General features: G+C 72.1%; 49 protein-coding genes, 1 tRNA gene and 1 pseudogene (1 of these 51 running past the window's edge). 21 read left to right on the forward strand and 30 right to left on the reverse strand.

The window, feature by feature from the left end; genetic code table 11:
- Together DEJ35_RS09865 and DEJ35_RS09870 are read left to right on the forward strand one after the other, a co-directional pair.
- Positions 1-1,244 (forward strand): annotated as a pseudogene (locus DEJ35_RS09865) (nuclear transport factor 2 family protein); the annotation flags it as partial.
- An 84-nt stretch (positions 1,245-1,328) separates the two neighbouring features.
- The gene (locus DEJ35_RS09870) at positions 1,329-2,300 is read left to right on the forward strand and encodes a magnesium transporter CorA family protein (protein ID WP_110861137.1); all 972 of its coding nucleotides are present in this window, start codon (positions 1,329-1,331) and stop codon (positions 2,298-2,300) included.
- A 47-nt stretch (positions 2,301-2,347) separates the two neighbouring features.
- On the opposite strand, the gene DEJ35_RS09875 is transcribed toward DEJ35_RS09870, so the two are convergent.
- Complete coding sequence (locus DEJ35_RS09875; protein WP_111090409.1) at positions 2,348-3,499, reverse strand: SLC13 family permease; 1,152 nt, start codon at positions 3,497-3,499, stop codon at positions 2,348-2,350.
- Between the two features lie 93 nt (positions 3,500-3,592).
- Here DEJ35_RS09875 and DEJ35_RS09880 point away from each other — a divergent pair, with 93 nt between their 5' ends.
- Entirely contained in the window at positions 3,593-3,781 is a 189-nt protein-coding gene (locus DEJ35_RS09880) for a hypothetical protein (RefSeq protein ID WP_027466522.1), read from the forward strand.
- Positions 3,782-3,902: 121 nt separating this feature from the next.
- Here DEJ35_RS09880 and DEJ35_RS09885 read toward each other — a convergent pair whose 3' ends face one another.
- Positions 3,903-5,066, reverse strand: a complete 1,164-nt coding sequence (locus DEJ35_RS09885) for a mechanosensitive ion channel family protein (RefSeq protein WP_111192659.1) — start codon at positions 5,064-5,066, stop codon at positions 3,903-3,905.
- A gap of 138 nt (positions 5,067-5,204) precedes the next feature.
- Here DEJ35_RS09885 and DEJ35_RS09890 point away from each other — a divergent pair, with 138 nt between their 5' ends.
- Together DEJ35_RS09890 and DEJ35_RS09895 are read left to right on the forward strand one after the other, a co-directional pair.
- On the forward strand, positions 5,205-6,737 hold the full coding sequence (locus tag DEJ35_RS09890) for an amino acid permease (RefSeq protein ID WP_110861142.1): 1,533 nt from the start codon (positions 5,205-5,207) through the stop codon (positions 6,735-6,737).
- Positions 6,738-6,813: 76 nt separating this feature from the next.
- A complete protein-coding gene (locus tag DEJ35_RS09895; RefSeq protein WP_146238557.1) occupies positions 6,814-7,113 on the forward strand; it encodes a hypothetical protein in 300 nt (99 codons plus the stop codon).
- Positions 7,114-7,145: 32 nt separating this feature from the next.
- Here the strand turns inward: DEJ35_RS09895 and DEJ35_RS09900 are convergent, their stop codons facing one another.
- The 7 genes from DEJ35_RS09900 to DEJ35_RS09930 form a co-directional block, all read right to left on the reverse strand.
- Complete coding sequence (locus tag DEJ35_RS09900) at positions 7,146-7,787, reverse strand: PepSY domain-containing protein (protein ID WP_146248999.1); 642 nt, start codon at positions 7,785-7,787, stop codon at positions 7,146-7,148.
- A gap of 49 nt (positions 7,788-7,836) precedes the next feature.
- Positions 7,837-9,228, reverse strand: a complete 1,392-nt coding sequence (locus DEJ35_RS09905; RefSeq protein WP_110861148.1) for a cell wall metabolism sensor histidine kinase WalK — start codon at positions 9,226-9,228, stop codon at positions 7,837-7,839.
- A complete protein-coding gene (locus DEJ35_RS09910) occupies positions 9,221-9,898 on the reverse strand; it encodes a response regulator transcription factor (RefSeq protein ID WP_110861150.1) in 678 nt (225 codons plus the stop codon). Before DEJ35_RS09910 ends, DEJ35_RS09905 begins: the two co-directional genes overlap by 8 nt.
- 158 nt (positions 9,899-10,056) lie before the next feature.
- On the reverse strand, positions 10,057-10,269 hold the full coding sequence (locus tag DEJ35_RS09915) for an SCO4848 family membrane protein (protein ID WP_110861152.1): 213 nt from the start codon (positions 10,267-10,269) through the stop codon (positions 10,057-10,059).
- Between the two features lie 162 nt (positions 10,270-10,431).
- Positions 10,432-11,358, reverse strand: coding sequence for a hypothetical protein (locus DEJ35_RS09920; RefSeq protein ID WP_110861154.1), 927 nt, complete (start codon positions 11,356-11,358; stop codon positions 10,432-10,434).
- A complete protein-coding gene (locus DEJ35_RS09925; protein ID WP_027466515.1) occupies positions 11,355-11,816 on the reverse strand; it encodes an ImmA/IrrE family metallo-endopeptidase in 462 nt (153 codons plus the stop codon). The genes DEJ35_RS09920 and DEJ35_RS09925 overlap by 4 nt, the downstream gene beginning before the upstream one ends.
- Positions 11,813-12,253 (reverse strand): hypothetical protein, encoded by a 441-nt coding sequence (locus tag DEJ35_RS09930; protein WP_051596928.1) that lies wholly within the window; start codon positions 12,251-12,253, stop codon positions 11,813-11,815. The genes DEJ35_RS09925 and DEJ35_RS09930 overlap by 4 nt, the downstream gene beginning before the upstream one ends.
- Positions 12,254-12,354: 101 nt before the next feature.
- Between DEJ35_RS09930 and DEJ35_RS09935 the strand changes: the two genes are divergently transcribed.
- Complete coding sequence (locus DEJ35_RS09935; protein WP_375231875.1) at positions 12,355-13,005, forward strand: YigZ family protein; 651 nt, start codon at positions 12,355-12,357, stop codon at positions 13,003-13,005.
- Between the two features lie 153 nt (positions 13,006-13,158).
- Here the strand turns inward: DEJ35_RS09935 and DEJ35_RS09940 are convergent.
- Positions 13,159-13,231 (reverse strand) — tRNA-Lys (locus tag DEJ35_RS09940).
- 95 nt (positions 13,232-13,326) lie between these two features.
- On the opposite strand from DEJ35_RS09940, the gene bcp reads away from it, so the two are divergent.
- Complete coding sequence (gene bcp, locus DEJ35_RS09945; RefSeq protein WP_110861158.1) at positions 13,327-13,797, forward strand: thioredoxin-dependent thiol peroxidase; 471 nt, start codon at positions 13,327-13,329, stop codon at positions 13,795-13,797.
- 79 nt (positions 13,798-13,876) lie between these two features.
- On the opposite strand, the gene DEJ35_RS09950 is transcribed toward bcp, so the two are convergent.
- On the reverse strand, positions 13,877-14,308 hold the full coding sequence (locus tag DEJ35_RS09950) for a hypothetical protein (RefSeq protein WP_110861160.1): 432 nt from the start codon (positions 14,306-14,308) through the stop codon (positions 13,877-13,879).
- Between the two features lie 261 nt (positions 14,309-14,569).
- Between DEJ35_RS09950 and DEJ35_RS09955 the strand changes: the two genes are divergently transcribed.
- Entirely contained in the window at positions 14,570-14,818 is a 249-nt protein-coding gene (locus DEJ35_RS09955) for a WhiB family transcriptional regulator (protein ID WP_017888820.1), read from the forward strand.
- A 163-nt stretch (positions 14,819-14,981) separates the two neighbouring features.
- Here the strand turns inward: DEJ35_RS09955 and DEJ35_RS09960 are convergent, their stop codons facing one another.
- Positions 14,982-16,481 carry a sensor histidine kinase gene (locus DEJ35_RS09960; RefSeq protein ID WP_110861162.1) on the reverse strand — a complete coding sequence of 500 codons (1,500 nt, stop codon included), beginning with the start codon at positions 16,479-16,481 and terminating at the stop codon, positions 14,982-14,984.
- 118 nt (positions 16,482-16,599) lie between these two features.
- Here DEJ35_RS09960 and DEJ35_RS09965 point away from each other — a divergent pair, with 118 nt between their 5' ends.
- Positions 16,600-17,040, forward strand: a complete 441-nt coding sequence (locus tag DEJ35_RS09965; protein ID WP_110861164.1) for an Rv3235 family protein — start codon at positions 16,600-16,602, stop codon at positions 17,038-17,040.
- 65 nt (positions 17,041-17,105) lie between these two features.
- On the opposite strand, the gene secA is transcribed toward DEJ35_RS09965, so the two are convergent.
- From secA to mtrA, 6 genes are all read right to left on the reverse strand, one after another.
- On the reverse strand, positions 17,106-19,886 hold the full coding sequence (secA, locus tag DEJ35_RS09970) for a preprotein translocase subunit SecA (RefSeq protein WP_110861166.1): 2,781 nt from the start codon (positions 19,884-19,886) through the stop codon (positions 17,106-17,108).
- A gap of 170 nt (positions 19,887-20,056) precedes the next feature.
- On the reverse strand, positions 20,057-20,773 hold the full coding sequence (hpf, locus tag DEJ35_RS09975) for a ribosome hibernation-promoting factor, HPF/YfiA family (protein ID WP_110861168.1): 717 nt from the start codon (positions 20,771-20,773) through the stop codon (positions 20,057-20,059).
- Between the two features lie 158 nt (positions 20,774-20,931).
- Positions 20,932-21,594, reverse strand: a complete 663-nt coding sequence (locus DEJ35_RS09980; protein ID WP_146244771.1) for a ComF family protein — start codon at positions 21,592-21,594, stop codon at positions 20,932-20,934.
- A 140-nt stretch (positions 21,595-21,734) separates the two neighbouring features.
- A complete protein-coding gene (locus DEJ35_RS09985; RefSeq protein ID WP_111192661.1) occupies positions 21,735-23,417 on the reverse strand; it encodes a GerMN domain-containing protein in 1,683 nt (560 codons plus the stop codon).
- Positions 23,417-25,177 carry an MtrAB system histidine kinase MtrB gene (gene mtrB, locus DEJ35_RS09990; RefSeq protein ID WP_258378462.1) on the reverse strand — a complete coding sequence of 587 codons (1,761 nt, stop codon included), beginning with the start codon at positions 25,175-25,177 and terminating at the stop codon, positions 23,417-23,419. The genes DEJ35_RS09985 and mtrB overlap by 1 nt, the downstream gene beginning before the upstream one ends.
- A gap of 5 nt (positions 25,178-25,182) precedes the next feature.
- Positions 25,183-25,857 carry an MtrAB system response regulator MtrA gene (gene mtrA, locus DEJ35_RS09995; protein ID WP_111192662.1) on the reverse strand — a complete coding sequence of 225 codons (675 nt, stop codon included), beginning with the start codon at positions 25,855-25,857 and terminating at the stop codon, positions 25,183-25,185.
- Between the two features lie 331 nt (positions 25,858-26,188).
- On the opposite strand from mtrA, the gene DEJ35_RS10000 reads away from it, so the two are divergent.
- From DEJ35_RS10000 to DEJ35_RS10020, 5 genes are read left to right on the forward strand one after another with little or no spacing between them, the layout of a single operon-like run.
- Positions 26,189-27,373 carry a glycerophosphoryl diester phosphodiesterase membrane domain-containing protein gene (locus DEJ35_RS10000; RefSeq protein WP_111090389.1) on the forward strand — a complete coding sequence of 395 codons (1,185 nt, stop codon included), beginning with the start codon at positions 26,189-26,191 and terminating at the stop codon, positions 27,371-27,373.
- Complete coding sequence (locus DEJ35_RS10005; protein WP_146238559.1) at positions 27,328-28,011, forward strand: DUF4129 domain-containing protein; 684 nt, start codon at positions 27,328-27,330, stop codon at positions 28,009-28,011. Before DEJ35_RS10000 ends, DEJ35_RS10005 begins: the two co-directional genes overlap by 46 nt.
- Entirely contained in the window at positions 28,008-29,246 is a 1,239-nt protein-coding gene (locus DEJ35_RS10010; protein WP_110861178.1) for a DUF4350 domain-containing protein, read from the forward strand. The genes DEJ35_RS10005 and DEJ35_RS10010 overlap by 4 nt, the downstream gene beginning before the upstream one ends.
- Positions 29,247-29,251: 5 nt before the next feature.
- On the forward strand, positions 29,252-30,259 hold the full coding sequence (locus DEJ35_RS10015; protein WP_375231890.1) for an AAA family ATPase: 1,008 nt from the start codon (positions 29,252-29,254) through the stop codon (positions 30,257-30,259).
- Entirely contained in the window at positions 30,259-31,611 is a 1,353-nt protein-coding gene (locus DEJ35_RS10020) for a DUF58 domain-containing protein (RefSeq protein WP_110861180.1), read from the forward strand. Before DEJ35_RS10015 ends, DEJ35_RS10020 begins: the two co-directional genes overlap by 1 nt.
- A gap of 13 nt (positions 31,612-31,624) precedes the next feature.
- Here DEJ35_RS10020 and DEJ35_RS10025 read toward each other — a convergent pair whose 3' ends face one another.
- Positions 31,625-32,623, reverse strand: a complete 999-nt coding sequence (locus tag DEJ35_RS10025; protein ID WP_111123621.1) for a stage II sporulation protein M — start codon at positions 32,621-32,623, stop codon at positions 31,625-31,627.
- 42 nt (positions 32,624-32,665) lie between these two features.
- Here DEJ35_RS10025 and DEJ35_RS10030 point away from each other — a divergent pair, with 42 nt between their 5' ends.
- The gene (locus DEJ35_RS10030; protein WP_111123620.1) at positions 32,666-33,535 is read left to right on the forward strand and encodes an RDD family protein; all 870 of its coding nucleotides are present in this window, start codon (positions 32,666-32,668) and stop codon (positions 33,533-33,535) included.
- A gap of 178 nt (positions 33,536-33,713) precedes the next feature.
- On the opposite strand, the gene ahcY is transcribed toward DEJ35_RS10030, so the two are convergent.
- Both ahcY and DEJ35_RS10040 read right to left on the reverse strand, forming a co-directional pair.
- Positions 33,714-35,192 (reverse strand): adenosylhomocysteinase, encoded by a 1,479-nt coding sequence (ahcY, locus tag DEJ35_RS10035; protein ID WP_111123632.1) that lies wholly within the window; start codon positions 35,190-35,192, stop codon positions 33,714-33,716.
- Positions 35,193-35,296: 104 nt separating this feature from the next.
- A complete protein-coding gene (locus DEJ35_RS10040; RefSeq protein WP_111039893.1) occupies positions 35,297-35,512 on the reverse strand; it encodes a DUF3499 family protein in 216 nt (71 codons plus the stop codon).
- 59 nt (positions 35,513-35,571) lie between these two features.
- Between DEJ35_RS10040 and DEJ35_RS10045 the strand changes: the two genes are divergently transcribed.
- Positions 35,572-36,012 (forward strand): metallopeptidase family protein, encoded by a 441-nt coding sequence (locus DEJ35_RS10045; RefSeq protein WP_110861188.1) that lies wholly within the window; start codon positions 35,572-35,574, stop codon positions 36,010-36,012.
- A 48-nt stretch (positions 36,013-36,060) separates the two neighbouring features.
- Here the strand turns inward: DEJ35_RS10045 and DEJ35_RS10050 are convergent, their stop codons facing one another.
- The 5 genes from DEJ35_RS10050 to manA form a co-directional block, all read right to left on the reverse strand.
- Positions 36,061-37,464, reverse strand: a complete 1,404-nt coding sequence (locus DEJ35_RS10050) for a DUF5719 family protein (RefSeq protein ID WP_111123618.1) — start codon at positions 37,462-37,464, stop codon at positions 36,061-36,063.
- The gene (locus tag DEJ35_RS10055; RefSeq protein ID WP_146244772.1) at positions 37,461-40,298 is read right to left on the reverse strand and encodes a glycosyltransferase family 2 protein; all 2,838 of its coding nucleotides are present in this window, start codon (positions 40,296-40,298) and stop codon (positions 37,461-37,463) included. The genes DEJ35_RS10050 and DEJ35_RS10055 overlap by 4 nt, the downstream gene beginning before the upstream one ends.
- A gap of 185 nt (positions 40,299-40,483) precedes the next feature.
- Complete coding sequence (locus tag DEJ35_RS10060; RefSeq protein ID WP_375231876.1) at positions 40,484-40,816, reverse strand: WhiB family transcriptional regulator; 333 nt, start codon at positions 40,814-40,816, stop codon at positions 40,484-40,486.
- Positions 40,817-41,004: 188 nt separating this feature from the next.
- The gene (gene galE / locus DEJ35_RS10065) at positions 41,005-41,967 is read right to left on the reverse strand and encodes a UDP-glucose 4-epimerase GalE (RefSeq protein ID WP_110861386.1); all 963 of its coding nucleotides are present in this window, start codon (positions 41,965-41,967) and stop codon (positions 41,005-41,007) included.
- Between the two features lie 55 nt (positions 41,968-42,022).
- Positions 42,023-43,231 carry a mannose-6-phosphate isomerase, class I gene (gene manA, locus DEJ35_RS10070; protein ID WP_111192664.1) on the reverse strand — a complete coding sequence of 403 codons (1,209 nt, stop codon included), beginning with the start codon at positions 43,229-43,231 and terminating at the stop codon, positions 42,023-42,025.
- Between the two features lie 45 nt (positions 43,232-43,276).
- Between manA and DEJ35_RS10075 the strand changes: the two genes are divergently transcribed.
- Both DEJ35_RS10075 and DEJ35_RS10080 read left to right on the forward strand, forming a co-directional pair.
- Positions 43,277-45,421 (forward strand): acyltransferase family protein, encoded by a 2,145-nt coding sequence (locus DEJ35_RS10075; protein ID WP_111123615.1) that lies wholly within the window; start codon positions 43,277-43,279, stop codon positions 45,419-45,421.
- A 17-nt stretch (positions 45,422-45,438) separates the two neighbouring features.
- Positions 45,439-46,818 (forward strand): O-antigen ligase, encoded by a 1,380-nt coding sequence (locus tag DEJ35_RS10080; protein WP_146238561.1) that lies wholly within the window; start codon positions 45,439-45,441, stop codon positions 46,816-46,818.
- Between the two features lie 37 nt (positions 46,819-46,855).
- On the opposite strand, the gene DEJ35_RS10085 is transcribed toward DEJ35_RS10080, so the two are convergent.
- On the reverse strand, positions 46,856-48,223 hold the full coding sequence (locus DEJ35_RS10085) for a hypothetical protein (RefSeq protein WP_111123614.1): 1,368 nt from the start codon (positions 48,221-48,223) through the stop codon (positions 46,856-46,858).
- 90 nt (positions 48,224-48,313) lie between these two features.
- Between DEJ35_RS10085 and DEJ35_RS10090 the strand changes: the two genes are divergently transcribed.
- The gene (locus DEJ35_RS10090; protein ID WP_111090383.1) at positions 48,314-49,615 is read left to right on the forward strand and encodes an O-antigen ligase; all 1,302 of its coding nucleotides are present in this window, start codon (positions 48,314-48,316) and stop codon (positions 49,613-49,615) included.
- Between the two features lie 120 nt (positions 49,616-49,735).
- A complete protein-coding gene (locus tag DEJ35_RS10095; protein WP_111123613.1) occupies positions 49,736-51,601 on the forward strand; it encodes a hypothetical protein in 1,866 nt (621 codons plus the stop codon).
- Between the two features lie 71 nt (positions 51,602-51,672).
- Here the strand turns inward: DEJ35_RS10095 and DEJ35_RS10100 are convergent, their stop codons facing one another.
- Together DEJ35_RS10100 and DEJ35_RS10105 are read right to left on the reverse strand one after the other, a co-directional pair.
- Positions 51,673-51,906, reverse strand: a complete 234-nt coding sequence (locus DEJ35_RS10100; protein ID WP_111192665.1) for a glycosyltransferase — start codon at positions 51,904-51,906, stop codon at positions 51,673-51,675.
- Positions 51,903-54,557 (reverse strand): glycosyltransferase, encoded by a 2,655-nt coding sequence (locus DEJ35_RS10105; protein ID WP_375231877.1) that lies wholly within the window; start codon positions 54,555-54,557, stop codon positions 51,903-51,905. Before DEJ35_RS10105 ends, DEJ35_RS10100 begins: the two co-directional genes overlap by 4 nt.
- Between DEJ35_RS10105 and DEJ35_RS10110 the strand changes: the two genes are divergently transcribed.
- The gene (locus DEJ35_RS10110) at positions 54,535-55,854 is read left to right on the forward strand and encodes a glycosyltransferase (protein ID WP_146244773.1); all 1,320 of its coding nucleotides are present in this window, start codon (positions 54,535-54,537) and stop codon (positions 55,852-55,854) included. The genes DEJ35_RS10105 and DEJ35_RS10110 overlap by 23 nt on opposite strands.
- Positions 55,855-55,955: 101 nt before the next feature.
- Here DEJ35_RS10110 and DEJ35_RS10115 read toward each other — a convergent pair whose 3' ends face one another.
- Positions 55,956-57,671 carry the 3' portion of a hypothetical protein gene (locus DEJ35_RS10115; protein WP_111192666.1) on the reverse strand. The gene runs 798 nt beyond the window's last position, so 1,716 of the gene's 2,514 nt are visible here — the last part of the coding sequence; the start codon falls outside the window, past its right edge; it ends in the stop codon at positions 55,956-55,958.

Below are 57,671 nucleotides of genomic sequence, written 5' to 3' on the forward strand. Positions count from 1 at the left end.
CCGTGGCGCCCACCGCCCCCGTCGGCCCGGCCGCTCCCGGTGCTCCCGCTGCGCCCGGCGCGCCTGTCGCCGCCGACGCTCCGGCCGCCGCTGCGTGGAACACTCCCCCGGCCGCCGGCCAGCAGGCGCCGTACCCGCCGACCGGCTCTGGCCGGGAGCCCGCGGACGGCGTGCAGTCGATCTCCGGCGTGCAGCCGCCCTCCGGCACACAGCCCCCGTACGGCGCACAACCCGCCTCCGGGTCGCAGCCGTTCATCGGCGGTGGCGCCCCCGCTCCGGCCCCGATGTCCCCGCGGTCCAGGAAGATCCTGGTCCGTTCGCTCATCGCCGGCGGCGCCGTGATCGTCGTCGTCATCGCCGGCGCGGTCACGACGAGCGTCCTCCGCGCCGGCGTGTGGGGTCCGGCCCCGACCGTCGAGTCCTACGTGCAGGCCATCGCCAGCGGTGACGCCGACACCGCCGCCGACCTGAGCGAGGTCCCCGACGACGCCGCGATGCTCGACTCGACGGTGCTCGGGAGCGCGAAGGACCGCCCGTCGGACATCCGCGTCGGCCGGGTCGCCCGGACCGGTGACACCGCGATCGCCACCCTGAGCTACACGCAGGACGGCAAGAACCGCTCCGGCCAGGTGTCGTTGCGGCGCACGGGCACCTCGTTCCTGGTGAAGGACGAGTGGCGCGTCACGCAGCCGCTCGCCCAGCAGGTCACCCTGACGGCCTCCGACGTGCTCGAGGGTGCACCCGTGACCGTCGGCGGCAAGGAGATCGGGAAGATCAGCGAGGGCACGTTCACGTCCCTCGCCTACCCCGGCACCTACCAGGTCTCGGTCGGCGGGACGAAGTACTTCACCGGCGGCACCGAGAAGGTCTCCGTGGGCGCGGCCACGTCCGGCTACGTCGACTTCACACCGAAGGCGACCAAGGCACTCGAGCAGGACGCCGAGCAGTACGTGACCGACCTGATCGACGACTGCGCCGAGAAGACCGAGCTCCGGGCCCTGAGCGGTTGCCCCTGGTACGGCCCCTACGACGCCGACGGCGGCGTGCAGTACGACGTCACGTCGATGCCCGAGCTGGAGGTCGAGGCGTCCCGCGCCGGCACCGTGATGGTGACGAGCACGAAGGACGGGAGCGTCTCGTACGCGTACACGTCGTACCTCGGTGACGAGAAGCGCGGCGAGGACTCGTTCGATGTGAACCAGTACCTGAAGGTGGAGGACGGCAAGCTCGTCTCCGCCTACTGAGCAGGAGCCGACTGAGCGGTTCCGCAGCACCACGACGGCCGTCCCGGGATCTTCCGGGTCGGCCGTCTCAGTAGGCTGACGAGCATGGTCAGGACACGGGCGTGGTGCAAGGGCGACACGGTCGAGCGGGACTTCCCCGTCGACCGGATCTCCGACCTCGTCGCCGACCCGGACACCTTCGTCTGGATCGACTACACCGACCCGACGCCGGCCGACCTCGAGCAGATCGAGGAGGAGCTCGGCATCCACGCGCTCGCGGTCGAGGACGCCGTCGAGCACGGACAGCGCCCGAAGCTCGACCGGTACCGGGACAGTCTGTTCCTGGTCGTCTACGACGTGGGCGGCACGGACGACGAGGGTGACCTGATCACGCACGAGGTCAAGGCCTTCGTCACCGAACGGGCCCTCGTCACGATCCACGGGTCCGACGTCGACACCACCCCGATGGAACACCGACTCACGGCGAACTCCGACATCGCCGAACACGGCGTGCCGTGGCTCGTCTGGGCGCTGCTCGACGCCGTCGTCGATCGGGCCACCGACACCGTCGAGGACCTGGAGCGGCAGATCGACGCGCTCGAGGACGACCTGTTCGAGCCGGGCGACCCCCGTGAGCAGCAGATCCAGCGGCGGTCCTTCCGGCTCCGCAAGACGCTCGGGGTGCTCCGGCGACTGGTCGTCCCGACGCGGGACAGCGTCGCCTCGTTGCTGCACGGTGACGCGGAGACGATCTCGAACGGCATCCGGCCGTACTTCCGCGACGTCGAGGACCACCTGGTCTCGATCGCCGACTCCGTCGAACAGCTCCGCGACGCCGTGTCGAGCGTGCTCGACACGACCCTGAACCTGGCGTCGAACCGCCAGAACACCGTCATGAAGAAGGTCACGAGCTGGGCGGCGATCATCGCGATCCCGACGGGGGTGACGAGCTTCTTCGGGCAGAACGTCGAGTTCCCGGGCGAGGGTGCCTGGAGCGGGCTCTGGGCATCGCTCGCGATCATCACCGCGTCGTCGCTCGTGCTCTACCGCGTCTTCAAGACCCGCGACTGGCTCTGACCGCGCGCACGGCTCCGGCACCCGAACGGTCCGAGGCCCCGCCGACGTCAGAGCGCGAGCGCCAGGACCCCGGCGACGACGGTGAGCGGCGCGACGACGCACCCGAGCGCCATGTACCGGCCCCACGACAGGTGCACGCCCTCCGCCGACAGCCGTGCGTGCCACAGGAGCGTCGCGAGCGAGGCCCACGGCGTGATGAGACAGCCGGCGTTCACGCCGATGAGCAGCGCCGCGTACCGCACGGCCTCGTGCCCGGCGGCCGGTTCGAGCACCAGGTACGCCGGCAGGTTGTCGATGCCGTTCGCCGCGACCGCGCCCGCACCGCCGAGCAGCAGCAGCGGGCCGGTCCCGGTGCCGCTCTGCAGCGCGTGCACGATCGGGTCGGTGATGCCCGTCGTGTGCAGCGCCTCGACCACCACGAAGAGCCCGGCGGCGAACAGCAGCGTGGACCACGGCACGCGGGACACCCGGAGTTCGGACGGGGACCGGAACGCCGCGACCACGACGAGCACCACGGCGGCCAGGACCGCAGCGATCCACACGGTCACCCCGGCCGTCAGGGCGACGACCAGCGCGACGAGCACTCCGGAGGCCGCCCAGAAGAACACGGGGTCGCTCGGCGTACGGACGGACACCGGCGAGTAGCGACCGAACAGCTTGCTCCGGAACACCACGAGCAGGACGACGCACGGCACGACCACCCCGGCGACCGCGGGCCAGGCCATCAGCCCGGCGAACGGCAGCGGGCCGCCGAGCCCCATCCGGTCGACGGCGAGCAGGTTCGTCAGGTTCGACACCGGCAGCAGCAGCGAGGCCGTGTTCGCGAGCCAGACCGTGGTCAGGGCGAACGGCATCGGGGGCAGTCCCACACGCCGTGCGAGCGAGATGACGATGGGGGTGAGGAGCACCGCGGTCGTGTCGATCGACAGGAAGACGGTGCAGAGCACGGCGAGCACGACGACCGCACCCCAGAGACCGATGGTGCGCCCGCCACCGACCCGGGCGGCGACGTCGGCGAGGCGGTCGAACACCCCGGCGTCCGCGGCCAGCTCGGCGACGATGGTCAGCCCGAGCACGAACCCGAGGACCGGCAGGACCCGGTCGGCGAGCACGGCGAGGTCGTCGAGGGGCAGCAGCCCGAACACGACGCAGACCGCGCCGACCACGAGCAGGGCCGCTCCGATGACCGCTTGACGCACGAACACTCCTCCGGCAGACACCGCGCCAGGGTGACCGGCGGCGCTCCAATGTACGGGCCGGTAGCGTTGTCAGCACGACGACAGGAGGCCTCTGTGCGCAAGTTCATGTTCAACGGTGCGGTGTGGAGTTCGCTCATCAGCGGCTACAGCGTGCTGCAGACCACCCGCCAGGGACCGCGTGACTGGCGGCTCGCGCTGACCTGGGTCGCGTGGCTCGCCACGACGATCGTGGCGATCGGCACGGTCGTCGAGGACGACCGCGCGGTCAAGGCGCGCCAGTAGGTCGAGACGCAGGCGGTCGTCGACGCGACCGGCCTGACGAACGGGAGGCACGGTGCCAGCTGGCACCGTGCCTCCCGTTCGTCGTCCTGGCCGGGCAGGGCACGCCGCTCCCGTCACCGGGTCAGCGCTCGGACTCCGGGATGCCGGAGGTCTGGATCGGTCCGGTGAAGAGCGCACCGCGCTCGTCGTCGCCGAACAGCTGCGAGTCCCCCTCTGACGGGCGTCCGCGTCGGCGCGGTGCCGTCGCGCTCGGCTCGGTGAGCTGCACCCGCTGGACCGGCAGGGCGTCCGGGTGGGTGCGCTGGAGCCACTCGACCATCTCCTCGCGGACGTAGCAGCGGAGGTCGAACAGCCCGCCGGCGTCGGGTGCCGTCACGAGGATGCGGACCCGGACCAGTCCCCCGACGGCGTCCGTGACCTGGAGCACCTTGACCCGGCGGTCCCAGATCGTCGAGGTGTCGAGGATCCGGTCGAGCTCCGCCCGCATGTCGGCCGGGCTCACCCGCCAGTCGAGGTCGAACTCGACGGCGCCGAGCAGTTCGCTGCCGGTCCGCGTCCAGTTCTCGAACGGCGTGCTCGTGAAGTACGTGGACGGCAGCACGAACCGACGGTCGTCCCACAGGTGCACGACGACGTAGGTCAGGGTGATCTCCTCGATCCGGCCCCACTGCTGCTCGACAACGACGACGTCGTCCACCCGGATCGACCCGGAGAAGGCCAGCTGCATGCCGGCGAACACGTTGCCGAGCGTGGACTGCGCGGCGAGGCCCGCGACCACGGAGATGAGGCCGGCGCTGGCGAGGACGCTCGCGCCCGCCGCCTCGACCCCGTCGAAGGTCAGCAGGATCGCGCCGACCGCGATGATGACGAGCAGGGCGACGGTGAGCCGCCGGATGATGAGCACCTGGGTGCGGATGCGACGCGCCTGCCGGTTGTCGGGCACGTCGATGCGGAAGCGGTGCAGCCCGAGGTCCTCGAGGAAGATCGCGACCTGGCACGCGAGCCAGCATCCGGTCGCGATCGTGACGATGAGGAAGGCGTGCACCACCTCGTCGCGCCACGGGTAGGCGTCGGCGTTCCCCGGGATGCTCGACGTGAAGGCGATCCAGAGCAGGACCACCAGCAGCACGGTGCGGAAGGGGTGCCTCGTCCGGCGCGAGAGCACGCCGGCCCAGCGTTCCCGGCGTGCGATCGCCCGGAGGACCAGGTGCAGGACGAGGGCGACGACGGCGGTGACGAGCAGGGCGAACCCGATCGCGACGAGGAGTCGGAGGAGGATGTCCATCCCTCCATGCAAGCAACGGACGACGGTCGTCGTTCAGGATCGGGCCGCCGTCGGCTGTGCGGACGTTCAGCAGCTGCGGTTCGATCGAACCGGGGTTTGCGTGACGGCCCGGTCCGGTGCGCATGTAGGTTGTCGCGCATGACAGCGCAGAACGACACGGGTGGCAGCCGAGCGCCGGCGAACGACTTCTCGCACGAGCAGGAGGGCTACCAGCACGGTCTGAAGCCCCGGCAACTGCAGATGATCGCGATCGGCGGCGCGATCGGTACCGGCCTCTTCCTCGGTGCCGGTGGACGCCTGCACACCGCGGGCCCCGCGCTCGCGCTGACCTACCTGGTCGCCGGGATCTTCGCCTTCTTCATCCTGCGGGCCCTGGGCGAACTGGTGCTGCACCGCCCGTCCTCGGGGTCGTTCATCTCGTACGCCCGCGAGTTCTACGGCGAGAAGTTCGCGTACGCCGCGGGCTGGATGTACTTCCTGAACTGGGCGATGACCTCGATCGTCGACACCACCGCCGTCGCGATCTACCTGCAGTACTGGTCGGCCTTCACCGCCGCACCGCAGTGGCTGCTGGCGCTGATCGCCCTGGTCGTCGTCCTCGCAGCGAACATGGTCGCCGTGAAGGTGTTCGGTGAGCTCGAGTTCTGGTTCGCCCTGATCAAGGTCGCCGCGCTCGTGGCGTTCCTCGTCGTCGCGATCATCTGGCTCGTCTTCGCGTTCCCGGTCGAGGCCGGCGGCGAGGCCGTGCGCACCGGGTTCACGATCTGGGGCGACAACGGCGGGCTGTTCCCGAACGGGCTGCTCCCCGCGGTCATCGTGATCCAGGGTGTCGTGTTCGCGTACGCGGCCATCGAGCTCGTCGGCACCGCCTCGGGCGAGACGCAGAACACCGAGAAGGTCATCCCCCGCGCGATCAACTCCGTCGTCTTCCGCATCGCGGTCTTCTACGTCGGCTCGATCATCCTGCTCTCCCTGCTGCTGCCGTACACGGCCTACAAGGAGGGCGAGAGCCCGTTCGTGACGTTCTTCTCGTCGCTCGGCAACCCGCAGGTCGGGTCGATCGTCGGCGGCATCATGAACTTCGTCGTGCTCACCGCGGCCCTGTCGTCCCTGAACGCCGGCCTGTACTCCACCGGACGAGCCCTCCACTCGATGGGCATGAACGGTTCGGCGCCCAAGTGGACCACGAAGATGTCGAAGGGCGGCGTGCCCTACGCCGGCATCCTGCTCACCGCGGCGTTCACCGTCGCGGGCGTCGTGCTGAACTACTTCGTGCCGAGCCAGGCGTTCGAGATCGCCCTGAACATCGCCAGCCTCGGCATCATCACGGCGTGGGGCACGATCATCCTGTGCCAGATGCGGCTGCGTCAGTGGGCCAAGCAGGGGCTCGCGAAGGAACCCTCGTTCAAGCTCCCCGGGGCGCCGGTCACCGCCTGGCTCACCCTGGCGTTCCTCGCCTCGGTCATCGTGCTGATGGCGATCGACTACCCCGTCGGCACGTACACGATCGCGTCGCTCGTCATCGTGATCCCGCTGCTCATCGTCGGGTGGTTCCTGCAGCGTGACCGCATCCTGCGCATCGCCGCCCTGCGCGAGGGCGTCACGGGGCCCTACCCGATCGGTGTCCGCGACCCCGCCGCCTCGGTGCGACGCGACGGCGACGGGAGCTGACGCTCCGCTTGTCCCCGGAACGCAAGGCCCTCAGCGCCGAACACGAGCGGTCCGGCACCGTCGCTACCATCAGCGGGTGCCGGACCGTTCTGCTTCTCCCACCCTCGACCTGCAGCTCAGCTGGCGAGGTGCCTACGGACGCCTCCGGGTGTTCGCGGATCGTCTCGAGGCCGAGACCGACTACCAGCGCGAGACGCGCACGGCGGTGCCGATGGACGCGGTGCAGGGGTGGCGCCTCGGACCGTGCGACGAGGACGCCGTCTGCGTCGAGTTCCTCGCCGGGCCGGACACCTACCGGGTGCTGCTCGACACCCCGGACGAGCAGCTCGCTGCGCTGGCGATCCGGAAGGTGCTCGGCCCGCCGCTGGAGTCCTGAGGACGCCGGTGCCGGGCCCACGGGGACCCGGGTCAGTCGTCGGTGTCGACGCGGTCGGTGACGACGTCACCGGAGCCGGCATCGATGCGCACGCTGTGCTTGGTGCCGGACGAGTCGAGCACGTCGCCCTCCCAGACGACCGTGCCGACGTGGTCGTCGAGTCCGAGTTCGGTCACGGTCCCCGCGTGCAGGTCCTGGAATGCGTCGACGGCCTGCTTGACGCTCAGGTCGGCGGCTGCGACGAAGCGCTCGTGCTCGGCCTTGTCGTCCGCGTCGGCGGCCTCGGTCTGCGGGGTGCCGGCGACCGAGGTGCCGTCGGCGTTCGTGTGCACCTCGTGCTCGGTGCCGTCCTTCGTCACGACCAGGACCTCGTAGGCGGAGGCGCCCTGTTCCTGCTCGACCGAGATGACGGTGCCCGAGCCGACCTCGCCGCGCGCGGTGGCGACCGCTGCGAGCAGGGCCTTGTTCGAGCCGGCGGACGCCGCGCCGGACGCACCGGCCGAAGACGAAGCGGAGCCCGACGAGTCCGTCGCCGACGAGCCGGCCGAGCCGGTGTCGTCGTCCGAGTCGTCGCTGGCGCAACCGGTGAGTGCGAGCGCCGCGACGATCGGCAGGGCGGCGAACGCGGCGATGCGGCGGGCGGAGGGCTTCTGGTGCTGGGTACGGAGGTTCATGTGGACGAGCATCGCGTCGGGGTGCTGAAGCAGCCCTGAAGCCGCCTGTTCAGCCGCCGAGTGCGATGCGGACGACGAAGCGCGCGCCGCCGAGCGGGGACGTGACCACGGTCGTGTCGCCGCCGTGAGCCCGCACGGCGTCGCGGACGATGGCGAGGCCGAGCCCCGCGCCGCCGGCGTCCCGGCTGCGGGCCTCGTCGAGACGGACGAACCGCTCGAAGACGCGCTCGCGCTCGTCCTCGGGGACGCCGGTGCCGTCGTCGTCGACCGTGAGCACCGCGGACCCGTCGTGTTCGGTGAGCGACACCGTGACGCGTGTGCTCGCGTGCCGGACGGCGTTGTCGACGAGGTTCCGGACCACCCCCGCCAGCACGCGCTCGTCGCCGAGGACCCGCGCTGCGGAGATCGCCGAACCGTCCACCCGGACCGCCGGGGCGTCGCCGTCCCGCGCGGGCGCGACACCGGTCGTCGACCGTGCCCGCGCCACCGCGTCCAACGCCAGGTCGTCGAGGTCGACGGGGCGCCGCGTGCGGATCCCGCCCTCGTCGAGGCGGGAGAGCTCGAGCAGCCCGGTGACCAGGTCCTGCAGGCGCACCGCCTCGGACCGGACGACGTCGGCGAGGTCGGCCACCTCGGTCCGCTCCGGGTGCGCGACGGCGACCTCGGCGTGCTGCCGGATCGACGCGATCGGCGACCGGAGTTCGTGGGAGGCGTCGGACACGAACCGCCGCTGGCTCTCGGCGGACCGTTCGAGGCGGTCGAGCATGGCGTTCATGGTGCTCGCGAGCCGGGCGACCTCGTCGCCGGTGTCCGGCACCTCGACCCGGGCGTCCGGACGGGCCGTCCGGATCGTCTCGACCTCGGTGCGCATCCGCTCCACGGGCCGCAGCGAGCGTCCGGTGACGGCCCAGGTGACCGCGACCAGCAGGAGCACCAGTACGGGCACCCCGACGGCGAGGAGCACGACGGCGGTGCGGACCGCGGTGTCGGCCTGGTCGAGCGTGGCACCGTAGACGAGCGTCGCCTCGCCGCCGCCGGGCAGGTCCACGTCGTCCGCCACGAGCAGCCAGCGTTCGCCGTCGTGGGTCCACCGGGACTCGTCGGCGGTGGGCAGGGCAGCGCCGTCGGCGTCCTCGCCGTGCGCCAGGACCGCCCCGCCGTCGCCGATCACCTGCACCAGGACGTCCTCGTAGCCGGTCACCGCGGCCGCACCGTCCGCCTCGACCCGGGAGGACACCTGCTCGAGACCGGCCTCGGCCGAGGTGCGCACGCCGTCGAGCAGCACGAGCCGCAGCACGACGACGAACGCGACGGCACCGATGACCAGGGCCGCGAGGACGACGACCCCGGCGCCGAGGGTGGTGCGGGCCCGGACCGACCGAGGGCGCCGTGGCCTTCCTCGTGCGGCCCCGCTCGCACGGGGGTTCGGCCGCTCAGCCACCGTCCGCCGCCAAGCGGTACCCGGCGCCGCGGACCGTCTCTATCGCGGCACGCCCGAACGGCCGGTCGAGCTTCCGGCGGAGGTGTCCGACGTACACCTCGACGATGTTCGGGTCGCCCTCGAAGTCGACGTCCCAGACGTTCTCGATGACGTCGCGCTTCGACCGGACCTGTCCCGGGTGCCGTGCGAGGTACTCGAGCACGGCGAACTCGCGGCTGGTCAGCTCGACGGGGGTCTCGCCGCGCGCCACGGTGCGCGCCGCGGGGTCGACCACCAGGTCGCCGAGGGTCAGCACGGTGGGGCGCTCGCGGGCACCCCGTCGGACGAGCGCCCGCAGCCGTGCCACGAGCACCGGGTGCGAGAACGGCTTGGTGACGTAGTCGTCGGCCCCCGCGTCGAGCGCCTCGACCTGGTCCCACTCGCCGTCCTTGGCGGTCAGCATGAGCACGGGGGTCCAGTCGCCGTCGGAGCGGAGCTGCGCGCACACGGCCCAGCCGCTCAGGCCGGGCATCATCAGGTCGAGCACGATCGCGTCGTAGCGGAACTCACGCGCGTGCCACAGACCGTCCACGCCGTCGTGCGCGACGTCGACCGCCCATCCCTCGGCCTCGAGGCCGCGGCGCACGCCGTCGGCGAGCCGGACCTCGTCGTCGACCACCAGCACCCGCATGGGGTCGATCCTGCCGTGCCCCGCTGAAGCAGGGCTGAAGCGGCCCGCGAGCGCGGCTCGCGACGGTGACCGGGGGCGGACGGGAGGCCCGTGGCGGCGGCGCCACGGGCCTCCCGTCCGGTGGCGGTCCGGACCAGAGCCGCGCCGCCTCGGCCGGCTCAGACCAGCAGCAGGATCCCTGCGATCACGGACGCGACGGCGATCGCGAGCGCGACGAGCAGGAGCACGAGGTGCACCGTGTAGAACGTCGTCGGCTTGCCTGCGGCGTCGCGGGCACGCGAGTCCTTCGCGACGCGCTGGAAGAAGCGCGGCCAGGTGACGACGTTGAAGACGGCGCCGATGAACAGGACGACTGCGGCGAAGACGAGCACGGGACGATCCTAGTGAACGCCGGGGGCGACGATGCTGGTACGGGGTTGCCGGGCGGGTGGTGCTCGGCCGCCCCCAACGCGGCCGAGTCCCGACCCGGCAGGCCACAGGATCTGTAGCACCTGCTACAGACTGTACACGGCCTGTTCGGCAGCGTCGAGGGACTACGCGGTCTCGAGGGCGGCCTCGGCGTCGGCGAGGGCGACACGCTCGGCGTCGGTCAGCGACGCCCGTGCACCCCGCACGCCGTCGTTGATCTCGACGATGCGGCGACTGAGCCGGGTCGCGGGGTCGTCGGTCGGCGGGTAGGCGTTGTCCACACCGATCCGGTCGTGCAGCGGCGCCAGGCGGCGCAGCGCATCGTCCACGAGGCGGGCCCGGCGTCGGCGGGAGATCCGGTGCCCGACGACGAGCAGGAGCATGCCGGACGCCACGCACAGCACGGCTCCCGGCGTGGTGACGTCGTAGGGCAGCGAGAGCGCGTGCGTGACGTCCAGGTCACCGGCGACGTGCGCGACGTCCATCACGACGACCACGACCATGCGGACGACCCCGAGGACCCCACCGAGGACCAGGACCCACAGCCCCACCAGGTCGGTGGTCGTCCGGGCTTCGCGCAGCCGGAGCACGCAGATGAACCCCGTCGCGCCGAGGGCCACCCCGAGGTAGACGGTCTGCGCGATCGAGTAGACGGTGGCCGCCGGGTGCGAGCCGGCGTCGAGCATGAAGGTCGTCGTGGTCGCGGGCTTGTCGAGCACGGTGAACGCGACGACGACCACCACGACGACCACGGCGAAGGACACCACGACCGCGTTCCGGAGCCAGGGCCGCGCCGCGCCGACCGCCTTCGCCACGCCCCACAGCAGCGTGCTCGTGCCGGCCACCATGAGGCAGTCGCTGATGACGGTCACGACGTTGTACCCGCCGAGCAGCGGGTCGAGCCACCGGTACAGCGGGTCGACGTTCGTCACGATGGTGGCGGCGAAGAGCAGGAACGTGAACGCCAGCGTGCGGTCCTGCCCGCGTTGCAGGACCAACAGCACGATCGTCCCGACGATGAGCAGCACCGCCTGGACGACGGCGATGATCACCCGAAGACCCCTCGGAAGGCGCTCGGGCGGCCGCGGTGCTGGCGGATCACGGTGGCCAGGCGGTCGGCGAAGACCTCGGCCTCGTGCTCGTACGTGTTCGAGAACATGCCGCGGGCCAGCGCACGCTCGACCTTGTACTCGGGCAGGTCGGGGATGACATCGCGGATGTACGCGCTCTGCGGGGCGTGCTCCTGGTGCCGGTGCAGCACGTGCCCGAGCTCGTGGCCGATGACGAACGACCGGAACGTCGGCGAGGCTGTCGGTGAGATCATCACGAGGTGCGCGTGCTCGAGCGTGGCCACGAAGCCGCAGACGGGCTCGGCGGCCAGGAACGACTCCTCGCGCACCACGATCGGCTTGCCGACGACGTCGGCGGCGGCGGCGACGGCCTGGTCGACGTCCGACCACCCCTCGGCGGCGCCACGAGCCCAGAACGCCTCGACGAGGGCGTCGGTCATGCGACGCTCCCCCGCTGCGATTCCTCCTCGAGCACCTCGGCGATGCGCCGCAGCGCGTCGGGTGAGAGTTCACCGGGGAAGGTCCGGGCCGCGAAGCCGCTCACGCGGGCGGAGCGCAGGGAGCGGACGAGGGCGAGCTGGGCCCCGATCCGTTCCGGTACCTCGCTGTCCTCGAGCAGGAAGCGTTCGTCGACCTCGAAGTACCCGGCCAGCAGGCGCAGGAGCTCGGTGTCGCGGTTGCGGCGGCCGTCGCCCGAGAGCATGTAGGTCCACTTCGCCCGCGACAGCGACCCGCCGTGTGCCGCGACGTACTCCTCGATCGAGGAGAACGGCACCGGGGCGCCACGCTGCGACTCCTCGAAGTCGAGGAGCAGGTTGAGGCGGCGCGCGAGCTCGGCGGCGTCGAGCGCCCCGCCCTTCAGATCACCCGTGTCCATGTCGGACTCCTCCCCAGCCGTGTCCGCGCGAGGTGTGGGTCCGGCGCGTGGACGCCATGCTAGCGCGGGCGCCCGACACCCGCGCCGCTACCCTCGTGGGCATGCCCCGCCGCTTCCCCGCCACCGTCGCGGCACCGGTCGAGCACGAGATCGTCATCACGAAGTCGCGGTTCATCACCACCGTGGCACCGGTCTCCGGCGTCGAGGACGCCGACCGCGTGATCACCGAGGTCCGGCGGCGGTACTGGGATGCCCGGCACAACTGCACGGCGATGGTCACCGGCGTGCTCGGCGACCAGGCCCGATCCTCGGACGACGGCGAGCCCTCCGGCACCGCGGGCGTCCCCATGCTCGAGGTCCTGCGACGCCGCGACCTGACCGACGTCGTCGCGGTCGTCACGCGGTACTTCGGCGGGGTGAAGCTCGGTGCGGGCGGACTGGTCCGGGCCTACTCGACCTCGGTGTCCGAGGCGCTCGACACGGCGGTCCTCGTCCGCCGCGAGGCCCTGACGCAGGTGCGCTTCGACGTCGACCACGCCGACGCCGGACGGCTCGACAACGTGCTGCGCGACTGGGTCCGGCACCACCACGCGACGCTCGGTCCGACCGAGTACGGGCAGTCGGCGACCTTCGAGGTGTGGGTCCCCCACGAGGCGCTCGGAGCCCTGACCGCCGACCTCGCCGCCGCGTCGGCCGGTTCGCTCGAACCCGTCGTCGGCGAGGAGCGGATCGTCGACGTCCCCGTGGACTGAATTCCGCGTGGACTGACGTCCGCGCGGACCGACGTCTCCGTGGACCGGATTCCCCGGTTCGACGCACCCCGGGCGTGTCTCGACGTCGACGCGTCCACACCCCCGGAACGCACGAACGCCCCGACTCGATGAGCCGGGGCGTTCGTCCTACGGTGCACCCCCTCGGACTTGAACCGAGAACCCACTGATTAAGAGTCAGTTGCTCTGCCAATTGAGCTAGAGGTGCATGTTCCGGCTTCCGTGCCGCAACGGGAATCAACAATAGCATGGGTTTCGCGCGCCCACGACCACTCGTGGGCGCACGACGCGAACAGGAGCACCATGACCGACCGTCTCGTCCCCGGCGACACCGCCCCCGACTTCACGCTGCCCGACCAGGACGGCGTCCGGCACTCCCTGGCTGCCCTGCGCGGCAAGAAGGTCATCGTGTACTTCTACCCGGCAGCGTCCACCCCGGGCTGCACCACCGAGGCCTGCGACTTCCGCGACAACATGTCCTCGCTGCAGGCCGCCGGCTACGAGGTCCTCGGTGTCTCGAAGGACGAGCAGGCGAAGCTCAAGACGTTCCAGCACGAGCAGGCGCTGACGTTCCCGCTGCTGAGCGACCCCGACCTCACCGTGCACAAGGCCTACGCGGCCTGGGGCGAGAAGAACAACTACGGCAAGATCGTCACCGGCACGATCCGGTCCACGATCGTGGTCGACGAGGACGGCGCCGTGCAGCTGCCGCTCTACAACGTCAAGGCGACCGGTCACGTGGCGAGCCTGCGGAAGAAGCTCGGCCTGGTCTGAGGACCGGCCACGCACCGCAAGGCCCGGTGCCGGTTCTCGGAACCGGCACCGGGCCTCCAGTGCGTCCGGACCAGACCGTCTACTCGGCCGGGCGCGCGAGTGCGGCCGTCACCGACCGCGACAGCACCAGTGTGATCCCGAGCAGGGCCGGGACGAGCAGCAACCAGCCGACTGCGGCGACCCGGAAGACGCCCTGGAACGCCCCGATCGCGATGGCGCCCTGCAGCACCTGCCAGACGATGATGCCGGAGCGCACCCACGCACGGCCCTGCCACAGGCCGTTCAGCAGCGCACCGAGCCAGAGCGCAGCGATGGCGACGAGGACGGTGAGGGCGATGCCGGAGGCGATGCTCGTGGCCGGGGCGACGAGCAGTTCGACGACCAGGACGACCGTCACGACCACCAGCGCGAGGAACTCGAGGCCGACCACGGCGAGCAGCCCCAGCATCGCCGGCGACCGGCGCGCGACGGGTGCGGAGGGATCGGCGTCGTTCGGGGTGTCGTCGTGCACAGTGATCCTCCAGCATCGGAACCCTTGATTTGGCCCTACCAGTATGGAACGATATTGGAGGTCGTTTGGACGGCACGATGTGGTGTGCGTCTCCCGTGGTTCATCGCTCCTCCCCCGAGCGTCTCGCGGGCGTCAGACACGCTTCCTGCGGACTCCTCCCCACAGTTGTCCCCTCCATGCCGCATGCATGGTCAGCGGTCCGATCCCCCGAACCACGGCCCCGGCCTGCCGTTCGAGCATCGACATCAAGGAGCACCACACATGGACTGGCGTGACAAGGCTGCCTGCCTCACCGCAGACCCCGAGCTCTTCTTCCCCGTCGGGAACACCGGGCCCGCCGTCGACCAGATCGAGAAGGCCAAGTCGGTCTGTGCGCGTTGCACGGTCACCGAGATGTGCCTGCAGTACGCCCTCGAGAACAACCAGGACTCGGGTGTGTGGGGTGGTCTCAGCGAGGACGAGCGTCGTGCGCTGAAGCGTCGCGCCGCCCGCGCTCGCCGCGCGTCCTGACCCCGGTCGTCTGACACCACGACGCCCGTCGTCCCCCCGGGGGCGGCGGGCGTCGTCGTGCGCGCGGGGCCGATTCTGCAAGACACCGGTGTTCACGCGTCGAACACCGGAACGCGGGTGTTCGACCGGCGAACACCGGTGTCTTGCGATCTCGGAGCGGGCGTCAGGCGGGGGCGGTCAGCCAGCGGAACGGGATCGTGATCGTCACCTCGGTGCCGCTGCCCGTCAGGGTGTGCCAGTCGATGGTGCCGCCGAGCTCGCCCTGGATGAGCGTGCGGACGATCTGCGTGCCGAGGCCCGAGCCGACCTTGCCCTCGGGCAGGCCCACGCCGTTGTCGCGGACCTCGATCTCCAGGTGGTCGTCGAAGCGGCGGGCGACGATCTCGACCTCGCCGTCACGGCCGTCCAGCCCGTGCTCGACGGCGTTCGTCACGAGCTCGGTGAGGCCGAGGGCGAGCGGCGTCGCGGCCTCGGACGGCAGCACCCCGAACTCGCCGGTCTTCTTCGGGTGCACGGTCGTGTTGTGCGACGCGGCGACCTCGGTGACGAGCTTGAGCACCGAGTCGAACACCTCGTCGAAGTCCACCGTCTGGCTGAGGCCGCTCGACAGGGTGTCGTGCACGACGGCGATGGCGGCGACGCGGCGCATGGCGTTCTGCAGCGAGGTCCGCGCTTCTTCCGAGTGCGTTCGACGCGCCTGGATCCGCAGCAGTGACGCCACCGTCTGCAGGTTGTTCTTCACGCGGTGGTGGATCTCGCGGATCGTGGCGTCCTTGGTGATGAGCTCGCGCTCCTGGTGCCGCAGCTCGGACACGTCCCGGCAGAGCACGATGGCACCGATGCGCTCACCGTGGTCGCGGAGCGGGATCGAGCGGAGCGACACCGTGACGCCCTTCGACTCGATGTCCGCCCGCCACGGTGCACGACCGGTGACGACGAGCGGCAGGGACTCGTCGACGTCGAGCTGGGCGCCGATGAGCTCGGTGGTGACCTCGGCGAGGGACTTCCGCTCGAGTTCCCCCTCGAAGCCCATCCGGTTGAACGCGCTCAGGCCGTTCGGGCTCGCGAACGTGACGATGCCGGCGGTGTCGAGCCGCAGCAGGCCGTCACTGGCACGGGGCGCACCACGACGGGGGCCTGCCGGTGCACCGAGGTCGGGGAAGTCACCGGTGGCGATCATGCCGAACAGGTCGTTCGCGCTCGCGGTGAAGTTGAGCTCCTGGCGGCTCGGGGTCCGCATCTCGTCCTGGTTGGAGTGCCGGGTGACGACGGCGATCGGCCGCTCGGTGGTCTCGGCGCTCTTCGCGCTCAGGCGGCGGAGCACCGGGATCGCGCGGACGCGGGTCGGGGTGTCCTCGTACCAGTCCGGCTCGGCGGAGTCGACGACCCGTGATCCGGCGAAGCTCTCGGTCACCTGGCCGCGCCACTCCTCGCGGATCTCCTGCCCGACGATGTCCCGGTAGAACAGCGTCGCCGCGGAACTCGGCCTGGCGTGTGCGACGGCCACGAACGAGCCGTCCTCGGCGGTCGGGACCCAGAGCACCATGTCGGCGAAGGACAGGTCGGCGAGGAGCTGCCAGTCCCCCACGAGCAGGTGGAGCCACTCCACGTCTGCTTCCGAGGAACGGCCTTGCGCGAGGACGAGGTCACTGAGGGTCGACACCCAGCCAGTCTAGGTCCGACGCCTTGTGGAGAACGTCGCCCTCTCCACAGGGTAGACCGGTGTGTATTTTGTATGTTGCACGCCCCATACGCTCGCTCCAACGACGGAAGGGGCAGGGGTGGCAGAGCAGGCACGCCGCATCGATCACGAGACGACGACGGCGCATCCACCGCCGTTGCGGGTCGTCGAACCGCCGCCGGAGCCCGCCACGGCGACCGGCCCCCCGGACCCGGCGACGACCGCACGAGCGCTCGGGCTCTGCGTCGCCGAGGTACTCACCGGCGCGCGGGAGGTCGACAGCATCGCCCGGTGGATCAGCGACGACGTGCAGCGGCACCTGCAGCAGCGGGCCGCGGTGGCAGCGCACGCCCGGGGCTCCGGTCGGCGGGCACGCGGGCGTCCGGTACTCCGGGTCGGCAGCGTCCTCGTCTGCCGCCCGGCGGCGGGGGTCGCCGAGGCGACGGTGGTCGTGCACACGCGCAGCCACGCGCGAGCGGTCGCCATGCGGCTCGAAGAGCGACACGGACGGTGGCAGGCGACCGCGATCGGGGTCCTGTAGTCGGCTGGCGGACAGACGGGAGGCACGGTGCCAGCTGGCACCGTGCCTCCTGTCCTGTGTGGACGCTAGTTCTTCTTGGCGGCCTGGCGACGCTCGGCGCGGTTGCTCGCCGCGGCCTGACCGGAGGCCGTGGCCGCGTTGCCGAACGCGGAGCCCTGCTCCGGCTCGGCGGCCGCTTCGGCCTCGGCCTGGGCGCGCTGCGCACGAGCGGTCGCGGCCTGCTCGAGGCGACCCTTCTCGTCGCGGACCTCGACCTCGCCGTCGATCGACGGTGCCGAGTACTCGAGGCCGGAGACCTCGTCCTCGCCGAGACCCTTGGCCTCGATCACCGCGTTCTCACCGTCGGACTGCACCTGGACCTCGAGGTTGAACAGGTAGCCGACCGACTCTTCGCGGATCTGTCCCATCATCGTCTGGAACAGGGCGTAGCCCTCGCGCTGGTACTCGACCAGCGGGTCGCGCTGCGCCATGGCGCGGAGGCCGATGCCGTCCTTCAGGTAGTCCATCTCGTACAGGTGGTCGCGCCAGCGGCGGTCGATCACCGAGAGCACCACGCGACGCTCGAGCTCACGCATCGCCTCGTCGCCGAGGAGCTCCTCACGCTGCTGGTAGGCCAGCTTGGCGTCCGAGAGGATCTCGCGGGCCAGGAAGTCACGCGACGCCTTGCCCTTCGAGCCGGCCTCGGTGATGACCTCGTCGATGGAGATCGAGATCGGGTAGAGCGTGCCGAGCTCGGTCCACATGGCGTCGAGGTCCCAGTCGTCCGGGGAGCCTTCGCCGGTGTGGCTGTCGATCACGTCGTCGATGACGGCCTTGAGGAACGACTGCGCGCGGTCGTGCAGGTCGTCGCCCTCGAGGATGTGGCGGCGGTCGCTGTAGATCGCCTCGCGCTGCCGGTTCAGGACGTCGTCGTACTTCAGGACGTTCTTGCGGATCTCGGCGTTGCGGCCCTCGACCTGCGCCTGGGCGGACCGGATCGCACGGCCGACGAGCTTGTTCTCGATCGCCAGGTCGTCCGGCACGTTCGAGCGGCCCATCAGGCTCTCGGCGGCACCGGAGTTGAACAGGCGCATCAGGTCGTCGGTCAGCGACAGGTAGAAGCGGCTCTCGCCCGGGTCACCCTGGCGGCCGGAACGACCACGCAGCTGGTTGTCGATGCGGCGCGACTCGTGGCGCTCGGTGCCGAGCACGTAGAGGCCGCCGACGGCGCGGACCTTGTCGCCCTCTTCCTCGACCTCGGCCTTGACGCGGGCGAACACGTCGTCCCACGCGGCCTCGTACTCGTCGGGGGTCTCGGTCGGTGACAGGCCCTTGGCGTGCATTTCCTGCACGGCGAGGAACTCCGCGTTGCCGCCGAGCATGATGTCGGTACCACGACCGGCCATGTTCGTCGCGACGGTCACGGCGCCGAAGCGACCGGCCTGGGCGACGATCGCGGCTTCACGGGCGTGGTTCTTCGCGTTGAGGACCTCGTGCTTGACGCCCTGCTTGGCGAGGAGCTTCGACAGGTACTCGGACTTCTCGACGCTCGTGGTGCCGACGAGGACGGGCTGGCCCTTCTCGTGGCGCTCCGCGATGTCCTCGGCGACCTGCTCGAACTTCGCCTTCTCGTTCTTGTAGACGAGGTCCGTCTGGTCGATGCGCTGCATCGGCTTGTTCGTCGGGATGGGGACGACGCCGAGCTTGTAGGTCGACATGAACTCGGCCGCCTCGGTCTCGGCGGTACCGGTCATGCCGGAGAGCTTCTGGTAGAGGCGGAAGTAGTTCTGCAGCGTGACGGTGGCGAGGGTCTGGTTCTCGGCCTTGACCTCGACGCCCTCCTTCGCCTCGATCGCCTGGTGGATGCCCTCGTTGTAGCGGCGGCCCATCAGGATGCGGCCGGTGTGCTCGTCGACGATGAGCACCTCGCCGTTCATCACGACGTAGTCCTTGTCCTTCTTGAACAGGGCGACGGCCTTGATCGAGTTGTTCAGGAACGAGATGAGCGGGGTGTTCGCCGACTCGTACAGGTTCTCGATGCCGAGGTAGTCCTCGACCTTCTCGATGCCGGGCTCGAGGACGCCGACGGTGCGCTTCTTCTCGTCGACCTCGTAGTCCTCGCCCGGGGTGAGGCGCTTGGCGATCGAGGCGAACTCGGTGAACCAGCGGTTGGCCTCGCCCGAGGACGGACCGGAGATGATGAGCGGCGTGCGGGCCTCGTCGATGAGGATCGAGTCGACCTCGTCCACGACGGCGAAGAAGTGGCCGCGCTGCACCATGTCCGAGGCCTGCCACGCCATGTTGTCGCGCAGGTAGTCGAAGCCGAACTCGTTGTTCGTGCCGTACGTGATGTCGGCGGCGTACTGCTCGCGGCGCTCGGCCGGGCTCTGGTTGGCGATGATGCAGCCGGTGGTCATGCCGAGCGCGCGGAAGACGCGGCCCATGATCTCGGACTGGTACGACGCCAGGTAGTCGTTGACGGTGATGACGTGCACGCCGCGCGACGGGATCGCGTTGAGGTACGCGGCGGTCGTCGCGACGAGGGTCTTGCCCTCACCGGTCTTCATCTCGGCGATGTTGCCGAGGTGCAGCGCGGCGCCACCCATGAGCTGCACGTCGAAGTGCCGCATGCCCAGGGTCCGCTTCGCGGCTTCACGCACGGCGGCGAACGCCTCGGGCAGGAGGTCGTCGAGGGTCTCGCCGTTGGCGTACCGCTCGCGCAGCTCCTTGGTCTCGTCGTGGAGTTCCTCGTCGGTGAGGCTCGAGAAGTCGTCCTCGAGGTCGTTGATGGCCGAGGCGTACGCCTTCAGCCGACGGAGGGTTCGTCCTTCGCCGATGCGGAGGACCTTCTCCAGCACGTTTGCCACGTGAACTCCTTACGAGGTCGTCGCGCGCGACCTGCGCGCCCGATCGACCAGTCATGCTAGCAACCCGCGAACGCACGGCGCTGTGAGCGGCGCGGCTCTCGCGGACACGGGTGTGCGCGGCCCGCGAACGGACCGCGCACACGGTGCGGGACCGGAGGTCCCGCGTCGGATCAGGCGATCGCGGCTGCGCGCTCCGCGTCGGTGTCCGCGTCGACCGAGGCCGGCGCCTGGCCGGCGGGCACCTCGTCGATGCCGATCACGCCGTAGTCCCAGCCCTTGCGTCGGTACACGACACTCGGACGGCGGGTCTCGGCGTCGAGGAACAGGTAGAAGTCGTGCCCGACGAGCTCCATGTAGTACAGGGCGTCGTCGACCGTCATCGGGGCGGCCTCGAAGACCTTGTGCCGGATGACGACCGGGCTGTAGACCTCGTTCTCGTCCTCGGCGGTCTCCTGGTCGACGACCGGGACGGCACCGGTCGCGACGTCCTCGATGAGCTTGCCGTCGGCCGGGACGACACCCATGCCGTCGAAGCCGCTGCCGGAGGCCTCGGCGACCGAGGTGGGGCGGTGCCGGCCGTGGTGCACCTTGCGGCGGTCACGCGCCCGACGGAGGCGTTCCATGATCCGCGCGAAGGCGAGGTCGAAGGCGGCGTACTTGTCCGACGCCGCGGACTCGGCCCGCACGAGCGGCCCCGGTCCGATCAGCGTGAGCTCCACGCGGTCCTCGCCCTGGCTGCCGCTCGACTTCTCGTGGTGGCGGCTGATGCGCACCTCGAACGCGAGGGCGCGGTCGGCGAGCACGTCGATCTTCTCGGACTTCTGTTCGACGTAGGTGCGGAAACGGTCGGTGACCCCGACGTTCCGGCCCGTGATCGTCACGTCCATGTGGCGGCTCCCATCCAGTGTCGGCGCGTCGCCTCCGTCCGGCGACCCGAACGCCTTGCCGCGAGGCTAGACCCGGTGCACTGTCGGCGTCACGGGGAGACGGCGAGTCCGCCGCACACTCACCGGACACACAGAGGACACCGGGTGTTCACCGAGCATCAGTGGTCGACGCTCGCCACCGCGACACAGCGCACCACCCGCCCGCCCGCAGCCCGCACCGCACGGACGCCCTCCGCCATCGTCACGCCCGTCGTGACGACGTCGTCGACGAGCACGACGTCGCGGCCGTCGACGCCGGTCGCACGCAGGGTCCCGACGGTCGCCGCGACGCGTTCCACCGCCGACCGCTCCTTCTGCCCCGGTCCGGATCGCCGGCGTCCGGCCGGCATGCGGACGAGCCGACCCGTGTGCCGGACACCACCACGGGCGAGCAGCAGCACCACCGGGTCGAACCCACGCCGTCGGGCACCCGCCCGGGACGGTGGCACCCGGAGCACCACGGTGCCGTTCGGTGCCGCGGCGAGCGCCGCGCGGACGAGGGCACCGAAGCGGACGCCGAGCGGACGGGCGACGTCGACCCGGCCCCGGAGCTTGAGTTCGAGGACCAGGGTGCGGACCAGCCCCTCGTACTCGAAGGCCGCGTCGAGCCGGACGCCGGCGACCAGCCGGACCCGCCGGGGCCGTGCGGCGAGCACCGCGCGGCACGGTGGGCAGAGCGCGCGGTCCGGGCGGCCGCACCCCAGGCAGGTGACGGGCAGGAAGAGCCCGAGCACGGCGAGCAGGGCGTCGCGCCACGGGCTGGAGGCATCATCAGTGGGCACGCCCACGACTGTGGTGGTGACCGGACGACGGCGGTGGGCTTGTGCGCCGGACGGTGGACGGGCCTCCGGGCCGGGTGGGGTGTGGAGGACCGTCGTGTCAGCGCTGGACGCCGAGCACGTCGGCGGTGACGCCCGTCGTGTCAGCGCTGGACGCCGAGCACGTCGGCGGTGACGCCCGTCGTGTCCCAGCCGCCCCCGGTGGACTGCAGGACGTCGCCGTTCGACATCCGGAGCAGCAGCGCGCCGCCGCTGCCCCCGCTGATCGCGGTGGCGCGCCCATCGGGCTTCGGCAGGGTGCTCGACTTGCCGCCGATGGTGGTGCGGACGATGTTCGGACCGGTGGGCGTCTGCCCGACCGAGGCGACGTCGGTGTCGTTCACCCACGCGGCGTCGACCGCGGTGCCGCTGGCCGCCTGCACCCGGACGGGGGCGCCGAACGAGGTCGGTGACCGGTCGGAACCGCGGATGATCGCCATCACGTACAGGCCGGGGCCGTCCGAGGTCTCGATGAGCGCGAGCGCCCTGGTCGAGTCGCGGGACACCTGGAACGACACGAGGTCGCCGCGCGGCAGGGTGGTGCGCACCTGGTGGGGGTCGCCGCCGAGGCCGTACGCGGTGATGTGACGGGTGTCGGACTGCTGCCCCGCCCAGACGAAGCCGAGGTCGTCGACGGCGGGGGCGACGAGGTCGTCGCGGGCATCGACGCGCAGGCGGTCCTTGCCACGCACGACGACGACGCCGTCCCGGTTGCCGACGGCGGCGGTGGTGCCGGACGCCGACAGGGCGATCGAGGTCGGGTCGAGGCCGGCGATCGCGGCCCCGACGCCGCTGCCGAGTTCGGCGACCTTGCCGGTGCCCGAGGCGGCGTAGCCGACGACGCCGTCCTCGTCGACCAGGGGTCGGGGGTCGACGTCGGGGTTCTGCTGGGCGTCCGCTCCCCCGGAGTCCGGCACCGACAGCGTGGCGCCCTCGATGGTCATCGACACCGACGAGATGGTGGCGACCGAGGCGAGGGACTTGCTGAGCTGTTCGCGCATCCGGACCTTGTCGACGGTGCTCGCGCGCAGGGCGTCGCTCGACAGGTCGACGAGGGCGGTGCCGCTGTCGATCGTCACCGCGTTGAGGGACAGCTGGGTGCCCTCGGGGAACGACGAGACGACGGCGCCCTTCAGCCAGTCGGCGGGACCGGCGAGCAGGGCGCTGGCGATGCGGGTGCTCGTGGAGGACCGGGCGAGGAACCAGCGCTGGTCGGGCACGAGGAAGCGGTAGGTCGGGTCGTAGAAGTACAGCGCGTGCGGCTGGAACACCGACTCGAAGCTGACCGGCGACAGGATGATGCCGTCCGGGGCGTAGGCGATGCGCCACTCGCCGTCCTCGCGGACGAACTGGAACGTCAGCGTCGACGAGGTCGGGCGGACGGCCTGGGTGTACTCCCCCTCGGCGTCGACCGTGGCGCTGGCCGTCATCGTGTAGGTGAGCTCGCGGTCGTCAGCGCGCTCGACGGTGCCGCTGCCGTCCCGGATCGTGACGCCCTGCCGCGGGTTCCACTGCTGGGCGAAGTCGGCGGCCAGGAACTGCCGGGCGATCGCGTAGTTGTCCTGGGCTCCGGTGGCGGCGGCGATGAACCCGCGGAGGATCGCCGTCTGGTCGGACCCGGTGATCGGCTTGTCCGGCCGGAAGTCGACGCCCGAGAGCGACTCGTCCTTGATCGTCTGCCCGGTACGCACGGCCCCGTCGGTCGGGATGGCGGCGCAGGCGGTGACCGCGAGCAGGCTGACCGCGGCGAGCGCGACGGCGAGGACGTGGCGGATCGGGTGGCGCATCAGGACTCCTCTCGCACGGCGCGGGGGCCGTCGTACGACTCGTCGAGCTCGGGCAGCGGGATCGCCGAGGTGGCGGTCGTGCCCTGCTCGTTGCGGGGCAGGGTGAGCACGAACGTCGAGCCCTCGCCCGGTCGGGACCACACGTCGATGCGACCGCCGTGGAGCTTCGCGTCGCCGAGGCTGATCGCCAGTCCGAGGCCGGTGCCCCCGATGGTGCGCTTGCGGCTCGGGTCGGCACGCCAGAAGCGGTCGAAGACGCGGGCGGTGTCCTCGGGCGGCATGCCGACGCCCTGGTCGCGGACGGCGATGGCGACGGTGCGCGCGTCGCTGTCGACGACGACCTGCACGGGTTTCGCGTCGCCGTGCTCGACGGCGTTGCCGACGAGGTTGCGGAGGATGCGGCGGACGCGCTTGGCGTCGAGGCGCATCGTGGTGTGGCCGCCGGGGGTCGCGAGCTGCAGCTCGACGCCGGCGCGTTCGGCGAGGGGACGGAATTCGTCCACGATGTCCGCGGCGAGGGACGCCGGCACCACGGGCGCGGTGTCGAGCTGCACCGCCTGGGCGTCGTACCGCGAGATCTCGAGCAGGTCGGCGAGGAGCATCTCGAAGCGCTCCACCTGCGCGTGCAGGAGCTCGGCGGACCGGCCGACCGATGGTTCGAACGCGTGCCGGGAGTCGTAGAGCATGTCGCCGGCGAGCCGGATCGTGGTGAGCGGGGTGCGGAGCTCGTGCGACACGTCGGACACGAACCGCTGCTGCACGCGGGAGAGCTCGGCGAGCTGGGTGATCTGGCGGCTGACCGCCTCGGCCATCCCGTTGAAGCTCCGCGCCAGGGTCGCCAGGTCGTCCTGCCCGCGCACCGGGATGCGTTCGTCGAGGCGCCCCGCGGCGATCTTCCGGCTCGTCTCGGCGGCACCGCGGATCGGCACCACGACGAGCCGGACGACGAGCGACGTGACCAGGGCGATGAGCACCATGAGCGCCACACCGCCGATCGAGAGCGTCTGGGAGACGAAGTCCAGGGTCTGCTGCGCGTCGGAGAGGTCGTAGACCAGGTAGAGCTCGTACTGGCCGGCGCTCGGGATCTGCAGCGTGGACCCGACGGCGAGCCCCGGCACCCGGCGCCCGTCGTCGTCGAGTTCGACGGGCTGCAGGCTGAGGCGACCGGTGTTCTGCCCGACCTGCTTGCGCAGGGCATCGGTGATCACCGCGTCCGGGAAGTCCTGGCTGGCGATGGTCTGCAGCGTCTGCGGGGTGGACTGGCCCGGGCTCCGCTCGATGGCGATGCTCGTACCGCCCGGACTCGTCGTGTTCGACAGGATCGCCTGCTGCGCCTCGTTCTGCAGGGTCTCCAGCTCGGACTGGTTGTTGTCCTCGGCCGCCGTCGCCGCGTCGAAGATCCCCTGGGCGACGATGGTGGCCCGGGCCGACTCGGACTCGATCTGGTCGCGGCGCTGCGAGTAGACGTTCGTCGAGATGCTCACCATGACCGCGGTGCCGATGATCGCCACCGCGAGCCCCGTCGTCATCACGGTGATGGCGACCGAGCGGAACATGAGCGACCGCCGCCACAGGTACGCGATCGGGCGCCAGGCGCGTCGGAGCCAGCGCCGCATCCGGCGACGGCTGCGGTCGACGACGCCGATCGAGACGGTGGCGCCGCCGGCCCCACCGGCGCCGCCGGCCCCACCGGCGCGGCCCGAGCCGCGTGCCGAGCCCGACGGGCGCGTCGAGCCCGACGGGCGCGTCGAGGGCGGCATGGTGCTCAGGCTCCTCCGGCGCGGTACCCGACGCCGCGGACCGTGGTGACGGTCTTCGGGTTGTCCGGGTCGTGCTCGATCTTCGCGCGGAGCCGCTGCACGTGGACGTTCACCAGGCGGGTGTCCGCCTTGTAGTGGTAGCCCCAGACCTGCTCGAGCAGCATCTCGCGGGTGAACACCTGGTTCGGCTTCTCGGCGAGCGCCCGGAGCAGGTCGAACTCGAGCGGCGTGAGCGCGATCACGGTGTTCCCGCGGCGCACCTCGTGTCCGGCGACGTCGACCGTGACGTCGCCGACGTGCAGCACGGTGGCGTCGGACGCGCTCGGCCGCAGGCGGGTCCGGATGCGGGCGACGAGTTCCTTCGGGTTGAAGGGCTTCACGACGTAGTCGTCGGCGCCGTTCTCGAGCCCGAGGACGACGTCGGCGGTGTCGCTCTTCGCCGTGAGCATGATGATCGGCGTGCCGCTCTCGGCACGGATGCGCTTGCACACCTCGATGCCGTCGATGCCGGGCAGCATGACGTCGAGCAGGACGAGGTCCGGCTTGGTGGCGTGGAACGCGTCGACGGCGTCGTTGCCGTCGGCGCTGAACTCGGGTTCGTACCCCTCGGAGCGGAGCACGATGCCGATCATCTCGGAGAGGGCCTGGTCGTCGTCGACGACGAGGATGCGCGGTGTCATGTGATCTGGACTCCGGGTGGCGTGCGGGAGTGCCGTGGTCGGCACGTGTCCCCACACGATAGCCGAGGCCCCGCCACGCGGGGTTTTCCGCCAGGATGGGGGTGGACCGCGCATCGCTGGCTCGGTCCGACACGACGAGGGGGCTGGAGTCATGTCCGATTGGCACACACCGGGCGGTGGGCAGCAGGGTGCGCCGACGCCGCCGTCGTCCGGACCGGCGCAGGGACCAGGACCCCGGCCTGGAGGCCCGCCCCGCTTCTCCGTGCCGCCGCAGCCCGCCCCGGGGCCGGGTCCGGGGCGACCGGGCGGACCGTCCGGCGGCTCGCGTCCGGTGATCCCACTGCGCCCGCTCGGCCTCGGTGACGTCCTGGCCGGCGCGTTCACGGTGTTCCGCCGGAACGCCCGCGTGCTGCTCCTCTGGAGCGTGCTGCTGAGCGGTGTGCTCGGCCTGCTCTCGACGCTGGCCAGCACCTTCGGGCAGCAGGCGCTGCAGTCGCGGATGTTCTCGGCCCTCGACGGCGGCAGCGGTGCCGACTCGGTGGTCGCGGGCACGCTGACGCTCACGGCACTGCTCTCGGTCGTGCTGCCGTTCCTCGCCTACCTCGGCCGCGGGTTCCTGGTGGCGCCGGTCGCCGCGGACACCGGGCAGCGGGTGCTCGGCCGTCGAGCCACGTTCCGGGGGCTGTGGGCGCTGCTCGCCGGTCGTCGGTGGTCCGTCGTCGCCTGGATGCTCGTGCAGATCGGGGCCGGCGTGGTCCTCGCGATCCTGGCCGGGCTCGTGTTCTTCGGGGTGTTCGCGGCCATGGGGGCCGCGGACTCCGGCACCGGGTGGTTCGTGCTGGCGCTCGTGCTGTTCGTGCTCGGGATCGGTGTCGTCGTCGTGTGGCTCGCCACGCGCTTCGTGCTCACCGTCCCGACCATCGCGCTCGAGGGCCGGCCGGTCTTCGCCGCTGCCGCCCAGTCGTGGCGCCTGACCCGCGGGGCCTTCTGGCGGACCTTCGGCATCCTGCTGCTCGTGCAGCTCATGTTCGGGTTCGCCGCGTCCATCGCGTCGATCCCGCTCACCATCGGCGCCGTGCTCATCGCAGGCACCTTCGACCCCCTCGGGCAGACGGGCGGCACGTCGGGTGCCGGTACCGGTGCGGTCATCGCCATCGTCGTCGGGAGCCTGCTCGCGATCGCGGTGCAGTGCATCACCGACGTGCTGAGCGCGTCGATCACCACGTTCCTCGCCATCGACCGGCGGATCCGCACCGAGGCCCTCGACCAGCGGATCGCGTCGCACCTCGACTCGGGGCAGCCGACCGACCCGTTCGCGCCGTCCGAGCCCGTCGCACGCCCGCCGTGGCCGCCGCAGCAGCAGTGGGCTGGCCAGCAGTGGCAGGCGCAGCAATGGCAGGCGCAGCAGCAGCCCTGGCAGCCCGCGCAGCAGCAGCCGTGGCAGCCCGGTCACCAGCAACAGCAGCCGCCGTGGCAGCAGGGTCCGGGCCAGGCACCGCCGAACGGCAGCGCGTGACGGCGGTCGACCCGGACGAGGCGCGTCGCCTGCTCGAGCGCGAACTCGACCGGTCCGCCTACGACGGCGCCCAGGCGACGTGGTGGGACCGTGCCTCGCGCTCCTTCCTCGACTGGCTCGGGTCGCTCCGCGCCGACGGCATCGACTCCCCCGCTGCGGCCCGCACCGCACTGGTGATCGCGATCGTGGTCCTCGTCGCGGTCGTCGTGCTCGTCGTCGTCGCCCGCGGGCTCCCCCGCCGGCGCGCACGGGCCGGAGACGGTGACACCGGCGGGGTGTTCGACGCGGACGACCTGCGCTCCGCCCGGGAACTCCTCGAAGCGGCCCAGGCCGCCGTCCGTCGCGCCGACTGGTCGGCAGCGGTGCTCGACGGGTTCCGCGCGATCGCCAGGGGCCTCGGCGAGCGCGACCTGGTGCCCGACGTGCCCGGAGCCACCGCGCGGACGATCGCCGCGCGGGGTGCCGTGCCGTTCCCCGCGTCGGCCGGTGCACTCGACGCGGCAGCGACCGCCTTCGACGCGGTCCGGTACCTCGGTGGCGAGGCCGACGAGGCCGCGGCCCTCCGCGTGCTCGACACCGAGCGCTCCGTCCGGCGGGCCCGCCCCGCCCGGGCCGAGGGACCGGTGGTGCCGGCATGACGACCGACACCGCCACGCGGACGAGCGCCGAAGCGACTCCTGCTCCGGCTCCGGCCGAGGGACGCCGGTTCCGCGTCGGGTTCTGGGTCGCCATCGTCCTGGTCGGCGTCCTGCTCGCCGCCCTGACCGCCCTCGTGCAGGGCACCGACCCGGACGCACCGCGCGCACTCGACCCGACCTCGACGACGGCCAGTGGTTCGGCCGCCCTGGTCCGGGTGCTCGAGCAGCGGGGCACCGCGGTCTCCGTCACCGACACGGTCGACGGCGTCGGCGGGATCGACGGCGGCACGGTGTTCATCGACGACGCCGACGGGGCGCTCGACCCCGCCGTCGCGGAACGCATCGCCCGCACGGCGCGGCACGTCGTGGTCGTCGGCACGAGCGGCGCCGGACTCGAGGCGCTCGGACTCCGGGTCGACCCGGCCGTCCAGGTCGACGGCGACGCCACCGTCTCGACGGCCTCGTGCGGGATCCCGGCGGCGGCCTCGGCTGCCCGGGTCACCACCGCCGGCTCCGGGTACACCGTGCACGACGAGGCCGCCGCGCGGTGCGCGCCGACGGGCGACCGCGGCTCGCGCGTCTGGGGTCTCGTGCGCACCGCGACGCCGGGCGGCGACGTCACCCTGCTCGGCACGACCTCGGCGTTCCGGAACGACACGATCACCACCGCCGGGAACGCCGCGCTCGCCCTCGGGCTGCTCGGCGCCGACGAGCGACTCGTCTGGTACACCCCGGCCGTCGGCACCCCCGACGCCGCTCCTACCCTCGGAGAGCTCGCCCCGCCGTGGGTCCCGAGCGCCCTCGCACTGCTCACCCTCGTCGCCGTCGCGGCCGGCGTCTGGCGGGGCCGACGGCTCGGCCCGCTCGTCGTCGAGCGGTTGCCCGTCGTCGTCCGTGCTGCCGAGACCACCGAGGGGCGCGCCCGGATGTACGCCCGCACCCGTGACCGCACCCACGCCCTCGACACCCTGCGCGTCGCCGCCGTCCGCCGCATCGGCCGGATGCTCGGACTGCCCCGATCGGCCCACGTCGACGAGGTCGTCCGGGCCGCGGCCCAGGCCACCGGCATTCCGCACACCCGTGTCGGTGCCGTGCTCGTCGGCGGGACCACCGACGACGACCGTGCGCTCGTCGACGGCACCGCGGCGCTCGACGACCTCGAACGCGCCGTGCGCCGGGCGACCTCCGGCGACCGACCGACCTCTGACCCCGACCGACCAGGAGCACGACCGTGACCGACCTGCCCCCTGCCACCACCGAGCACACCGCGCCGGAGCACGACCCCACGACCGCGGCCGGCTCCGACCTGCGCGACGCGTTCGGCCGGGTCCGCGCCGAGGTCGCGAAGGCCGTCGTCGGCCAGGAGGGTGCGGTGTCCGGAATGATCGTCGGACTCCTCGCGCAGGGGCACGTGCTGCTCGAGGGCGTCCCCGGTGTCGCGAAGACCCTGCTCGTCCGCAGCCTCGCCGCCGCGATGACGCTCGACACGAAGCGCATCCAGTTCACACCGGACCTGATGCCCGGCGACGTCACCGGGTCGCTCGTCTACGACGCCTCGACCGGCACGTTCCCGTTCCGCGAGGGCCCCGTCTTCACGAACGTCCTGCTCGCCGACGAGGTCAACCGCACGCCGCCGAAGACCCAGTCGGCCCTGCTCGAGGCGATGGAGGAACGCCAGGTGAGCGTCGACGGCGACGCCCGGGCGCTGCCCGACCCCTTCTTCGTCGCCGCGACGATGAACCCCATCGAGTTCGAGGGCACGTACACGCTGCCCGAGGCGCAGCTCGACCGGTTCCTGATGAAGCTGACCCTCGACATCCCGCCGCGCGACGTCGAGTGGCAGGTGCTCCGGCGCCACGCCGACGGGTTCGTGCCGCGCGACGTCCGGTCGGCCGGCATCACCCCGGTGGTCGGCGTCGAAGAGGTGGTCCGTGCGCAGCGTGCCGTCCGCGCCGTCGGCGCCCGCGACGACGTGCTCGCGTACATCGTCGACCTCGCCCGGGCCACCCGGCAGGCACCGTCCGTCCGCGTCGGTGTCAGCCCCCGCGGTGCGACGGCACTGCTCGCCGCCGCCAAGGCGTGGGCCTGGCTCACCGGCTACGACGCGATCACCCCGGACCACGTGCAGGCCATGGCCCTGCCGGTCTGGCGGCACCGCCTGCGGGTCGCCGCCGACGCCGAGCTCGAGGGCGTCGGCGCCGACGGCGTGCTCCAGCAGGTGCTCGAGCAGGTGCGGGTGCCGATCTAGTGGCGGTCTCCGGCCGGTTCGTCGCGCTCCTCGCCGTCGCCCTCGTGCCCACCGTGCTGCTCGGCAGCGGGTGGGCCGGTCTGGCGTGGGTCGGGGTGGTGCTGCTCGCCGCGGCGCTCGACGTCGTGCTCGCCGCCGACCTGCGACGGGTCCGCGTGGAGCGGCGGATGCCCCGGCTCGCTCGACGCGACAGCACCGCGGACGGCACCCTCGTGCTCGCCAACGACGGCTCCCGCACGGTCCGCGGTGTGGTCCGCGACATGTGGGAGCCGTCGGCCGGCCACCGTCCCCGTCGGATCCGGATGGCGGTCCCCGCCGGGGAGCGGCGGACGGCCCGGATGCGCTTCACACCGTTCCGTCGTGGTCGACGCCGCACCACCGGGGTCGCCCTGCGGTCCTTCGGTCCCCTGGGCCTCGCCGCACGGCAGCGGGTCGTCGCGGCACCGGGCGAACTCGTCGTGACGCCGCCGTTCCGCTCCCGGCGGCACCTGCCGTCACGGTTGGCACGGCTCCGCGAACTCGACGGCGAGACCACGCTGCAGCTCCGCGGGCACGGCACCGAGTTCGACTCGCTGCGCGACTACGTGCGCGGCGACGACGTGCGGTCCATCGACTGGCGCGCGACCGCGCGGCGGCAGGACCTCGTCGTCCGGACCTGGCGCCCGGAACGCGACCGGCGCGTCGTCGTCGTGGTCGACGCGGGCCGGGCGGGTGCCGGCCGTGTCGCCGACGAACCCCGACTCGACACGTTCATCGAGTCGGCGTTGCTCCTCGGTGCCCTCGCGGCAGCCGCCGGTGACCGCGTCGACCTGGTGGTCCTCGACGACACGGCGCACGACCGTGTGCACGGCGCCACCCGCACCGACGTCGTGCAGCGCTTCGGCGAGGCACTCGCGATGGCCGAACCGGGGCTCGCCGCGACCGACTGGGCATCCGTCCCCGCGCTCGTCGACTCGATCACGACCTCGCGCGCCATGGTCGTGCTCGCCTCGAGCCTCGACTCCGTCGGCGCCTCGGGCGACCTGCTCGCCGTGCTCCCGCGGCTGTCCCGACGGCACGCCGTCGTCGTGACGAGCATCGAGGACCCGGCCGTCCAGCGGATGGCGCGCGGCGGGGTGGACCCGGCCACGGCGATCCGAACCGCGCGGGGTGGACGGGTGCCGGGCCTCCCGACCGGCGCGGAGCGCGACGTCTACCGACGCGCCGCCGCCGAACGCACCCTGCTCGACGCGGACGGTGCGGCCGACGTCGCACGGCGTTCCGGTGCCGAGGTCGTGCGCGGCGCACCGGCGGACGTCCCGCCGCTCGTCGCCGACGCCTACATCCGGGCGAAGGCCAGCGGCCGGCTCTGAACCGGGACGGACGCTAGCCGGCCACCAGGGCGGTGGAGCCACGCTCGAACTCCTCGAGGTCGCCGCGCTCCCCCGCTCGGTACGCGCGGCCGCCGAGCACCCACTGGTAGGCGAGCACCGCGACCAGGGCGAGGGTGCCGATGCCGATCTTGATCGGCCACGGCCAGTCCTGCCGCGTCACCACGCCCTCGACGATGCCGGACAGCAGCAGGGTCAGGGTCAGGCCGATCGCGATGGTGATGAGTGCGCGGCCGTCCTCGGCGAGGGCCTGGGCGCGCGTGCGCCCGGGCCCCGGTGCCACCCACGACCAGAAGATCATCAGCCCCGCACCGCCCGCGAGGAACACCGAGTAGAGCTCGAGCTGCCCGTGCGGGGAGATGTAGAGGAAGAAGTCGGCCAGGCGCCCCTGGGAGTGCATGATCGCGGCGGAGACCCCGAGGCTGACGGCGTTCTGCATGATCGAGAACGGCACGAAGACGCCGGTGATGCCGAACGCCACCATCGTCGCGGCGATGTAGGCGTTGTTCGTCCAGACCTGCGCGGTGAAGGCCCCGAGGCCACGGTCGGAGTAGTAGTCGACGAAGTCCTGCGTGGCGTACCGGCGCAGGGCCTCGTCGCTGCCGAACGTCGCCGTCGCACCGGGGGTGGTGGTGATCCAGACGGCGACGATCGCCGCGATCGCCGCCGTCGCGAGCGCGACCCAGATGCTCACCCAGCGGATCCGGTAGAGCGCCGCGGGCAGCTGCCGCGTGAAGAACAGGGTGACCGCGGTCAGCGGGTCGACGGGGGTGCCCGTGAACCGCAGGCGGGCGCGGAACAGCGTCAACGAGAGCCGGTCGCCGGTCACGGTGCGCGGTGCGGCGCCCCGGATGCGGGCGAGGTCGGTCGCCGCCTCTTGGTAGCCAGCGACGAGCCGGTCGACGTCCGCTCCGGACCGGTGCCGGGCACGCGCCAGACGGTCGAGCTCCTGCCACCGGTCACGGTGCACCTCGGTGTAGGCATCCAGGTCCACGTGTTCCCCCTCAGGTCGCGCGATCTCCGACAGAATGATCCCATGCCGAAGCCCCGCACGCCGCGTGACCTCGCCGACGCCCGGTTCTCGCGCGACCTCGACGAGACCGCCGACGAGCTGGTGGTGGGCGAGGGCGTCGCGCTCGACGTCCAGCCGGCCGGACTCGTGCTGCGGCTCGCGGCCGCGCTGCTGGACGGCCTGTGCGTCCTCGTCCTGTTCATCCTCGCGCTGTTCGGCGTCTCGCGGCTCTGGCCGAGGGGACTCGAACCAGCCTGGGGCGCAGCGCTCGGCATCGTGCTGCTCGTCGTCGTGCTCGTGCTGGTCCCCGCCGCGGTCGAGACCGTGACGAAGGGGCGGAGCGTCGGACGGTTCGCCACCGGCACCCGGGTCGTCCGGCTCGACGGCGGCGCGATCGGGTTCCGGCACGCCTTCACCCGGGCGCTCGTCGGCCTGTTCGAGCTCTGGATGACGTTCGGCTCGGTCGCCCTGCTCGTCGCGCTGTTCGGCAGTCGGCCGCGACGACTCGGGGACCTGCTCGCGGGCACGATCGTGCAGCACGAGCGGCTGCCGAAGCAGCGGGAACCCGAGGTGCTGCTGCCTCCGGAGCTGACGGCGTGGGCAGGCGTCGCGGACGTCTCGGCGCTGCCGCAGCGGTTGGAGAACCGACTGGGTGCGTTCTTCCGCGGGGCTGCACTGATGCGCCCCGAACTGCGCGAGACGGCGGCGCAGGCCCTGGCGGCCGAGGTGTCCGCGTTCGCGCACCCCGTGCCGCCCGTGCCGCCCGAGGTCTTCCTGGCCGGGGTCGTCGTGCTGCGGCGTCGACGGGACGTCCGGGCGCTGGGTGCCCGCGCCGAACTGCTCACCGCCGCGGGGGCGACGGCGGCGGCACCCCCGCCGGGCTTCCCGCGCTGACGCGGCGCGGCGGGCTGCGCGCGGCGCCGGGCTGCCCGCGGCGCCGGGCTGCCCGCGGCGCCGGGCTGCCCGCGGCGCCGGGCTGCCCGCAAGACACCGGTGCTCGCGCGCCGAACCCCCGCGTGCGGGGGTTCAACGTGCGAACACCGGTGTCTTGCGGAAGCGCAAGAACCAGCGCTCAGTAGCGGTAGTGGTCCGGCTTGAAGGGACCCTCGACGGGGACACCGATGTACGCCGCCTGCTCCGGACGCAGCGACGTCAGCTGCACCCCGAGGGCGTCGAGGTGCAGCCGCGCGACCTTCTCGTCCAGGTGCTTCGGCAGCACGTACACGCCGGTCGGGTACTCCTCGCGCCGGGTGTGCAGCTCGATCTGCGCGAGCACCTGGTTCGTGAACGAGTTGCTCATCACGAACGACGGGTGCCCGGTCGCGTTGCCGAGGTTCATGAGCCGCCCCTCGGACAGCACCAGGATCGACCGCCCGGTCGGCAGCCGCCACTCGTGCACCTGCGGCTTGATCTCGACCTTCGAGACGCCGGGCAGCGCCTCGAGCCCGGCCATGTCGATCTCGTTGTCGAAGTGCCCCACGTTCGCCACGATCGCCAGGTGCTTCAGCCCGAGCATCTCGTCGACCCCGACCACGCCCAGGTTGCCGGTGCACGTGATGACCATGTCGACGGTGTCTACGACGTCCGCCAGGCGCGCGACCTGGTAACCGTCCATCGCCGCCTGCAGCGCGCAGATCGGGTCGACCTCGCTGACGATGACACGGGCGCCCTGCCCGCGGAGCGCCTCGGCCGCACCCTTGCCGACGTCGCCGTAGCCGACGACGAAGGCGACCTTGCCACCGATGAGCACGTCGGTGGCACGGTTCAGGCCGTCGGGCAGCGAGTGCCGGATGCCGTACTTGTTGTCGAACTTCGACTTCGTCACGGAGTCGTTGACGTTGATCGCCGGGAACTTCAGCTCGCCGTTCCGGAACAGCTCGTACAGGCGGTGCACGCCCGTGGTGGTCTCCTCGGTGACGCCCTGGATGTCGGCGGCGATGCGAGTCCAGCGGTCCGACGACGTCTCGAGCGACCGCGCGACGGTGTCGAGCACGATCTTCCACTCGGTGCTCGCGTCCGGCTCGGCGACCGGAGCGGCACCGGCCGCCTCGGCGTCAGCGCCGGTGTGCACGAGCATCGTGGCGTCGCCGCCGTCGTCCAGGATCAGGTTCGGCCCGGTCCAGTCGGCACCGGCCGCGGTGGCCTCGTCGCTCCAGTCGAAGATGCGGCTGGTGCACCACCAGTACTCCTCGAGCGTCTCGCCCTTCCACGCGAACACCGGGACGCCGTCGGGGGCGTCCGGGGTGCCGGTGGGTCCGACGGCGACGGCGGCCGCGGCCTCGTCCTGGGTGGAGAAGATGTTGCAGCTGGCCCACCGCACCTGCGCGCCGAGCGCGACGAGCGTCTCGATGAGCACCGCGGTCTGCACCGTCATGTGCAGGGACCCGGCGATGCGCGCGCCGGCGAGCGGCTGCGACGCCGCGAACTCGTCACGCAGGGACATCAGGCCCGGCATCTCGTTCTCGGCGAGGCGGATCTGGTGCCGGCCCGCCTCGGCGAGGGACAGGTCGGCGACGCGGAACTCAGCAGCGGTGCGGGTTTCGGTGGGCATGCCCACCAGTCTTCCATGCCGGGAGGCGCCGATCACCAGCCGATCCCGGTCACGTCACACGGGCCTCCGGTCCGACCACCGCGGCACGTCGCGGACGCGAGCCGTCAGTCGGCGTCGCGCGGGAGCGGCTCGCGCCGCACCACCTGCCAGCCGCGCGGGACGCGCAGGGCGGCCGCGTGGCGGGCGCAGAGGTCGTAGCCGTGCGGTTCGACCCGGGTCGACAGCGGACCGACGACCACCATGGAGTCGCCGTAGTCGTACGTCAGGGTCGACGAAGCGCTGTTGGCACACGCCACCTTGCTGCAGATCCGCACGTCCATCTCGTCAGGGAGCCTAGCGGAGCGTCCGGCGCGCACCGGTCCCCGCGTACGATGTGGGGATGCGTCGGAAGCCTCGCCTCGTCACCCCGGTCGACCGCGGTCGGGGGCGCTCCCGGCACGGCCGTGGCGGCCGTTCGAGCGTCACCGGGCCGGAGCTCGCCCCGATCATCACCCGCGCCGAGGCGTTCGACCGGATCGTCGGTGACAGCGCGCACTACCTGCTCGGTCTTTGGCCCGACGAACTGGCCGGCGTGGTGTTCCAGGTGGCGGACATGCCGAGCGACACGACCCTGCCGGACGAGATGCCGCGCTGGCGCATCGACCGCGACACCCGCCGCGTCACCGTCTTCCGGATCCCCGTCGAACGGGTGAACCGGAGCCCCGAGAAGGACGACTCGGACCGCCGCATCATCATCGAGACCGCGGTGTTCCGCGCGGTCGGCGAACTGATCGGCAAGGACCCCTGGGACCTGGCACCGGACCGCTACCGGCACTGGTGAGCCACGGCGGGTCGCCGACGACGTCCGTCGACGCGCGTCCGCCGGGCGTCAGGGGTAAACGCGGACCGGGGTCGACACCGCGGTGGCCGGCCGGATCGGGAACCCGGCGATCCCGTCGTCCCCGAGGTAGCTGACGCCGGCGACGACGCCGTCGGCACCGGTGATCGTGAGCTGCTTCGCGGTCTGCACCGACAGGGTCTCGGTCGCTCCCGACGGCACCTCGACCCGACGCTGCTCGTCGCCCGAGCGGATCGTCACGGTGCGGTCCGATCGGGTCGGGTTGACGAGGTTCAGCCGTGCGCCGTCCCCCGGGGCGATCGAGGTGATCGCCCGGTCGCCGAGCGGCTCCGCCGACGCGAACCAGCCGAGGTCGGTGCCGTCGCCGTCCGTCGGGGTCGTCGTGCGGGCCCCGGCGACGATCGGGAGGGTCGAGGTGATGGTGAACGAGTACCGGCCGTCCGGGAAGTCGTCGAGCGGGACGTCGGTGACGACGCCCGGTTCGGCGGTGGCGTTGACGGTCGTGCCGCCACCGTCCGCCGTCGTGATGCCCAGGGTGACGCGTGCGGACCGCTCGCCGGGGACGAACAGCCGGACGATCGGTGCGGCGTCGGCGGTGTCGCTGCCGCGCTGGGCCGCCTTGGCGTTCGCGAGGGCGACCGCGGGGATCACCTGCGAGCGCGTGGGCGTGGCACCGCCGGAGACGATGTCGTAGCCGCCCGGCGTGAGCGTCCGGACGACGGTCTCCTGCATGTGCGCCACGATCTGGCCGCCGGATGATGTGACGTGCACGACGGTCGAGGCCGCGTCGGAGACGAAGCCCGAGAGCGGGACGACCTTCTGCGTGTTCGGCGCCACCACGATCCCGGTGGTGCCCGGCGCGCTGACGGTGCCGTTGCTGTCGAAGATCGCCAGGTCGACGGTGGCGTTCACGTCGGTCGGGTTCGACAGCGTGACGAGGCTGGTGCGCCCGGTCTCCGTCGAACCGCCGACGAGCCAGGTGGACTGGCTCGGGTCGTCGCACGAGGCGGCACCGGCGCCGACGAGGTCACCGTTCGAGACGCTCTGGAAGCTGCTGCCCGCGACCTGCGGCGTGGTCTCCCCCGCCGGGGCCGTCAGCAGCCGGGGGTCGCTGCCGCCGGTGGTCGAGGCATCGAGCTCGGACCGTTCGACCGTCGAGCCCGTGGTCGCGGTGGCGACGGTCGCGGTGCCGACCGTGCTCGCCTGGGTCGCGTCGTTGCCGGCGTCGTCGGACAGGCGCAGGGCGCTGCCGGCGCAGACGCGCTCGGCGGCGGCCGGGACCGGTGTGACCGTGCGCCCGGCCGGGCGACCCGGCTCGGAGTCGGTGCCGTAGGCGTGCGCCGCGGTGACGGCGCCGGCGGCGACGACGACGGCGACCGCCGTGGCGGTGCCGCGGACGACCCACCGGCGGACGGAGGCGGGGGTGCGGCTCATTCGTCTCGCTCCTCGTCGAAGGTGGTGGCGGGTTCCTCGGCCTCGATGACGTTCGAGGTGGCGCGGCGGCGGCGCGGTGCCGTCGGGACCGCGAGCAGGGCTGCGGCGCCGAAGACCACGCCGAGCACGACGAGGTACAGCACGTGGGTGGCCTGGGTCGCGGCGGAGCCGGAGCGGGTGCGGTCGACCTCGCCCTCGTAGTGGAACAGCTGCCCGTTGGTGGTCTCGCCGATGCTCGTGAAGAGCGCGTTCTGCCCGATGGCGCCGGCGGCCCGGTCGTGCACCGTCTGCGCCTCGGGGTCGTCGCCGGCGTCGTCGATGAGCACGAAGCTCACGCCGAGCTCGCGGAGCGCCGGCCGCGGGTCGTACCCGCTGCGGCTCGCCAGGTTGCCGGCGAGCGTGGTCAGCCGTGCGCCGGACTCGCTCAGCCGGAGCGCGGTGGCGTCGAGCGTCGACTGGTCGTCGAGGGTGGAACCCTGCCCGCGCTCCAGCGTGACGGCGAGCGAACCGTCGTCCTGCGGGACGACCACGAGCGTGCCGACGTCGGGGTTCGCCTGAGCCTCGGCGTTCACGTAGGCACTGAGCACCCTGCCGGTGGTCGGCTCGATCGTGGCCGCGCCGAGGTAGAACGCCGCGAAGGCCGGCGCCACGGCGACCCCGGCGAGCACGGTCGCGACGAGCCCGGTGACCGGGGCGGCCTTCGGCAGCACGTCGATGCCGATGCAGGCCGCGACCACGAGGGCGAGCCAGTACACGGACAGACCGCTGCCGGGCCAGACGATGGTGGTGGTCGAGCCGACACCGGTGACGGTGACGTGGGTGGCGGCGAAGGCCGTCGCGAAGCCGAGGAGTGCGACGACGAGCGCCGAGCCGGCGACCGCCCAGCGGTGTCCGAGCATCGCCCCGATCGCGGAGACGGCCACGGGGAGCGCGAGGACGGCCATCACGATCGGCAGGGCAGCGGCGACCAGTCCGAGCCCGGAGGTGGCCGGGAGCCAGCCGCTCCAGTCCGGCAGGGGCTGCCCGATGGCCAGCTGGAGCGCGGACGGTGCCCGGGTCGCGGACGGCACACCGGGGTCGGCGAAGACGGCGAGCAGGTTGCCACGTGCCGCCTGCGCCAGGATCAGCGGCAGGAACAGCACCGCGGTCGGCACCGGGATGAACACACGACGGTGTGCCCGGCGCCAGCCGACCAGGAGCGCCACGAGCCAGCCGACCAGCAGGACCGGCAGCAGCGACGGCGCCGAGGCGGCGACGACGGCGAACAGGAGCGACGCGCCGGAGGCCCACGCCCACGAGCGGTGTGCCTCGAGCACGGCGACGAACAGCCACGGCAGGACCAGGTGCGCGATCACGGCGCCGAGGTGCCCGGTGGTCACCGCGCCGACGAGTGACGGGGCGATCGCGTAGAGCGACGCACCGATGACCGGCACCCACGTGCGGGTCGTGACCTTGCGGACCGCGAACCAGGCACCCAGGGCGGACAGCGGGAACGCGACGAGCATGATGAGCACGACCGCGGTGGACGGCGACCAGAACACGATCGACCCGAGCACGGCGAGCACGGCGGCGAAGGGGTCGGACGGGCCGGTGAAGCCCGTGCCGAGCGAGTGGAAGCCGTAGCCGACGTTCTGCCAGAGCTGCGCCGGGGTCGCGGAGAGCGGCAGGAGACCCCCGCCGGTCAGGGCCGGTGACCCGAGCAGCGGGTAGAGCGTCACGACGCTGAGCACCGCTGCGGCCAGGACCACCCAGATGCCGCCGTCGCTCAGGAACGACGCCCGGGCGATCGGGGCGTCCTCGACCCGTGCGAGTTCGACGTCGCGCGAGGTGGTGCGGTGTTCGTGCACCCGCCGCCAGCTCACGCGGAGCGGTTCGACGGCCGCCCAGCCGAGCTTCTTCGTGCGGGCCAGGTTCTTGCGCGCGCGCCCCGTGCCACCTCCGAACGCGACGGCGAACGCGGCGGAGAGCTCGGGGACCACGGCGGCCGGGTGCTTCGCGACGAGGTGTCCGAGCGCGCGGCCGATCGCGAACGGCACGAGCGTGAGCCAGTGCAGCCAGACCAGCGCGGCCGGCGCGTAGGTCATCCGGCGGTGCAGCTGCGCCTGCCGGTGCATCCGGACGCGCCGCCCCTCGGACACGCGCTTGCGTCCGAACTCCTCGATCGGCCCGGCGCTGGTGACCTTGGCCTCCGGCACGAGGGCGACGCGGTGTCCGGCGAGACGGACCCGCACCGAGAAGTCGAGGGCCGCGTCGACGTCCGGCAGCGCCGGGTCGAAGCCGCCGAGCTCGTTCCAGACCGAGCGGCGTACCAGCATGCCGCCGGCGGCGACGGCGAGCACGTCGGTGTTGCGGTCGTGCTGGCCCTGGTCGAGCTCGTCCTGCACCAGCACGATCGACCGGCCGAAGCGGGTCATGCTCTCGCCGAACGCACGGATGAGCGAGGGGTCGTCGTCGGCGACGAGCTTCGGACCGGCGACGACGACCGACGGCGCGATCTCGACGGCGGACAGCAGGTCGGCGAGCGCGGTCGGTGCCGGCGCGTTGTCGTGGCCGAGGATCCACAGCCACTCGTCGACCGGCTCGTCGGTCGCTGCGGGCGGCGCGCTGCGCTCGCCCTGTCGGACGGCGTCGCCGAACGCCCTGCCCGCGGGGAGCCGGACGAGCTGCGCGGACCCACCGAACGACAGTTCGGCGGTCGATCCGTCGGTCGTGCCGACGTCGACGACCACCAGGTTCTCGGGGTGGCGGGTCTGGGCGGCGAGAGCGTCCAGGGTCCGGTCGAGGTGGGCCGCCCCGTTGGCGGCGACGAGGATCGCGGTGACTCTGGGCTGCATGACGGGCGTCACTCTACGGTCTGGAGGCGCGGTGTCGGCTGCGGACGGCGGCGCGCCGTGAACCTGTGGGCGCGCTCACCGCACGGTGCGGGACGGTGCGGGACTGGCGGAAAACGGCTGGTCCCAGCGTCCTCGTCGCAGGCTCCTCGGCGCACCTTCGCACGGCGCTGGCGCGCCGTGACCGCTCAGGCGCGCTTCCGCAGCTTGCGGCGTTCGCGCTCGGAGAGGCCGCCCCAGATGCCGAAGCGTTCGTCGTTCTCGAGCGCGTACTCGAGGCACTGCGCCCGGACCTCGCACGAGGTGCAGATCTTCTTCGCCTCGCGCGTGGAGCCGCCCTTCTCGGGGAAGAACGCCTCGGGGTCGGTCTGCGCGCAGAGCGAGTCGACCTGCCAGGCGAGCGGGTTCTCCTCGTCGTCGGACTCCGGACGTCGGACACCCGGGACGCCGAGCGCCACGGGATCGACGTGCCAGTCCTCCGGAACTCCGGCGTGGAACTCGGAACCGTTCACCCTGATCACCCCTGCCGCCTCGACAACGAACCCCAACTCTTGCGGCCGTTGCCTGTAATTACAGCGGTGTCATTCGCCTGAGTCAAGTCGCGGATCATAGAAGGCACTGACCGCTCCAGCGTGTCATGTCCCCCGTTTGGGCGTGTCGCGCCGCACGGGTGGGCCTTCCGGGGGACAACCGACGCGTCCTCAGGCGATCAGGAGGCGCTGCGACGGGCCTCCCACGCGCTCGACACCATCTCGTCCAGGGAGTGCCGCATCGCCCACTCGAGGTCACGGGCGGCGGCCTCACCGGTCGCGACGATGCGTGCCGGGTCGCCGGGGCGCCGCGGTGCGATCTCGGGGTCGAAGGCGATTCCGGTGCCCGCCGCCATGGCGTCCATGATCTGGCGGACGCTCACGCCGTCGCCGCTGCCGAGGTTGTAGGCGCGCTCGAGCGGCTCCCCCGCCTCGAGCTTCCGCGCGGCCACCGCGTGCGAGTGCGCCAGGTCGGCGACGTGCACGTAGTCGCGCACGCAGGTGCCGTCGGGGGTGGCGTAGTCGTCGCCGTTGATGCGCGGGGTGCGGCCAGCGAGCAGCGCGTCGAAGACCAGCGGGAACAGGTTGTGCGGACTGGCGTCGTACAGGTCGGGCTCCCCCGAACCGACGACGTTGAAGTACCGGAGCGACGTGGTCGTGAAGCCCGCGGCGACCTCCATGTCGCGCAGCAGCCACTCGCCGATGAGCTTCGACTCGCCGTAGGGCGACTCCGGGTTCTTCGGGGTGGACTCGACCACGGTCTCGACGTCCGGCGTGCCGTAGACCGCAGCGCTCGACGAGAAGACCGCCTTGGTGACGCCGGTCTCCGCCATCGCGCGCAGCAGGGTCGCCATGCCGGTGACGTTCTGCTCGTAGGTGTGCAGCGGACGCTCGACCGAGACACCGGCGTACTTGAACCCCGCGACGTGGACCACGCCGGTGACCTCGTGCTCGCGCAGGGTGCGTGCGACGAGCTCGCCGTCGAGGATCGTGCCCTCGACGAACGGCACGTCGTCCGGGACGAACGCGCGGAAACCGCTCGAGAGGTCGTCGAACGCGACCGTGTCGATGCCGGCCGAGCGCAGTGCTCGGACGACGTGGGACCCGATGTACCCGGCACCGCCGGTGACCAGCCAACTCATGCTCGCCACGCTAGCGGACGTCGGTGACGCCCCGGTGGCGGTGCCGGTCCGTCCCCTAGGCGCCGGTGGCGATGAACACGGTCGACGTGATGCCGTCCGACGAGTCCGCCTCGACCGTCACGTCGCCCTCGTCCGGCGTGATGAAGCACGACTCGCCCTTGCGGAGCAGGGTGGCGGACTGCGCGCCGACCAGCGTGACGACACCCTCGGTGCACACGGCGATCGACGGGCCGACCAGCGGGGCGACGCCGCCGGTGCTCAGTCCCGCCGGGCGGCCGTCGCCGTCCACCCGCAGCAGCGCGAACCCGACGCCGTCCGGCGCAAACCGGTCGACACCCGGGGCGATGCGCTCGGGCTCGAGGACCGGCGCCGGGTACGCGGTGAAGTCGAGCACCCGCAGGAGTTCCGGCACGTCGACGTGCTTCGGCGTGAGCCCGCCGCGCAGCACGTTGTCCGACGGCGCCATCAGCTCGATGCCGAGCCCGTCGAGGTAGGCGTGGACGTTGCCGGCGGGCAGGTACATGGCCTGCCCCGCGGCGAGCGTCACCCGGTGCGTGAGCAGGGACACGACGATGCCGGGGTCGCCGGGCCAGCTGGTCGCCAGGTCGCGGACGGTCGCGGTGTTCGGGGTGAGCAGGTCGTCGTCGAGCGAGACGGCCAGGTCGCTCGCGGCCTGCACCACGGCGAGCGCGGACTCGTCGGCGGTCTCGAGCCAGCGGACGGTGTCCTCGAGCCCGTGCAGCAGGTGCACCTCGAGCGGACCGAGCCGTCCGGTGCCGGCGTCGAGCACGCGCACCTCGGCCAGGGTCTCCTCGACGGGGCGGAAGCCGCTCAGCGCCTCGAAGCGCTCGCTCAGCGCGACGACGAGCTCGGGCTTCGGGAACGGGTCCTTGTAGTTGCGGGCCGGGTCGTCGAGCGGGATCCCCTCGCGCTCCTCGCGGGCGAACCCCTCCTCCGCCTGCTCCGGGGTCGGGTGCGCCTGCAGCGAGAGCGGTGCCGCCGCCGCGAGCACCTTGAGCAGGAAGGGCAGGCCGGTGCGGTCCGGACCGAGTGCGGTCTCCGGCTCGTCGGCGATCCAGTCGCGGAGCGTGTCAGCTCCACCGACCATGGCCGGGTTGACGACGACACTGGGGCTGCCGGCGTGGGCGCCGAGCCAGAGCTCCGCCTGCGGGGCACCCGTGACGGTGCGGCCGAGGAGCTCCGGGATCGCGGTGACCGAGCCCCAGGCGTAGTCGCGGGGGGTGTTCGTGATGCCGAGGAACATGGGCCAGAGCCTACCGGCGCGGCGCGCGACACTAGAATCTCCGCGATGTCTGCAAGCACGGTGGAGCCGCCGACCCGAGGATCCCTCCGCACCTCGTCGCCCCGATCGACCGACCCGACTCGGTGGGACATCCAGGGGCTCCGTGCGTTCGCGGTCCTGGCGGTCGTGCTGTACCACCTCTGGCCGGCACGTCTGCCCGGCGGGTTCGTCGGCGTCGACGTGTTCTTCGTCATCTCGGGTTTCCTCATCACCGGACACCTGCTCCGCGAGCTCACCGCCACCGGCCGGATCGGGCTCGCCGGGTTCTGGGCGCGCCGGGCGAAACGGCTGCTGCCCGGGGCGTTCATCACCATCGTCGCGACCGGCTCCGCCGTCCTGCTGTGGGTGCCGAGCGCGCTCTGGGGGCAGTACGGACGCGAGCTCATCGCGTCGACGGTGTACGTGCAGAACTGGCAGCTGGCAGCCGACTCGGTCGACTACCTGGCGCAGGGCAACCGACCGTCGCCGTTCCAGCACTTCTGGTCGCTGTCGGTCGAGGAGCAGTTCTACATCGCCCTCCCGCTCCTCCTGCTCGCCGCACTGTGGGCTGCTCGCCGCATGCGCCGATCGGGTGCCGACCCGGTCACCGTCACGCGGGTGCTCCTGGGGGCCGTGGTCGTGCTGTCGCTGGCGTGGAGCGTCATCCAGACGCAGACGGCCCCGGGCGTCGCGTACTTCTCGACGGCGACCAGGGCGTGGGAGTTCGCGCTCGGTGGCCTCGCCGCGACCCTCCCCCTGACGGCACCACGGACGACGCCCGCGCGGTCGGTGCGCATCGTCGGCGCGTGGCTCGGCGCCGCGGGGCTGGTGGTGTCGTTGTTCGCCATCACCGCGTCGACGCCGTTCCCGGGCATCGCCGCGGCCCTGCCCGTCGTGTCGGCCACGCTCGTCGTGCTGTTCGGCGGGCACTCCGGCCTGCAGCGCGTCGGCCGGTCCGCCCCGGTCGCGTTCCTCGGCCGGATCTCGTACGCGGTCTACCTCTGGCACTGGCCCGCGGTCGTCCTGCTGCCGATCGTGCTCCGCCACGACCTCACGACGAAGGACCGGGTCGCGATCCTGGTCGGCTCGGTCGTGATCGCCGCCGTGACGACGCTCGGCATCGAGGAACCCCTGCGGTTCTCCGCACGGGTGCGGTCGCTCCGCCCGCGTCGGGTCGCGCTCTACGGCGTCGTCAGCACCGCCCTCGTCGTGGCGCTCGGCGCCGCGTCGCTCACCGCCCTGCACGTGCAGCAGGTCCAGGCGGCCGAGTTCCAGGAGCGCCTGAGCACCGGTGACGTCCGGTGCTTCGGCGCGGCCGCACTGATCTCGTCGTCCGATCCCTGCGTCAACCCGGCGCTCGCGGAGGTCCGCGTCCCCGCTCCCGCGAACGCCCTGGAGGACGACTCGAACCGGCCGGCGTGCTGGTCGAACGACTCGAGCGCGTTCAACGTCTGCGCGCTCGGCCCGAAGTCCGGCTACACGAAGCACCTCATCGCGATCGGCGACTCGCACAACAACGTCTTCGTGGACACCTACGAGAAGATCGCCGAGGCGCGCAACTGGCGCATCGACGTCGCCGGGCACCAGAGCTGCTACCTCACCACGGCGGTGCAGGGTGCCAGCTCGCAGAAGCAGGTCGACGACTGCAACGCCTGGAAGCAGAACGCGATGGCGTACCTCCGCTCCCACCCGGACCTCGACGGTGTGATCGTGACGCACTCGACCGGCAACGGGCCGGTCGTGCCGGCGTCCGGCGAGTCCGACGAGGACGCCGTCGTCGGGGGTCTGGTGCAGGCGTGGCAGGCCGCGGCCGACGTCGGGATCCCGATCGTGGCGCTGCGCGACAACCCGGGCGCGCGACCGGACGTCGTGGCCTGCGTGGGGCAGATGTCCGGACCGACCACCGACGAGTGCGACTCCAGCCGATCGGTCGGCTTCACCCTGTTCGACGGCTCCGAGCAGGCGGTCGCCCGGATGCCGGACAAGGCGCGCCTGATCGACCTGTCGCGCTACTACTGCACCGACACGATCTGCCCCGCGGTCATCGGCGGAGTGCTCGTGCACCGCGACAGGACCCACCTGACGAACACCTTCGCGGTGACGCTGGCCCCGTACCTCGGCGACGAGATCGCCGACGCACTCGACACGTTCGGCGGCGACGGCCGTCGATGAGCACGTACCCTGACGTCGTGACGAACACCTGGCCGCTGTCCCGCGGGACCGTCCCCGAGCGCGAGGCGTTCTCCTTCGGGGCAACCCTGCTGTTCGTGCTCTTCGCCGGGGACGCCGTCCCCAACACGCTCACGTGGGTGGGCGGGGCGGTCCTCTGGGCGCTGGTCGCCGCGTGGGGTGTCTCGATCCTGGTCCGGGCGCGTCCGCCGATCGTCCGGACGCCCTGGGCGCTCTGGTTCTTCCTGGGCTGGTGCCTGGTGTCGGTGGCGTGGTCGCACTGGCGCCTCGCGACGCTCGCCAGCATCACCGCGCAGGTGATCTGCGTCGCGGTGGCCTTCGCCGTCGCGTCCACCCTCACCTGGCGCCGGATCCTGGACGCGCTGAGCCTCGCCCTGCGCTGGGTACTGCTGGTCTCGCTGCTGTTCGAGGCGTTCGTCGCCGTGGTCGTGCGCCATCCGATCGTGCCGGTCTGGACCGACTACGGCGACCGGGACATCCCGGACGCGTTCTACTTCTCGCGGGCCGAGCTCCTGACCGGCGGACGGATCCAGGGTCTGCCCGGCAACGCGAACCTGCTCGCCATGGTGGCCCTGCTCGTCGCCATCGCCGTCGCCGTGCAGTTCGCCGAGGGGCGCATCCGGCGGAACCGTGCCGTCGGCTGGCTGGTCTTGGCCGCCCTGGTGCTCGCGCTCACGCGGTCGTCCACCGTGCTCGTCGCGGCGCTCGTCGTCGTGGTCGTCTTCGTCGTCGCGCTGTGGATCCGGAGCGTCCCGACCGAGCGGCGGACCCCGCGGTACCTGGTCGTCCTGCTCGGCGCCGCGGTGGTCGCCGTGGTCTCGTCGGCGGCGAGCGGAGCCGTCTCGGAGATGCTCGGCAAGGGTGCCGACGCGACGGGCCGCGGGCTGATCTGGGACCGCGTCCTCGGTCTGGTCGATCAGCACCCGGTGCTCGGGTGGGGCTGGATCGGGTACTGGTGGCCGAGCATCCCGACGCTGGCCGACCTGGCGCACCGGAAGGGTGTGACGTACCTGCAGGCCCACGACGCGTACCTGGACGTGTGGATGCAGACGGGGTTGATCGGGCTGGTCCTGTTCGCCGTGTACGTCCTGACCACCCTGAACCGCTCGTGGTCGTCGGCGACCCGCATCGGGTACGAGGCGACGCAGGTCCCACGGCCGTTCGACCCGGTGTCCCTGCTTCCGCTGCTCGTCGTCGTCGCACTGCTCGTGCAGTCCGTCGCCGAGTCCCGGTTGCTCTACCAGGGCAACTGGGTGCTGTTCGCCCTCATCGCGATCAAGACGCGCATCGTCCTGGTCGGCGAGGAACCCCACTCCACGGGCGACGGCCCACGCACCCCGGCCGCACGACGCGAGTTCCGGCTGCCGAGCGGGCGCTGACCGCCCCGTCGGACGCTGATCGAGTGCACCGGGGCCGTCAGCGCCCGAGCAGTCGCCCGCACGGTACTCGCGACGACCACGGCGCTTTCCGGACGGCGACCGAGCCCGTCGGGTCCCCGTCGCACGCCGCGACCGCCGCCGGGATCTGTGTCGCCCAGACCGGACCATCGCTCCGGCGGGTCGGGCCCGGCCCGACGTTGCCCAGCGTGGCGACGACCACCACCGCGACGACGCACCAGCCGGTCAGGAGGCGGACGAACCGGGTCGGTGCCGAGCCCGGGGCCTTCCGCCTCGGCTGGTCCCCCAGCAGGACGCTCGCCGCGACGACTGCGCCGGCGAGCAGCAGCAGACCGGACGCCGCGGCGTAGCGCAGCGGCGGGACGGCCGCGAGGGTCACGGTCGGCGCCGCCCAGGGCTGCGCCTCGCCGCCGTTGGCGAGCAGCGCCGCCCACCACAGACCGCCGGATGCCACGGCGAGCGCGATGATCATCCACCGGGCTCTCCAGTGCGCGACCACGACGGCGACGACGAGCACGGCGGTCACGAGCAGGACGGGGACGACCACGACGCCCCAGCCGTGCGTCACCACGGAGCGGACGGCGGCTCCGACGTCGGGGTTCCAGATGCCGGCGACCGGCTGCAGCACCCAGCCGGCGATCACGTCGGCGATCGCCGGCGTGCCCGCGGTGCGCGGCCGGTGGTCGGTGGACGCCGTCACGAGCTGTGCGACGCCGCTTGTCAGGGCGACCACCGTGACCGGGACGGCGCGGGGCCACGCCCGGGCTCCGGACGGATCACGCGGCGGCCACCACGCGAGCCCGAGGAGCGGGAGGAACAGCACCGCCTGCAGCTCGGAGAGGACGACGAGGCCGGTCAGGACGGCGACGACGGCGGAGCCCCACCAGGTCCGTGCCCGGTACGCGAGCAGCCACGGCACCGCGAACAGCAGGAACCAGTGGAGGTTCGCGGCGTTCCCGGCGATCTCGAACGGGGCGAGCGGCAGCAGGGCGGGCACCGCGGCGAGCAGCATTCGGAGCGGCCACTGCGGCACGACACCGCGGGACAGCACGAACACGGTCGCCGCCACAGCTCCGACGACCAGGCAGGCGCCGACCGACAGCGCCCGGGCGTACTCCTCGACGGGCAGCGACCAGGCGACGTCGACGAGCACCCGCGGCACGAGGTGCAGGTACCCGGCGTACGGGTGCAGGAGGGAGTCGACCGGGCCGAGGGCGAGGCGTTCCCGGAGGAACACGCCGCCGTCCTCCGCCCACACGGTCCCCCGGGTCGCCGGACCGAGGCGCCACCACGTGAGCGCGGCCACGGCGACGCCGACCAGGAGTGCGGCGCCGACCACGCCGAGGGCGTGGAACGGGCGGGAGGTCGTGCTCGCGGGGCGCTGCATCGTCGGACGACGCTAGCCGGTTCATCGCGGATCAGCGATATCGACGCTCCGCGATGCCCAGCTCCGAGGTGCGTGCGCCAAGATGGTCGGGTGACGGACGGACGGTTGACGAAGCGTGTGCTCGCGCGCCGCTACCTCTCCGCGTGGGTCGGGTTCTCCGCCGGTGGACGGTTCAGCCAGGCGCTCGCGACGGTCATCGTCCTGTTCGCCTTCGGCCAGCCGACGGTCGAGGCGCTCGTCGGCCGTGCCGGGGTCTGGGCCGTGCTCGTCGCCCTCGTCGTCCTCGCCGGGCTCAGCCTGCTCGGCCAGCGCTACCGCATCGAGTGGCACGGGGTCCTCCCGCTGTCGCTCCTGGCCCTCGTCGGCTACTGCGCCCTGAGCGTGCTCTGGAGCGAGTACTCGTGGGTCGCCCTGCGGGGGCTCGTCAGCACCGTCTGCTTCATCGGCCTCGGCCTGTACCTGGCGCTCGGCCGCGACCTGGTGCAGCTCATCCGGGCGTCCGGCGACGCCTTCCGCATCCTGCTCGTCGCCGCGCTCGGCCTCGAGGTCCTGTCCGGGCTCGTCCTCGACCTGCCGATCCCCGCGTTCGGGATCCAGGGCACCATCGCCTACGGCGGCCCGATCCAGGGCATCGGCGGCACCCGCAACTTCATGGGGTTCATCGCGGCGATGGCGCTCGTCACCTTCGTCGTCGAGTTCCTCACCCGCTCGGTGACCACCTGGCGGGCGATCGGGTCCGTCGCCCTCGCCGTGATCGCGCTGATGCTGGTGCAGTCACCCATCACCGGTCTGGCGATGATCGCCCTCGCGGTCACCGCCCTCGCACTGTGGTCGCTGCGGCACGCCCGCCCGACGACACGGCCCGTGGTCAACGGCGTCCTGGGCGGGACGGTGCTGCTCATGATCGCCGTCGCCGTGCTCGCCCGGCACCGGGTCCTCGCCGAGATCGGCGCAGCGGGCGGCACCGCGACGCGGCTCGACCTGTGGTCGCAGATCCGGGTCTTCATCGGCCAGTACCCGATCCAGGGCTGGGGCTGGGTGGGGACCTGGCCCCGGGAGGCGGTCGTCCCGTACGTCACCTTCATCGACCCCGCCGGGCACCGGTTCACGTCCGGGTTGAACGCGTTCATCGACGCGTGGCTGCAGATCGGTCTCGCCGGCACGATCATCCTCGGGCTGACGGCCGTGCTCGCGTTCGCACGCGCCTGGGTGACGGCGACGACGTTCCCCGGCGTCGCCTACGTGTGGCCGGCCGCCGTCCTGGTACTCCTCGCGGTCACCAGCACGGCGGAGAGCTACCTGCTGCACGGCGCGGGCCTGATGGTCTTCGTGGCCGTCCTCGTCATCGCGGCACGACGTCGGTCGTGGCGTCGGCACCTGCCCCGCACCTGATCGGCGGGGCGTGTGCCGATGGACACACCACTGCACCGTCGAACGCGCTCCCGTCACCGGGTGCCCCTAGACTGCCCGGGACCGTCAGGGGGACGGTCCTCGTCGTCAAGGAAGCACCACATGCGTCTGCACCGCCGCCTCGCTCTCGTCCTGACCACCGCGCTCGTCGCCACCGGCATCGCCGTCGTCGCACCTGCGACCGCGGCCGACGCCGCAGCTCCGGCGACCGGCCGCTACACGCCGATCGACACGACGCGCGTGTGGTCCGGCGGGCTCAGCACCACGCCGAAGGCCGTGAAGATCGCCGGTTCGGCCGGGGTGCCGACGAACGCGACCGCCGTCGTCGTCAACGTCGAGGTCGCGAAGCCGACCGCCGCCGGCTACGTGCGGGTGACGCCGGCCGGCAAGGACGCCACCGTCGCCACCCAGGACTTCGCGGCCGGTCAGACGATCGCGAACCTCGTGACCGTCCGCCTGGTGAACGGTTCGATCCAGGCGAAGCTCTCCGCGGGCACCGCGAACGGGTACTTCGACGTCGCCGGCTACTACGCCGACGGCGCCGGCGCGACGTACACACCGCTGGACGCCGCCCGCGTGTTCAGCGGCCCGGTCGGCACCACCGCGGTCCCCGTGCCGCTCGCCGACCGCGGCGGGATCCCCGCCGACGCCACGGCCGTCGCCGTCAACGTCGAGGTCAGCGGGCCGACGACGGCGGGGTACGTCCGGGTGACGCCCGCCGGGCAGGACCCACAGGTCGTCACGCAGCTGTACTCGGCCGGGCAGTCGCTGTCGAACCTCGCGATCGTGAAGCTCGTCGGTGGTGCGGCGCAGGTGAAGCTCTCGAAGGGCTCGGGGACCGTCTTCATGGACGTCGCCGGGTACTACTCGAACGCGTCGACCGGTTCGGTGTTCGTGCCGATCGACACCACGCGCGCCTTCGCCGGAGCCGTGTCGACGACCGCGGGCACCCTCCGGCTCTCCGGCGTGGCCGGGGTCCCGGGCACCGCGACCGCCGTCGTCGCCAACGCCGAGGTCACGAAGCCCACGACGGCCGGGTACCTGCGCGTCACGCCGGCCGGACAGGACCCCCAGGTGGCGACGCAGCTGTTCGGCGCCGGACGGCCCGTCGCGAACCTCGTGATGGCCAAGGTCACCGGGTCGAGCGTCGACCGCCGGGTGCAGGCCAAGGTCTCGCGCGGCTCGGCACAGCTCCACCTCGACGTCGCCGGGTACTTCCTGGACGGCTCGAGCGGGACCGGCTTCGGCGCCGACGTCTCGTGGCCGCAGGGCGGTTCGCCGTCGGACTACCCCGTCGGCCAGGCGTTCGGGATCGTCGGTGTGAACGGTTCGCTGCCGAACCAGACGAACCCCTCCCTCTCGCAGCAGCTCGCGTGGGCCGCGGGGTCCACCGGCGGGACCGCACAGCCGAAGGCGCAGCTCTACGCACTCGCCGCGAACCCCGGCAGGGACGCCTCGGTGTGGCCCTCGTCGAACACCGACCCGGCGGGCCGTCCCGTCACGAACCCCTACGGCACCTGCACGAAGGGCGCCTACAACAGCGCCTGCTCGTACATGTACGGCTACACCCGTGCGTACGAGGCTGCGAACACCCGTGGTGTCCCGAACCCCGCGTCGTACCGCTGGTGGATCGACGTCGAGACCGGGCTGTCGTGGCTCGGTGCCGCAGACGCGAAGGACCACCAGACGCAGAACCGTGCCGACGTCGAGGGCATGGTCGCCGCGCTCCGGTCCGCCGGCGTCTCGACCATCGGCATCTACTCGACCGCCTACCAGTTCGGGCAGATCGTGGGGACCGTCCCGACGACCTCGACGCTCCGTGGGTTGCCGAGCTGGATCGCCGTCGGTACAGACGGCGTCGCGGCCGCCCAGAAGGCGTGCTCGGCCGGCGGCCTCACCGCGGGCAGCCAGGTGCGGATGGCCCAGTACGTCGTCGGGAGCCAGGACTTCAACGTCAGCTGCGTCTGAGACGCGGCCGGCGACGGACGGGAGGCGCGGTGCCAGCTGGCACCGCGCCTCCCGTCCGTCGCACCGGTGCGTCAGCGACGCGTGCCCAGGCCGCGATTGCCGCCGCGCTCGAACAGGTGCACCCGCGGGTCCGTCGACGCGATGTCGCGGACCACGCCGGCCGTGACGTCGGGGCTGCCGTCGTCGACCACGAGGACGTGCGCCGTCGGCACCGCCCGGAGCACGGCCGCCGCGGCGGCACGGACGTTCTCGGCCTCGTCGTACGTCGGGACGTCGACGAGGGCCGAGGCCGGTGCCGGCGTCACCGGTTCGTCAGGCGCCGCTTGATCTTGCCCGCGACGCTGCGCGGACCCTCGGTGCGGAAGTAGTGCACAGCACGGCCGACGTCGTAGCGGACGCCCGACAGCGGCTTGCGCTCGGGCACGCGCACGCGCATCTGGTGCGGTTCGACGGCCGAGACGGTGTCGCGCACCGACTTGTCGGCCGCGCGGACGGGGTTCCGGCAGAACTCGACGAGCGGCGCGAGGACGTTCTCCCACGTGAACTGCTCGCGGATGCGGTCGACGTTGCCGATGAACTCGGCGCGGGCCTTCTTGTCGAAGAGCGCGGTCTCCAGCGCGTCGGCGAGGCCGTCGACGTCCTGCTCGTGCACGGCGATCCCGAGCTTCTCGGCAGCGACCAGGTCACCGAAGGAGTCACCGGCGGTCGTCACGATCGGCAGACGGGCCCACAGGTAGTCGAGGATCCGGGTGCGGAACGAGAACGTCGTCTCGAGGTGCTCGTAGTGCGTCGAGACACCGGCGTCGGCCTCGAGCAGGTAGGCACCGCGCTCCTCGTACGGGATCCAGGCGTCGTTGAAGAAGACGTTCGTGCCCGTGAGTCCGAGGGCGTCGGCCTCGGCACGCACCTTGGCGACGATGTCCATCTCGGGGACGTCCGGGTTCGGGTGCTGCACGCCCATGAAGAAGAGCTTGACGTTCGGCTTCCGCTCGGCGAGCCGGCCGATCGAGCGCACGAGCGTGATCGGGTCGAACCAGTCGTAGATCCCGCCACCCCACACGACGAGCTTGTCGGTCTTCCCGATGCCCGGCACCACGCCCTTGACCCGCTGCTGGTCGTGCACCGGCGGCGTCGAAGAGAGGCCGAACGGCACGACGCCGATGAGCGAGCGCAGGTCGGGGTCGCGCGAGTACGTCCGGGCGTTCACCCGCCCGGACCCGGCGAGCTGGCCGAGCCAGAACATCCGCTGCCGTTCCGAGGCGCAGATGAAGTAGTCGCCGAGCTCGAGCTGGTGGTTCAGCGTGTCCGAGGCGTCGAGGATCTGACGGTTCCACTGGTCGACGTCGTCGCTGCGCCCCTGCTCGAGCTGCTCGAGGTGCAGCGGGTCGTAGACGTCGACGACGAGGATCTTGCGCGTCGACTCGAGCACCGGGAACAGCCGGAGCGCGTGGCCCTGGACGATGATGACGTCCGCCCACGCCTCGTGCTCGACCATCTGCCGCGGGTGGCGGTGCGGCACGGTGACGACCTCGTACGACGGGTCGATCTGCGACGAGCGCGTGAGGCTGATCACGCGCACGTCGTGCTCGTTCGCGAGCTGCTTCGCCATCTGGGTGGCGCGGATCGCCGGTCCGGCCATCTTCTCGCCGATCGAGTCGCCGGTGATGATGAGGACGCGACGACGGGTCCCGACCTCGAGCACGCCGAGCGAGTGCACGATCTTGTCGTAGCCGGCCAGGTAGTTCTCGATCGGGTACGCGGGCTCGTCGCGGTTGCCGAACAGGCGGAGGAGCTCGCGGTCACTGCGGACACGGCTCGCCTGGATCGCGCGGCGCGACTCGGTCATCGAGGGCAGCTGCTCGACGAACTGGTCGACGCCGTAGATGCCCGCCATGCTCGTCTTCGGCACCGGGATGGTCGGGACGCTGTCGTCGCCCGGGTTGCGGAGGTCGAGCTCGGTGGAGTCGAGTTCACCGCGGCCGACGGCACGGCGGACGGCCAGCGCGAGCGATCCCGGCAGCGCCGCCGCGAGCTGCTCGTCACCGAGGTTCTTGTACAGGGTGAAGAGCGCGTTGCGCTCGAGCAGGTACGTCTCGCGGAAGTCGCCGAACTTGTTCATCGACGCGTGGTGCTTGTGGAACGCGACCGACTTCGGCTGGTAGCGGAAGCGCCACCCGAGCAGGTTGAGCCGCCATCCCAGGTCGACGTCCTCGTAGAACATGAAGTAGCGGTCGTCGAACCCGCCGAGCTGCTCGAACAGCTCTGCGCGGATGAACATCGCCGCACCCGTGCCGAACAGCACGTCGGTCTCGGATTCCCAGCGGCCGGTGTCCGGCGACCCGGCGAAGGGCTTGTAGCCCATCCCGTACCAGGTCATCGCGGCCTCGGTGAAGTCGACGTTGACGCCTTCCCAGTCGAGGACCTTCGACGCCACGGCACCGATGTCCGCGCCGGCGGCGAAGGTCGCCATCGCCTCGCGCACCCAGCCGGTGTCCGGACGGGCGTCGTTGTTCAGGAACGCCACGATCTCGCCGGAGGAGTGCTCGACGCCGAGGTTGCAGCCGCCCGTGAACCCGAGGTTGGCACCGGAGTCGACGAACGTGAAGTCGAGGTCGGAGGCCTTGAGCCGTCCGACGTGCTCGGGGCCGGAGCCGTTGTCGACGACGATGACTTCGAGCCGGTCCTGCGGCCAGTCCTGCTTCCGGAGCTCGGCGATGCTCGTCAGTGTGTCGTCCGTGCCCTTGTAGTTCACGAGAACGACGGACACGACTCCTGGCTTGCGCTCTGTCACGGCGAGTTCCTCCAGCTGCAGCCGCGGGCGCGGCACGGGTCGGTGATCCGGCCGTCGAGGATGCCCGACGGCCGACAACACCCTACAAGGCGCAGCACGGCGCTCGGCGGAGGTCGCGCCCGGGTCGGGCACAATGGGCACCGTGACGCACCACTCGATCCCCACGGCCCCCGCTCCGTCCCCGCTCGCCGCCGAGTACGACGCGATCGCTCGTGGCGACCACGCGACGGGCAGCAGGGGGACGATCCGCTTCGCGGTGTCGACGGACGACACCACCGAGGGCAAGGGCGACCTGTTCGTCGCGCTCGGGCTCGCCCGTGCGCTGCGTGCGCACGGCTGGGGCGTGGACCTGTGGCCGATCCGCCGCTGGGCGGAGGACGTCCCGGACGACACCACCGTGCTCGTCAGCATGATCGAGTCGTTCGTCCCCGGGCTCGTACCGTCCCGGACCGCCACGGTGGCGTGGGTGCGCAACTGGACGGCGCAGTGGGCATCGTCGCCCTCCCTCGCCGAGTTCGACGCCGTGTGGGCGTCGTCCTCGATCGCCCGCGACGCCCTGTCCGAGGTGGTCGACGTCCCCGTCGAGGTGGTCCCGATCGGCGTCGACCTCGACCTGTTCCGGCCCGACGTGGACGGGACGCCCGGCCCGCGGACCGGACGCACCGTCACCACCGTCAACTTCTGGGGTGCCAGGCGCGGCGTGCAGGACGTGCTGCAGCAGGTGGCACCGGCCGAGCCCGTCGTCTGGTTCGCCGCCAACGTGGAGCACGTCGACGCCGCCCCGGGCGTGGAGCTCCGTCCGGCGGTGTCGTACTTCGCCCTGCCCGAGGTCTACCGGGCTGCCGCGTTCGTCGTCGACGACGTCATCGCGCCGGCCGCCGAGTTCGGCACCCTCAACTCACGCCTGTACGAGTCGCTCGCGTGCGGCGCGCTGCCGGTGACGAACTGCGCGCTCGGTCTCGACGAGCTCGGCCTGGCCGACGTCCCGGTCTTCACCGACGCCGCCTCGCTCGAGCGCGCGATCGCCATGCCGGCCCACGAGCGCGACGACCGCGCCGAACGGCTCCGGAACGTGGTCGTGGAACGCCATTCGTACGCCCGACGAGCCGAACAGGTCGCCCCGTCGCTCGACGCCGCGCTCGAGCGTGCAGCGACCCGCTCGGGCACGCGGCACCCGCTGCTGCGGTGGGCGACGCTGCAGCGCGAGGTGCTGCGCGCGACCGAGCAGGAGCGCGACGTGCACCGCGCCGGGGTCGACGACATCAACCGCCGGCTCATCGTGTCCGAGGAGGCGGTCGCGGTCCTGGACCGGGCCCGACAGGACGCCGAGGCGGCGCGACGGCGCGCCGAGGCCGAGCGTGACGCGATCGCGACCCGGTACGACGCCCTCACCCACTCCGCCGAGTTCCGTGCCCTCGACCGGCTCGGCGGCGTGGCACGAGCCCTCCGGCGCCGCGGCTGACACCGCTCCCGCGGCTGCGTGCGCCCCGGACGGGACGACGACGGAACGGGAGGCGCGGTGCCAGCTGGCACCGCGCCTCCCGTTCCGTCGTCCCGGACCCGCTACGAGACCGTCACCGTCTTGGTGCCGAAGTCCTTGTAGGCCCCGCCCGGCAGCTCCTGGTACCAGATGCGCACGGTGTGCTTGCCCGGCTTGACGCCGCTGAGCGTCGTCGCCAGACCGACGTCGGAACCCCATCCCGGGTGTGCCCGCTCCACGTCGGTCCGGACCGCGTTCGCACTGCCGGAGGCCGCGCCGACACCGTCGAGGTGGATCTTGTACTTCACCGGGGCGAACGTGTCCGGGTCGATCGCCCAGCCCCTGACGGCGACGGTCCCCCGGCCGCCGGTCGCGGCGTCGTAGGCGCCGTACACGGCTCCGGTCTTGCCGGTGGGTGCGGGGACGGCGTCCTTCACGGTCACCGACTTCGTGCCGAAGCTGACGTAGTTCCCACCGGGCAGGTCCTGGTACCAGACCGTCACCGTGTGGGTGCCCGCCTTGACGCCCGTGAGGGTGACCGCGAGCCCGACGTCGTCACCCCACCCGGGCTTGGCGGCGGCGATGTCCGCGCGGACCGCGTTCGCGCTGCCCGCGGCGGCGCCGACGCCGTCGAGGTGGATCTTGTACCTGACCGGGTCGTAGCGGTCCGGGTCGATCGCCCAGCCCTTCAGGGCCACGGTGTTCGGACCGGCGGTGGCCTGCTCGAACGAGCCGGTGACGGCACCGGTCTTGCCGGTGGTGCCGGTCGACGGCGGGGCCGCGACCGTGACGGTCTTCGTCCCGGCGCTGACGTAGGTGCCGCTCGGCAGGTCCTGCCACCAGAGGGTGACCGTGTGCTTGCCGGGCGTGAGGCCGGTGAGCGTGGTCGCCAGGCCGTGCGACGATCCCCACTTGGGGTAGGACTTCGCGACGTCGCTGCGCGCAGCGCTCGCACTGCCGGCCGCCGCTCCGACACCGTCGACGTGGACCTTGTACCGCACCGACGCGTACGTGTCCGGGTCGATCGCCCAGCCCTTCAGCGCGACCGAACCGATGCCGCCGGTGGCCGACTCGAACGAGCCCTTCACGGCGCCGGAGGTCCCGGTCGACGCCGTGACGGTGACGGCCTTCTGCGCCACGCGCACCCAGGTCGCACCCGGCTTGTCCTGTGTCCAGAGCGACACCGTCCGCGATCCCGCCGCGACGTTCTGGATCGTCCTGGAGAAACCGACCGTGCTGCTGGCACCCGGGTACTTCGCGGCGATGTCGGTCCGCTGGACGTCGGCGGTCGCCGAGATCGCGCCGACACCGTCGACCTGCACCTTGTAGGCGGTCGCGGCGGACGAGTCCCGGTCGAGCGCCCACCCGCTCACCGCGATCGTGCCGGTGCCGCCGGTGACGGTCTCGAGGCTGCCCACCGGGGCCGCGGCCGGCACGGTGACGTCACCGCAGTTGAGCAGCGTGTTCGCGCCCGCGCCGACGTTGATGCCGAAGACGCACACGGTGTGCTTGCCCGGCGTGATGCCCGTGAGCGTCGTCTGGAAGCCGTGTGCGGTGTTGCCCGAGCCGAGGCGCGAGGCCAGGTCGGTGCGGTTGGCGTTCGCCATCACCGAGGCCTTGCCGACGCCGTCGACGTAGAACTGCGCCTTGATCGCGGCGGTGGTGTCCGGGTCGGCCGTCCAGCCGCGCACGGTGATGGTGCCGCCCACGCCGCCGGACTGCGAGTCGACGTGCCCGATCGGCGAGGACCCGCCGGTGGGCGATCCGAACCAGTCGGTGTACATCCGCCAGAAGTTGCG

This window comes from Curtobacterium sp. MCPF17_051 (assembly GCF_003234595.1).
Classification (GTDB): Bacteria; Actinomycetota; Actinomycetes; order Actinomycetales; family Microbacteriaceae; genus Curtobacterium; species Curtobacterium flaccumfaciens.

Bases quoted from the DNA above. Each gene is read 5' to 3' on its own strand.
- DEJ35_RS09885 (WP_111192659.1), bottom strand. From the start codon at position 5,066: ATGGACATCCTCCTCCGACTCCTCGTCGCGATCGGGTTCGCCCTGCTC.
- mtrB (WP_258378462.1), bottom strand. From the start codon at position 25,177: ATGCCGCCCTCGACGCGCCCGTCGGGCTCGACGCGCCCGTCGGGCTCG.
- DEJ35_RS10010 (WP_110861178.1), top strand. From the start codon at position 28,008: ATGACGACCGACACCGCCACGCGGACGAGCGCCGAAGCGACTCCTGCT.
- mtrA (WP_111192662.1), bottom strand. From the start codon at position 25,857: ATGACACCGCGCATCCTCGTCGTCGACGACGACCAGGCCCTCTCCGAG.
- DEJ35_RS09930 (WP_051596928.1), bottom strand. From the start codon at position 12,253: ATGGACACGGGTGATCTGAAGGGCGGGGCGCTCGACGCCGCCGAGCTC.
- DEJ35_RS09985 (WP_111192661.1), bottom strand. From the start codon at position 23,417: ATGCGCCACCCGATCCGCCACGTCCTCGCCGTCGCGCTCGCCGCGGTC.
- DEJ35_RS09910 (WP_110861150.1), bottom strand. From the start codon at position 9,898: ATGCGGGTGCTGGTGGTCGACGACGAGGTCCGGCTCGCCGACGGCGTG.
- DEJ35_RS10085 (WP_111123614.1), bottom strand. From the start codon at position 48,223: ATGCAGCGCCCCGCGAGCACGACCTCCCGCCCGTTCCACGCCCTCGGC.
- DEJ35_RS09925 (WP_027466515.1), bottom strand. From the start codon at position 11,816: ATGACCGACGCCCTCGTCGAGGCGTTCTGGGCTCGTGGCGCCGCCGAG.
- DEJ35_RS10045 (WP_110861188.1), top strand. From the start codon at position 35,572: ATGCGTCGGAAGCCTCGCCTCGTCACCCCGGTCGACCGCGGTCGGGGG.
- DEJ35_RS10040 (WP_111039893.1), bottom strand. From the start codon at position 35,512: ATGGACGTGCGGATCTGCAGCAAGGTGGCGTGTGCCAACAGCGCTTCG.
- DEJ35_RS10050 (WP_111123618.1), bottom strand. From the start codon at position 37,464: ATGAGCCGCACCCCCGCCTCCGTCCGCCGGTGGGTCGTCCGCGGCACC.
- DEJ35_RS10095 (WP_111123613.1), top strand. From the start codon at position 49,736: ATGCGTCTGCACCGCCGCCTCGCTCTCGTCCTGACCACCGCGCTCGTC.
- DEJ35_RS09935 (WP_375231875.1), top strand. From the start codon at position 12,355: ATGCCCCGCCGCTTCCCCGCCACCGTCGCGGCACCGGTCGAGCACGAG.
- DEJ35_RS09890 (WP_110861142.1), top strand. From the start codon at position 5,205: ATGACAGCGCAGAACGACACGGGTGGCAGCCGAGCGCCGGCGAACGAC.
- galE (WP_110861386.1), bottom strand. From the start codon at position 41,967: ATGAGTTGGCTGGTCACCGGCGGTGCCGGGTACATCGGGTCCCACGTC.
- hpf (WP_110861168.1), bottom strand. From the start codon at position 20,773: ATGGACGTGACGATCACGGGCCGGAACGTCGGGGTCACCGACCGTTTC.
- DEJ35_RS09870 (WP_110861137.1), top strand. From the start codon at position 1,329: ATGGTCAGGACACGGGCGTGGTGCAAGGGCGACACGGTCGAGCGGGAC.
- DEJ35_RS09955 (WP_017888820.1), top strand. From the start codon at position 14,570: ATGGACTGGCGTGACAAGGCTGCCTGCCTCACCGCAGACCCCGAGCTC.
- manA (WP_111192664.1), bottom strand. From the start codon at position 43,231: ATGTTCCTCGGCATCACGAACACCCCCCGCGACTACGCCTGGGGCTCG.
- DEJ35_RS10030 (WP_111123620.1), top strand. From the start codon at position 32,666: ATGCCGAAGCCCCGCACGCCGCGTGACCTCGCCGACGCCCGGTTCTCG.
- ahcY (WP_111123632.1), bottom strand. From the start codon at position 35,192: ATGCCCACCGAAACCCGCACCGCTGCTGAGTTCCGCGTCGCCGACCTG.
- DEJ35_RS09900 (WP_146248999.1), bottom strand. From the start codon at position 7,787: ATGAACCTCCGTACCCAGCACCAGAAGCCCTCCGCCCGCCGCATCGCC.
- bcp (WP_110861158.1), top strand. From the start codon at position 13,327: ATGACCGACCGTCTCGTCCCCGGCGACACCGCCCCCGACTTCACGCTG.
- DEJ35_RS10075 (WP_111123615.1), top strand. From the start codon at position 43,277: ATGTCTGCAAGCACGGTGGAGCCGCCGACCCGAGGATCCCTCCGCACC.
- DEJ35_RS10055 (WP_146244772.1), bottom strand. From the start codon at position 40,298: ATGCAGCCCAGAGTCACCGCGATCCTCGTCGCCGCCAACGGGGCGGCC.